Below are 57,671 nucleotides of genomic sequence, written 5' to 3' on the forward strand. Positions count from 1 at the left end.
CCTTATATCTGAATTTGACCCATTTTTTATAGTAAGAAAAGATTAAGACTACGGCACTGGCTCCAATTGTTATGGCTGAAAACAGCCAATGCTGTCCATTCAAAATGAATAATGGGGAAAACGTGATGATCAGTATTTCCACTGGCGCAATGGGTATATAAGCCAGACCGAATTCATCCAGTGTATTGCTTTCAAGCCTGGGATCCACAATTCTTAAAAGGGCAATGCCCATCGCCACAGCACCTGTGATCCATCCGAACGTAAAGATACCTTTTTCAAACCAATTTTCCTGGAAATAATACTGTGATACGAACCGATAAAAGAAATAGGAAAATAGTATTCCAAAAATAATGAGTATCGTAAATGGTATCAGATTTTCAGCAACAACTGTCAGATTGATAGATGCGATACCAAAAGCAACAAGAATATCAGTAGCACTTCCGCTTATTTTGGACATCACACTTTTATCAATATAATCGTCCACTTTCACCATTTGCATGAGCTGTCTCAAGATGAGTCCGACCAAAAAGGAAAGTGAGAAAGCAGGAATGGATAGATTCGCATAAAGCGACTCGCCAAATTGACTTAAATAATACCCAATGGTCGTTGCGAAAACGACTAATGCTATATGGAAAACCAGCGGATCGATTGAAATACTGGAGACCGTTTCAGATCCCATAGAACTCTGTTTATTTTTAGACAATAGCCCTGTTCTCAATTCTTCCGGAAGCTGCTCGAAACTGCTGATATAATTGGCATGACCTTTGTTTGCACTGGACCTGATTAATAGCAATCCTACGACAATCGCAAGCACTGCTCCGATTGTTGCAGACGTCATGGCCAGAGATGTCGCTTCATCCCAACCTTGCTGAGCGAAAGCATCTCCCAGAGCTGCTGCTGTTCCATGTCCCCCGACAAAGCCTGCTGCCAATATCAAACCGAATCCGTTATGCACATCAAATAGCGGAACAAGCAATATAAGCGCAAAAAGCAGTCCGCCGCCCCACATCAGAAGCATGATAATTTGGGAATAAGACCATAGCCCACCTACCCTGTCGATGACTTCCGACCACTTAAATTTCGGGGTGGACAAAGGGAGTGCGGCAAATACAACTGCAATCAGCACACCCGGGTAATCACCTATAAAATCTGAAAATGGAATAATATTGAATCCACTGGGACCTAAAATCAATCCCAAAATCCCTGCAATTATACTTGCCGGCATGAAGGAACGCTGCAATAAACCTATTTTTGCTCTTAACAACATGCCTATCAACAATAGCAATGATATAAGACCCACATCAGTCAAGAGATTCCATGCGCTGAATTCCATTTATGCAACCCCTTTCATTAGTTTTAATCATACTATATCATTGAAAGCGGAAAAATTAAACCGTATTTTTGAAAAAGGAATATTTTTTCCTATTTATTTTTAATGAAACCCTTATATAATAAAACAAGGGGGAGATTCATATGAAAGAGAAACTTATCGAAATACAAGACGAGCTGCCAAAACAGCAGCAGAAAATCTGTAAATTTATTATCAACCATTTAGATGATGTCTCAACCATGACGATTAAAGATCTGTCTGAAAATAGCGGTGTTGGGACGACAACGATATTGCGCTTTATCGATAAGATAGGCTATAAAAAATATCCAGACTTCAAAAATGATGTCATAAAATATAATTTCAACAATAAGGCAAATACATGGTGGCATTTGAAAAAGTCATTAGAAGAAATCGACGGAGCTGAAAATTCGATCGTCAATGTGGGAAAGAGCAGTATAGAAGATATCGAATCCATGTTGAGGGATATTGATATAGAGGAGTATGAGACATTTTTAAAACTGCTTCTTTACTCTGATAAAGTCCATTTTCTGGGCATGCGGACTTCCAAATCATTGGCACTCTATTTTGAAATGATGCTGAGAGGTATACTTGATAACTTAAATCAGTTAAGTTTAAATGCGGACTTGATCTATGATGAATTATTAAAATTCAAAGAAGGAGATACGCTGTTAGTTATCGCCATATCTCCCTATTCCAAACAGACGATTGATTTTGTCAAGTATTGCAGAGAAAATTTGGATATCAATATTGTTGTGATTACTGACCTTGAAACATGTCCCATCATACAAGACAGTGATGCTCATCTAATATCCGGCCAAAGTAAGAACAGATACAGCATTATACCTGCTCTCACGCTGATTGAGTCTCTGATTATCGATTTAGGAAAAAATCAGCCTGATTCAGTGGATAAAATATCACGGTTAAATGATATACATCGGGAGAATGACATTACGACATTGTGACAATCACTCGCGAGCTGTCAGGATTATTGAGATATAGATCGAGTGAATAATGATATAGAATTGAGCAACCATTTCCAATCAAGGGACGACATTCAGCACTGTATAAAAGGTGGTGTGATTTAATGGATTGGGAAAGGGAGGAAAATGAAATGCCTGATAGAAAGATGAATTTCCTGATACAAAAAAGAGTCTTTTCGAGAAATTCATCGTCGATCGACTTTTTAAAGTAAAAGATGGTTGGAAGTATGAAAAAATTGATTTCAACTTTCCTCTCTTCACACCCTCCATGAACGGGAGGAGATTCTTTTGGACACATGTTGCTTGCATACTTAAACATGCATGATTCATGACATAAAACAGTAAAAACAATATCAAAAACCATATAATAAATACGGATCAGAAAATTACTTTATTCGTTAATCCTTAGCGTGTGTATATCCCTAACTCACAAATTTAGCATCTGTCTTTCAATAAAGACAGATGCTAAATACAATTGCATGTTTACGCATCTTTCTTTTCCTCTGTTACAATCCTATTTTCCTTATTATCGTAAAACACTTTGAAATCCGGATCAACTTCTCCCTTCTGCAAATGCCGTGCCTTAAAGTCTTTCAGCAGGGCAAAGAACTTTGGACTCAATATCAGGATGGTGATGACATTGGCAAAAATAGGCAGGGCTGTAGTCATGTCAGCGAATAGCCAAACCATCGTTCCTGGCATGCCAATGGAAACAGCGATAAGCACCAAGATGAAACCTGGAATTGGATAAGTCCACTTGTAAACTGTCAAAATACGTTTTTTCCATTTAGATTCACCCAACACATACCGCAAAATGACTTCGATTTGAGCATAGATGCCGGATGATGTGGTCAGTCCGAACAGGAGAACACCGACGGCAATTATCATTCGTCCGACAGTGCCAACACCAGTTTCAAAAGCAGCTAAAGTCAATTCTGCCCCATCGAGCCCTGTTGTCCAGGCTCCTGTTACAATAATAACAAGTGATGTAATGCTGCAGATCACAAACGTATCGACAAAAACCTCAAACGCACCTAACATACCTTGGCGGATAGGGTGGTCTGTTTTTGCTGTCGCGTGAATCATAGCAGAAGAACCCCATCCCGCCTCATTTGTGAACACTGCCCGGGACATACCGGTCTTGATGGCTACGGCAACAGCTGCACCGGCAAAACCACCTGCAGCACTCGTACCATTAAACGCACTGTTCACAATCAGTGCAAACGCATCAGGCAGCACATTAATATTAATAGCAAGAATATATAAGCCGCCTAAAATATAAAAGACGATCATGAACGGGACAACCTTAACTGCAATTTTACCGAGTCCTGAAAGACCGCCACTGATCATGATATACAAGAGTACCGTATAAATAAGACTGACCAAAACGTGATTCATCGAAAACGTCGTGGCTACTGCTTCGGAAACGGTATAATTTTGTACTGTCAAAACAAATCCGGTTCCAAAACCAAAAATAAAAATGAAATTCAGTATCTTATAGAGTACTTTATGATTCCGTTCCTCATACAAACCTTTTCGAATATAATAAGTTGGACCGCCGTATGCTTCACCGTTTTTATCCCTGGAACGGTAGTGTACAGCCAGCGAAACTTCGGTCATTTTAATTATTTTTCCAACAAGTCCGGCTATCCACATCCAAAACACAGCACCAGGTCCGCCAAGTGCGATCGCCGCTGCCACCCCACCAATATTGCCGACACCAACAGTAGCTCCGATAGAAAGGCTGACTGCTTCAAACGGCGAAAGTACCCCTCCCCCTTTCTGCTTATCTTTTGACCGCTTGATATCCCGAGTACTTTCCCGAAAAATGAGCGGCAAACGACGAATTTGAAAAAAATCTGTTTTTAGCGACAGAAATACGCCTACAGTCAGAATCGTAATGATGAGTGGCGTTCCCCATAAAACATCCTGGACAATAAACTCAACCCAATTCACAAAGATCTCCCCTTTTAATATGTATGATTTTTCCGCATACCAGAAAAATATTCTGAATAATGAAAATGATAATTTTATTATAATGGATACAAGCGTTGTAATCAATATAATTTTCAGATTCTATTAAAAAATCAAAATGTAATTCCCTAATATTTCTCATAGGGGAATTTAACCAGTAACGTGAACATTTATAACCTGGATTCCCGCAAAAAACACTATTTTTTAACGAGGAATACGATTATAGAGGGATTCAAATATCTAAATCATCGTTACATTTTTTGTATAACGAGTAAGAATGGTGCTGTATCAGCAATTGTAGACTACATCGTTATAAATTTCGGGAGTCCAAGTTATAAGAACACCCGTCACTTCCCAAAATCCCTAAAAAACAAAACGCTCAGCATTCCGTGCCAAGCGTTTCTCCCTCTGCTATGTCTATCTTGTTCATTCCCTATTCAGTTCAGCTGGTGATGGCCGAATGTACCGGTGATTTTCCCGGCGGCAGCTGTCACTTCGCGGGCTAATAATTGCCGTCGTGCTGCGTTCAAATTAAAATTGATTACCCGGATGCCAACCGCACCGTAAACATCGCCGTTCAAACTGGTAATGGGCGCCGCAATGGATGTCGTACCTTCAATTCGCTCATTATCACTCTCAGCATATCCCTTTTCCCGGACTTCTCTCAAATAATTCAGGAAGGCAGCCTGATCATTTTCCGGGAGCAGCCGGCGAACACACGCATCCTTTTCGTCCGGTGCCATGAATGCCAGCATCGCATGATTAGCCGCACTGATATCCATCGGGATGCGCAGTCCAATTTTGTCATAAACACGGATAGCACTCGAGGTATCATCAATTCGCTCAATAATCATTGATTCATCGCCCATCGGTTTATATAAATACACACTTTCCTGCAGCTCTTTCATCAAATTTTCCAGCACTGGCCGCATCTGACTGACATAATCCATCGTGTCATAGATTAATAGGCCATATTCCAGCCAGATGCTGCCAATTCCATACTGCTTTGTCCGCTCATCCTGTTCAATCATCCGGTGCTTGATCATTGCTTTCAAAATGCGGTGCAGCGTGCTCACCGGAAGCTCTGTCTCACCGGCCAGTTCCGAAATCGTCAGTTTATTTTCCGGCGAATGCCGCAGCAGAATCCCGATAATCGTCATCGCCCTGTCAATTGACTGCATCCTCAACCAACTTTCTCATCTAATGTCAGCGTTTCATATTGACATTATAGCAAAGACATCGGTATAATGAAATTAATAATTTTTCAATAAGTGAAAAATTTTTTCAATATGCGGAAATGGAGGGATCCTATGTACTGCTCATCAATGCATCAGCCACTGAAGCGTGTCATTGTCAAGCATCCCGAACAGGCATTCATCAGCCAGGCAAATCTGAATAATCAGTGGCGGACTTTTAATTATACTGACGTGCCCGATTATGACAAGGCACTGACAGAGTACCGCGAATTTATCCGTATCCTGAATAAACATGTCGATCAAATCGATTACTTGCCTGCATCCAATCAAACCGGTCTAGATTCCATTTATACGCATGATCCGGTCAAATTCACCCGGGAAGGTGCCATCATTCTAAAATCGGGCAAAACCATCCGCCAAGCAGAAGCCGCGGAAATAAAAGCATATCTCGACAAACAAGCCATTCCGATTATCGGCGAACTGACTGGGGATGCGGTTAGTGATGGCGGAGATCTCGTTTGGCTGGACGATCGTACATTAGCTGTCGGACTTGGTTATCGCACCAATCAGGAAGCAATCCGGCAGCTGAAAAAGATAACCGGACCATTCGTTGATAATTTTATCGAAGTGCCGCTTCCGCATGACGGGGGTGAAGACGAATGCCTGCATCTCATGTCGATGATCAGCATCGTCGATCAGGATCTGGCTGTTATTTATTCACCCCTGATGCCGGTCTTTTTCCGTCAATATTTGATTGAACAGGGATTGACACTTATTGAAGTGCCCGCCAATGAATACGAAACACTTGGCTGCAACGTCCTCGCCCTCGCACCACGCGTCTGTGTGCTGCCGGCAGGAAATGAACAGACCAAACTAAAACTCGAACAAGCTGGTGCCACCGTTTACGAATATGACGGAAACGAAATCTCATATAAAGGTACCGGCGGCCCGACATGTCTGACTTGCCCGGTTATCAGGGACTGAAAAAACGCACGGCCAAGCGAACAGAACAAGCAAATAATGGACCGCTTCCGTGATTCACTTATTTTGAGTTAAACGTTTTCTACTATATTACGAGGGGGGAGATACAAATGAATTTTTCCAATGTCATTGTCAAAACACCTGGCAAAAGTTACACACAAGGGCTGACAACATCCAGCCTTGGCACACCGGATTATGAAAAAACGCTCAAACAGCATGCCGAATATGTGGATGCACTGCAGCAATGTGGCGTTAAGGTGACTATGCTGCCGTTGAGTGAGGATTTTCCTGACGCTACTTTTGTGGAAGATACAGCCGTTTTAACAGAAGAATTTGCAGTTATAACCCACCCGGGTGCCACTTCCCGCAATGGGGAAAAAGATTTGATGATCCCTGTCATCCGAGGCTTTTACCAAACCATTCATTATATCGGATCACCCGGCACGCTGGATGGCGGTGACGTGCTGCAGGCTGAAGACCAATTTTACATCGGTATTTCCGACCGCACGAATGAGGCGGGCGCCCGACAGTTCAAAGCTATCGTCGAACAATTCGACTACCAGGCAATCATCGTACCGTTAAAGGCTTTTTTTCACTTGAAAACAGGCATCGCCTACCTTGGGGACAATCGAATGGTTGTCGCCGGTGAATTCATCGATCGTCCGGACTTTGCTTCCTATGATAAACTGATCATAAGCGATCGAGAGGAATATGCTGCCAACTGCATCCGAATCAACGATACTGTCATTATCCCGGACGGTTATCCGGAAGCCAGGCATAAAATTGAAGCGGCCGGATACCCGACCATCGCACTCGACATGTCCGAATTCCAAAAACAGGATGGCGGACTGAGCTGCCTGTCCTTGAGATTTTAACTTATTATGAATAACTCTATCCATACACAAAATGGTCCCAATCAATATGAAAATGCCGGGAGGAGGATACGATGGACAATCGAAAATGGACCACACCGGAAGACCTGAAAAACTTGCTTTGTGAACTGGTGAGCTGGAACAGTGAGACATTTTCAGAAGGCGAAAAGAGCTTCCCGGAAAAAACGCGCGACAAACTGAACGCACTCACGTATTTTCGGGAACACCCCGACCGCATCAGTCTGCACCAGGCAGACCTTGGGCGCGCATATCTGACCGCACTGTACAAACACGAAGACATAAGGCAAACCGTCGTCCTGGTCAGCCATTTTGACACCGTACAAACCGAAGAATACGGCGAGCTGCAGCCACTGGCCTATTACCCGGAAAAATTGACGAAAGCACTAAAAGCGTACAAAGGTATTCTTGATCCGGATGCCATCCAAGACTTAGAGTCCGGCGACTATTTGTTCGGGCGTGGTACGATGGATATGAAAATGGGCCTCGCGATGCACATGGCACTTTTGGAAAAAGCAAGTATCGAACAATGGCCAATTAACTTGCTGTTAGTGACCGTGCCTGATGAGGAAGTCAACTCATCAGGTATGCGAAGCGCTGTTAGTACCATGGCCGACTTGCAGCATACCTACGACCTTGACTACCAGCTATTTTTGAACAGCGAACCATCGTTTACGCAAAAGCCCGGCGATACGAACCACTATATTTATTCCGGGACGATGGGCAAAGTTATGCCGGCTGCCTTGTTCTATGGTAAAGAATCCCATGTCGGTGAACCATTGAAAGGCATGACGGCCAACTATATCGCATCTTTTCTCACCCAGCGAATGGAGTGGAATCCGCGCTTTCAGGAAGAACACCTCGGTGAGCAGACACCACTCCCGGTTTCCCTGCAACAGCGTGATCTGAAACAATATTACTCAACACAGACACCGGCACGTGCGCAAGCGTTATATAATGTGTTCCTGATGCAGAGGTCTGCCAATGATATTATGGACTTGTTCGCGCAAACAGCCAATGATGCTGCCAAATCCTGTAACGCCGCCTATCAAAAAATCCTCAAACACGAACAGACAAGTGGAATCGGGAATGTGCGGGTTCTGCGGTACAATGAGCTTGAAACCCATGCTCGCCAGCACTACGGAGATGCCTATGTGGAAAACATCCGAGCCGAGGTCAGCGCGGATTCGACAATGGATGAACGCGACAAATCATTACAAATAGCTGACCAGCTCATGATCAGTTGCCAGGAGCTCGCCCCGGCAATTGTGCTCTTGTTCGCACCGCCATATTACCCAGCCGTGAACACATCGAAAGAAACCATTACAAAAGAAGCAATCCAGCTGCTTAAAGATATGGGCGAACAATATGGCATTGATTTGAAACCGATCCATTATTTCAACGGCATCTGTGACCTCAGCTACGTCAACTATCAGGGCACAGACGACGGGTTGGTAAGCTATGAAAAAAATACACCCGTTTGGGGCATGGACTACCATATCCCATTTGAAATTATGCAAAACCTGCAGGCTCCCGTGCTCAACGTCGGCCCATTCGGCAAAGACCCGCACCAAATGACCGAACGCCTGCACAAACAAAATGCATTCCGCTACACACCTGCAATGCTCGAAGGACTGATCAACCGGCTGTTTTGCTAACCGGGACGTGGATGGGGACTGTGAAACTATAGAAAACAGTCCTTTTTTAATAGCTTACCTTTATACACAAAGAGGTCTACAAAAAATTAGACCTCTTAATATGTAAAGCTTTGAACGCATCAGTTTTTATTAACCACAATTACTCAGCAATCTAAAGGGATTTAGTTTATACATCCCTAATCTTTGTCGTCCCTTGAATGGCAAGGGATGAGCCATTTTTTTGCATTTTATTTAGGAAAGTCACGCTAGGCTGGCCGAAACACGGGCCGTATGACCGCGTCATCGTGACCGCTTCGGTAAGCCGTGTTCCGGACGAATTGCTTGAACAGCTGGATGCAGGCGGCAGAATGACCATACCTGTTGGGGGGTGACTTTCAGCAGGAATTACAAATGATTGAAAAAGGTGCATTTCCCGTGTGAATTGGTAAATTGCATAATTACCTTATTATGAGTATCCTCCGCCCGGTTTCATTTCTGCACCAGTTTTTCCTCCAAGAATTCAATCCAGCCTGCCAAAAAACTCTGAAAATCCGGTAATGAAGCATCCAACGAATCGCTGACATCTGTAAGGGTAACCCTTGGCGAGCTCACATAACCAAATTCACGCATTGCTTCATATAACAATTTCACCCGCTCATCTGATTCAGCGTTCAAATAAACCGACCTGAGAAAAAGCGCAACATGTTCAAAGAGGTCACCTTCCAGCATATTTTCTATGAACAGATCCCCGGGAAGATAACCCGGTTCCTCACCCAATTCCAGTATGGCGAACAATTTTCTGTACGCTTCTTCTGCAGTCTTATAATCTCCTTCCCGCAGCAGGTTTCTGGCCTCAAGGAAAAACCTGTCCATTTCCCCGGCCCAGCTCTCATCACCAAAATCCCGTTCTTCCAGAAAATCGTCATCCCATCCGAATCCATCAACATAGGCACCATTTTCCACATCCTGAGCAAAAGTTTCAATCTCATCCATCAGCATATCTGCATCTGTTTCGGACATTTCTTCCTGGCTTTCCAATTTCAATTTGTTCAAAAAATCTGCCGGCTTAGCCGGAAGTTCTGCAGCAGCCCATTCCATTATCAGATCACGGAGTTCCTCGGTTGAAAAGTCAGCCAGCCGCTGCCGCACTTCATTCATAAATGACTTATAACGCCATCTTTCCATAGATTCCCGCCTCCCTTTCTATTTTTTAATCTATCAAAGATCCATCTGATTTGCGAGAGGTCTTTTTGTATACTTTCCTGCCCAATAAAAAAAGCCTACCTCTCAAGGTAAGCTCTTTCTAAAGGCGAATAGACGATCATTCGCCCAATTCAACATCCAATGCTTCAGCCATAATTTTCGGTAAATCGGTATTGTCCAGATAACCTGTAAATTTATCAGCTTGGGGGCCGTACGCGTATACTGGAATATCGACGGCGGTATGGTTCGTGCTCGTCCAGCCGATGAGTGCCCGGTCACTGATGATGGTATTGATCGCCAGCGCAGCATCATCAGCTTCTTGAATCGTCTGTGCTTCTGATTCGGATAGTTCAAAGTCTGTGTACGTTTCGATAACCTCATTTACATTGGAGCGATCATCATTTAATTCTGCGGCCATGTGATCGCCTGTTGCTGTAACATCTTTAAGAACAGAAGGATTAACGTTCATATCCGGATTTTCACCGGCTCCAGCCGTCATGCCGCCTGTTTCATGGTCACCGCCGACAACAACAAGCGTCTCGCCATCTTCTTCCGCAAATTCGATCGCTTCTTCAACTGCCGCTTCAAAGGCTGCGGTGTCTTGCATGGCCCATGCTGCATCATTGGCGTGACCTGCCCAGTCAATCTGGCTGCCTTCCACTGTTAGAAAAAATCCGTCGTCATCTTGTGCCAGGCTGCCAATTGCGCTTTCTGTCATCTCAGCCAGGCTTGGCTCTTCTGTATCTGCACGGTGCATTTCAGGTGCAAGCGCGTCACCTGCAAATAAGCCGAGTAATCTTTCCCCGTCTTCGATATCAATCTTTGAATCCAGCAATGCATCCTGTGTTTCAACCAATTCATAACCCTGATCTCTCGCTTGTGCAATCAGGTTATCGGTTTCCTGGTTGCCACCTTCCGACTCAGGAAGAAAGTTATTTTTCCCGCCGCCAAGCAGTACGTCTACCTCGCCTGCGAGCAGCTGCTGTGCAATCGCTGTTTCATTATTGCGATCTTCTACATGAGAGGCAAAAGAAGCCGGCGTTGCATGTGTAATGGTAGAAGTCGCAACCAATCCGGATGCCATTCCCTCGTTGGCAGATGCTTCCAGAATCGTCTCCAGCTCGTTTCCTTCTGGGTCAAGACCAATCACACCATTATCCGTTTTTTCCCCAGTTGCCATCGCTGTTCCTGCAGCTGCAGAATCCGTAATGCTCGAATCAGCAGAATAGGTGGTGAACATGCCTTTCATATGCTCATCCCATACCGCTTCTTCGCCTTTGTACATGCGGTAATTGGTGGCATAATCGGCATTAAAACCGTCCGGAATCATATAAATGACATTTTCCACCTTTTGATTGCCATTTCCATTACCTGGCTGCCCACCTGGTCCCCCGGCCCAATCCGGTGGGCCAGCCCAGTCCGGCGGTCCACCCGCCATAACACCAGTAGCCCCGGCAGTCAATAAAAGTCCCGCACTCAGTGCAGCTATTCCAGCTTTTCGAAACATCCAATCTCTCCTCCCTCTATTAGGTTAAGACAAGTGTAACGTATGGCTATTAAAACGAAATTAATATAGCGTTAAGTATTTGTTAATTTTTATAATTCTAAATTACTATGAACATACTTGCATATGCCGTAAGTAAGAAAATATGCCTATTTGTCATTTTCACGTGACCAATTTGATTAAACAACCTCTGCCCTTTATCAATAGATTAATTTTTTAAAAGAAACGTCAATAAAACAGCCGAATGTTACTCGTATAAATTGCAATAAATATAATAATATGATAATTTTTAAAAGAACAATCATTAGAAAATCTATAACTGCAAGGGGGAGTGAGCATGAAAAAAGCACTTAAGTTGAAAATCCTTGGAGCAATAACAGCAATCGCCCTAATTGTAAGCGGTTGCGGAGGGGATGATGAAGCTGGCGGTGATGCAGAAGGCGGCGGAACAGATGACATGTTCGTAACCATTGCATCCGGTGGTACATCCGGGGTCTATTATCCGATTGCGGGTGCCATGTCCACGATCTATGAAGAGGCAGGAATCGATACATCTGTCCAGTCGACAGGCGCCTCGGTTGAAAACATAAACCTGCTGCAAAGTGATCAGGCCGAGCTCGCGATTGTCATGGCCGATGCCGTCGCACAGGCGTATGAAGGATTTGGCTCATTTGAAGATGAGGAGCCGCAAGATAACCTTGTCGGGATCAGTGGTTTATATCCGAATGTTGTTCAAATCATTACAACAGCCGATTCAGGAATTGAAACCTTCTCTGACCTTGAGGGAACGAACGTTGCAGTAGGTGATGCGAATTCCGGCGTTGAATTGAATGCACGCATGATGTTTGAAGCCCATGGCATGAGTTATGATGACATCAATGAAGATTATCTTCCTTACGGGGAAGCCATTGATCAGATCCGTAACGGTGTCGTTGACGCTGCCTTTGTTACAAGCGGCATTCCTAATGGAGCTGCTATGGAGCTGGCAAGCACGCATGATGTCACGGTTGTTGAAATTGAAGACGAAGGACTGGCGTATTTAAATGAAAATTACCCATTCTTTCTTGAAGATGAAATTCCTGCTGACACATATGATAACGAAGAAGACGTCCAGACCGCATCGATTACGAACTTATTAATACCGAACCCCGATCTTTCCGATGAGGAAGTCTATGAATTAACTCGTCTATTCTATGAAAATCTTGACGCTATTCACGCTTCCCACAATGCTGCTGAAGATATCGATATTGAATCTGTGGAAGAAGGGTTGGATATTCCGATGCATCCAGGTGCTGAGCAATACTTTGAAGAAGAAGGGCGTACTCTCCGGTGAATAAAATAAACGTTATGGAGAGTGAGGGAGCGATTAACCGCTCCCTCACCTTGTCTTTATGAAAAATAAAGTTCTGCTTGCCATTGTCATCATCGGGGCCCTATTTGTTATTTGGTATTTTTTCCCTAAACAAACATATCTCATTTTCGCTTCGCCGCGGAGTGACGAGGTTTATTTACACGAACAGGTGGAAACCGGTGATGAAATTGAGATTGCCTGGACACACTCTGTTGAGCATACGCCTTGGATAGAACGATTCCGTGTGGATGAAAAAGGCCGCCTAACCTTAATCGAAACACGATTTCAGTCTTATGGTGCAGGAACACCGGAAAATACGAACGGAACCTTAACAGTGGAAAATGGCTTTATCGTCATCACTGATTTAAACGAAACATACGAGACCTATAATTGGATTCACTCACATGATGCCGATTATACGGTGACGATTGATCATCATAAAGAAATCGAAACAACAGCACTTCCCGATCAAACGCCAATCGAAATAAAAGTCAAGCGGCTTCGTTTTCCACCTATCTTTTCCACGAAGGGAGCGTAAACACGATGAAAAATGAACGCAGCGATGAACAGCAAAATCAAAACGAGCAAGAAGTCCTGGAAAAATATGATACGGAATCACGCTTTCGAAGTTTTGACAACCGTTTTCTTACGATTCTCATCACGCTGATCGCGGTGGGGATGTCCCTTTATCACCTGATTACGTCTTTTACGGGGCCACCAGTACCGGTGCTCGTCCATCGAGGGATACACGTCTCGCTTGTTCTCGTTCTTACGTTTTTGCTTTTTCCGCCCACGAAAAAAGCACGACGAGATCACTTGCCCTGGTATGATGTCGTATTAGGTGTTTTATCCGTTCCATCAACCATCTATCTGTTTGTGAACTATGAAGAGATTGTCACGCGCGGTGGTTTGCCGATTACAGCGGACATTATTATGGGGACATTATTGGTTGTACTCGTTCTCGAAGCCGGAAGACGAATGATGGGACTGGCATTGCCGATTCTCGCCCTTGTGTTTGTTGCCTATGCCATGTTCGGCCGTGATTTGCCGGGTATTTTCAGGCACAGAGGTTACGAATGGCCGCAATTAGCCGAACAGTTTTTCATGACGACTGAAGGTATATTCAGTACAGCCATTGGGGTCTCCTCCACCTATATTATTCTGTTTATCATATTTGGCGCATTTTTGGCAAAATCAGGCATGGGGCAACTTTTCAATGAATTAGCCATGGCACTGACCGGTCGCACGCGGGGCGGACCGGCCAAAGTATCAGTGGTCGCCTCCGGTTTTCTGGGGAGCATTAACGGGTCAGCAATTGCAAACACGGTAACCACTGGTAACTTTACCATCCCATTGATGAAAAAAATCGGCTATGACAAAGTATTTGCCGGCGCAGTGGAATCTTCAGCCTCTGTAGGCGGACAAATTTTGCCGCCGATTATGGGAGCTGCCGCCTTTATTATGGCTGAAACGCTTGGGGTCCCCTACACGGAAATTGCGTTATTCGCCATCTTACCGGCACTGCTCTTTTATCTTGGAATTCTTTCCCAAGTCCATATGCGTGCAACCAAGGACAATTTATCCGGTATACCAAAATCAGAACTGCCAAAGCTGACCGATGTGCTAAAAGAACGGGGGCACTTGCTGCTGCCGATCTTCTTTCTTATTTATATGTTATTTTTCAGCGGCACGACCATCCTTTTCTCTGCTGCTACGACGATTATCATCACGGTTTTCATTAGCGCGTTACGAAAATCGACACGCATGAGTTTTAGAGATCTGATTGATGCTTTGGAAACTGGTGCCCGCACGACGGTAAGCGTAGCGATTGCCTGTGCCACGGTCGGGATTATCGTCGGCGTTTCCAGTATCACCGGTTTCGGGCTTAATTTGGCCAATGCCATCGTTGCCATCGGGGGCGAAAGTCTTTTCCTCACCCTTCTATTCACGATGGTTGCCTGCATTGTGCTCGGAATTGGGATGCCAAGTATTCCGGCCTATATCATTACAGCAACAATGGCCGCACCTGCACTTGTCCAACTTGGTATTGAGCCGATTGTGGCGCATTTCTTCGTGTTCTATTTCGGCATTTTCGCCAATATCACACCACCTGTGGCACTCGCTGCCTTTGCAGCTGCCGGGCTATCAGGGGCGGGCCCGATGCGTACAGGATTCAGCGCGCTGAAGTTAGCACTTGCAGGATTCGTCGTACCGTTTATGTTTGTGTACAACGATGCGCTACTATTGGTTGACACGACCTTGATGAGTGGCATCCTCGTCATTATATCCGCAATTCTTGGCGTCCTGATGCTCGGAATCGCTGCAGAGAGATATTTTCTCTACAAGCTTAATCTCCTCTTCAGCGGATTGATGGCGGCCGGGGGAATCTTGTTTCTTTACCCAGGCGTGATGTCGGATGTTATAGCGCTGGGCATACTCCTATCCATCCTGACTATACAGCTCGTCATGAAGAAACGACATGACACACGCGAAATGACGACGGCTTCTTAGCAGACTATCGTTGTGTCACATAAAATAAGCAGAACAGGGCGTTCCCACCCTATTCTGCTTATTTTTGTCTTTTTGGCAGTGTCATATATTGGTTTCAACTTCGTGCCCAGCTCAATCGATTTTGTGCCGCTCTTCATCCCTTGAGTATAATATCATCAGTGGCAGTATCCTATCGGGACGACAGGATTCGAACCTGCGACCCCTAGCACCCCATGCTAGTGCTCTACCAAGCTGAGCTACGTCCCGTTCATCCAACTATGAATATTATAGAAGAAATTCGCGGTAAAAACAATAGCGAAACGGATAGACGTTTAATGACCTTCCTTCTTACGGCATACTTCGACAAATTTCGGGGCGCTTCGGGGCGTCACTGTGACCTACTACACTGTGACCTACTACAACTTCTGCTCTCTAAAAAGTTTCTGACATACTCTTGGAGCACTCCAGAATGTGGTCAGCATCAGTAAGGATACAGGAACAGCTGTCACCACAATAAAGGATTGCAGCGCGTCAATACTGGATTCGCCAATGACGATCAGAACTGTTGCGACAAGTCCCATCAGGAAGGCCCAGAAAACACGCAATAATTTAGACGGGTCGCCACTTCCGGTAATGGCCATTGAAATCGTCAGAGACATTGAATCGGTTGTTGTCAATACGAAAATAATGGTTGTCAACAGCAGCAGAAACCCGATAATCGTTCCAAATGGCAACTGTTCCGCAATAGCGATCATCGCTGCTGGCGGACCAGCGCTATTGAGTGCTTCGGATACGGAACCCGGATTTTGCATTTCTTCAAAGATTCCCGTTCCGCCAACGATTGTAAACCAGAATGTCGTTACTACAGGGGCAATGACCGCAACAGCCGTCACAATTTCCCGAATCGTACGCCCCCGGGAAATACGACTGACAAACATGGCCATCATTGGCGCGTAACCAAGGAACCAGGCAAAGAAGAAGACGGTCCATCCGCCAAGCCAAGCCCCGTCACCGCGGTACGTACTCATAGTTATGAAGTCCTGGACGTATAAGCCGAATGACGCCAGATATGAATCGAATATAAATAGCGCCGGCCCGAGTACAAGAATAGCCCCAACGATAACAATAGACAGAATAACATTATAACTGCTCATAATCTGGATCCCTTTGTGAATCCCTGTAGCGGCAGAAATCCCAGCCACCACAACAACAACAATAATGATTAACGATTGCACCAATAGGTTATCAGGAACACCGAACAAGGCACTCAGGCCATAACCAGCCTGCAAACCAAGAAAACCGATCGGCCCAATGGTACCAGCCGCTACCGAAATAATCGAGAATACGTCTACAAAGGTACCAAGCACACTTTTCTTCAAAATTTTATCGCCAAGTATTGGATAAAGCAATGCTCTCGGCTTTAGTGGCGCACCGCGGTGATAATGGGCATACATCAGGACAATGGTGCCAAGTGTACCGAGAATCGCCCATGCCAGAAAGCCCCAGTCAACGAAACTGGTAGCAAGTGCAGGTGTCACCGCCTCAGCCGTACCAGCCTCAATATCCGAAAAATGCGGCGGCACCGTTAAAAAGTGGCTCAATGGTTCAGCGGCAGCCCAAAATACACCGCCAGCCGCCAGCAGTGTACACATAATAATCGAAATCCATTTAAAATTGCTTATTTCCGGTTTTTCCAATTTACCTAAACGAATCTTCCCATATTTTGAAAACCCTAGAAATAAAGCAATAAAAAATGTCCCCAACAACAGAAATTGATAAATGGCTCCAAAATAAGTTCCGGACAAATTAAATAAATAATTCACACTAGCTGTTACCATATCCTGATTAATCAAAGCAAGCAGCACAAACACCAGCAATGCGCCACCACTCAGAAAAAACACAGGTTTATCAAAAATGGTTTGACCATTTTTGTTTTCACTTAAATTTGTCAAAAATGAGTTCCTCCTAATTTAAAAAGCTCACATACGCATGCGTGCTTTTCCTAAGCTTACATACGTTTGTGAGCATTAACTTTTAATAACACACAATGCATTACAATACAAGGTTTAGAAAAACGTGTCAAGTAGGTGCGGTAATCGGTCAGGTGATTAACCACCATTCTCTCATTATCAGGGGTCTGTCCCCCACCACATTAAAGCGTTAATGCGGTGGGGGACAGACCCCCCCTAGGATTATTCCTTATTCTAAATTTTCAAAGTATATGATAAACTATATAAAGGCAAAAATTTGAGGATATTGAAGGGAGCGATGAAAATGTCAAACAATGAGGCGTTAGAACGGGCAACCGGGGATAAGACGATTCAAAAACTGGATTTCCGGCTCGGGCCATTCGGTGCTGCGGTTCCTTTACTGTTTTTTGTTGTCTGGGCGATTACCATCAGTGTTATGCAGCTATCGTCCGAAGTTGCACTTGTTCTCGGTGCAATCATTGGTCTCACAATGGGATTATTGTTGTGTAAAAGCAGGTGGGAAGACTATGCACAAGGTTTGTTTGACGGGCTTGCACAACCAGTTGGTGTGATTGCCATGGTAGCATGGTTTTATGCCGGCATGTTTGCGCAGGTATTGCAGGTAGGCGGACTTGTTGAAGGACTGGTGTGGATTGGCTCCATCACCGGCGTTGAAGGCGGCATGTTCGTTGCATTAACTTTTCTGTTGGCAGCCACTTTTTCAACTGCAGTTGGTACGGGGTATGGAACGACCGTCGCGTTTTGTACGCTTATGTATCCGGCGGGTGTTGCAGTCGGTGGCGATCCGACATTTATGTTTGCGGCTATTCTGGCGGGAGCGGTGTTTGGCGACAACCTGGCACCGGTGTCAGATACGACGATTGTTTCCGCAACCACCCAGGATGCTGATGTTCCGGGAGTTGTAAGGAGCCGTTTCAAATATTCAGTTATCGCAGCTGTCCCTGCTGTCATTTTATTTGCAATCTTTGGCGGCGGCGATTCACAGGTTAGTCAGACTTCCGTAAGTTCGGTAATTGAATCGGTCAATGCCAGCGGGCTCATGATGCTGGTGCCATTTGCGATCGTTCTTATTCTTGCGTTATCCGGCCATCATCTGCTGACGTCATTGACATGGGGAATCATATCGGCTATTCCAATCATTCTCCTGATGGATCTTGGCACATTCGGTGATATTTTAGGCTTCAATCCTGATTCGGACGCTGTTGTGGAAGGTGCTTTAGTTGAAGGGTTAACCGGCTACTTCAATATGGCCATTCTTATTTTGCTTATTGTCGGTGCCGCTCACATCATGAGACTTGGCGGAACAATGGCGGTCATCACGAAGGCGCTTATCAAATGGATCAAAGGTTCAGTTCGGAAGGCGGAAGTTTCCATTTGGGCGATCGTTGCCTTACTGAACAGTTCCATTACCATCAACACAGCAGCCGAAATTGCTGCGGCGCCATTTGTGAAAGAAATCGGATCAAAATATAAAATTCACCGTTACCGGATGGCGAATATGCTGGACGCCGTTACGTCAGCCCTTGGTTATATTTTCCCATGGGGAGCCCCGGTTCTATTGGGATGGTCAACGATACAGACGATGCAAGGTCAATACGATTGGCTTCCAATTGTTGAACCGACTGCCGTATTTCCATTTGTATTCCACGGCTGGTTCCTGTTCGTCGTTATGCTGATTGCCGCCCTGAGCGGATGGGGCTTGCGCTATGAAGGGAAAAATGGTGAGGAATTGAGAGAGAAACCGCGTGATTAAAAACATTCGTTGAAGAGATTTCATGGATAGTTAAACTTCTGCGTTGCCCACGTGCTGTGGACAACGCAGAAGTTATGACATCCAACTTACATAATCGTTTAGTGTTCGTGATATAGTTCTAAAGAATTCCGCCGTGGCTTTTACTTCCCTCGTTCTATCTATCAAAAATGAAAATTCGGGACATGATTTTTGAACACATTCACCTTCTTCTTTCGACATACTCCGACAAATTTCGGGGCGTCACTGTGACCATACAGCTTTTTTCAACGCGACACGTTCATCTGCCAACACCTCTGGATCAATAGCTTTTTGGTGCTTGATCATTCGTCTTACGGGCAAGGCGTTTTTCGGCTGGTTGCAAAGGAATGCAGCTTGGACGATATTCTGATCATCCAGATAAAAATTCGTAAACGTATCGGATTCAAATGACCCCCGCAGAACGGTTTTGGACCATTGTTGTGTATGGCCGAAATATTGAAATCGGCTGCCGTGTTGGTCCGACCAGAAATACGGTGTATACGAATAGGGTGCCGATTGCGGATTGACCATATTTTGGGCGACTGTCTTGGCATGGTTGAGGGAATGATCCCAATGCTCAACATGAATAGGGACCTCGTTGTAAGGCCATACCGTACAATCCCCCGCAGCATAAATGCCAGGGATTGATGTTTCGCCGTATTGATCAACAACATAACCCCCATCTATCTCTAAATGCGGAAGCGACACCTCCGTATTCGGTGTCACCCCGACCCCTATCATCACAACTTGGCACGGAATCCGCCGTCCCTCAACGGTGACTCCTTCTCCAACCATGGTATCCCCATTAAACTGTGCGACCGAATCGTCGGTAATCACGTTGACACCATTCCTGTGATGTAAATCCAGAAAATACGCCGATATTTCCCTGCCAACGATCTTTTCCATGGGATACGAGGATCTTTCCACAATCGTCACGTTAATTCCTAACTGTTTTAACGAAGAAGCCAGCTCAGCACCAATAAAACCGGCACCAATAATAACCGCCTCTTTCACATGTTGCATATGTTGTTTTATAGCTGCGGCATCCGTCATCCCTCGTAAGTAAAAAATGCCTTGAAGGTCGTCACCTGCAATTGATAATGTGCGTAATCCTGAACCTGTGGCGAGTAAGAGTTTATCCCATTCATAGGAAGAACCATCTTTGGTATCGATCGTTTTGCGAACTGGATCAATGCTTGTTACGTCAACATCGAGCTTTAAGTCTATGTCCAATTTTTCATAGACGGCAGGATCTCGTAATAATAGACTTGCCGAATCCATTTCCCCGGTTAGCCATTCCTTTGATAACGGCGGGCGGTCATAAGGCATCTGCCCGTCTCGGTCCATTAGTACAATCCGCCCCCGAAAACCTTCTTTTCGCAAGCTCTCAGCAGCATGCACGCCTGCAATACCAGCTCCGATAATAATTATTCCAGGTTTACCAGACAACTTATCATCCCCTTTTTGTACTAACCCATACGGATCCGTCCATTTCGATAGCCCCATAGACTCGCAGCGGGGTTTCCGCCGGCCCTTCCAGCACGGATCCGTCTCGAATATCGAAACAGGCAAAGTGCAACGGACACGTTAGACACGTTCCATCCAGTTCTCCGTCAGCCAACTCAGCATACGCATGTGTGCATATTCCTTCTACAGCATACACATTTCCTTCGCCCCGGCCGACAACGAAGGTCTCCTCCCCTGTTTCAAATTCAATGAGGTCATCTTCTTCAAGCTCTGAACTTGCACACACATAAGTATAAGTGTCATCTAAAATGGGGTTCGCTCCCTTGGAATCTGCCATTACAATCACCCTCATGTTTTATTCTTTCGTTCACTTGTCTCTGTTTAGAAAAAGTTATGGCCTATACGCTAAAACCAATTGGCTGGTTCCGGTTTCAGATTTTGAAAAATATGCTTGGTTTCCTGATATTCTTCCAATCCCGTTTTGCCGAGTTCACGGCCGATTCCCGACTGTTTATAACCGCCCCATGGTGCATGTGGGAAGTATAGATTCACATCGTTAATCCAGACTGTGCCCATTCGCATTTTCCGGGCACAACGCTCAGCTTTGGCAATATCATTTGTGAAAACACCGCCGGAAAGCCCGTAAATAGAATCGTTAGCAAGACGGACGGCTTCTGCTTCAGTCGTAAATTTTTCCACGGTAATGACCGGACCGAAGCCTTCATCCTGCACAACGCCCATGTCGGTCGTGCAATCGGTCAATACAGTCGGCAAATAGAAAAATCCATTTTGCAGTTCCGGATCTTCCGGACGCCCGCCGCCGACAGCGACCCTTGCGCCTTCTTTTTTGCCATTTTCGACATAATTAATCACTTTATTTAAATGGTCTTTTGAAATGAGCGGTCCCATTTGGGTTGATTCATCAAAACCGCTGCCAAGCTTGATGTTCTTCACACGGTCAACGAGCGCACTGACAAAATCATCATGAATGCTGTCCTCTACAATTAGACGGGTGCCCGCAGAACAGATTTGCCCGGCATGGAAAAATACGGCGTTCATCGCCTGGTCGACAGCTGTTTCAAAATCAGCATCGGCAAAGATAATATTAGGATTTTTACCCCCAAGTTCCAATGCCAAATTTTTCACGTTAGAACTCGCAGCCTGCATAATCCGTTTGCCTGTTTCAATTCCGCCTGTAAAGGAAATTAAATCGACATCGTCATTAGCCGAAAGTTCTGCACCAACGGAATCGCCGGGTCCGAGCACCAGATTGACAACACCTGCCGGAACGCCGGCTTCTTCCATTAATTCAAATACTTTAATCGACGTAAGCGGCGTGATTTCACTCGACTTCATGACAAGTGTGTTGCCCGCTGCCAGTGCCGGTGCCAATTTCCATGATGCCTGGAGCAATGGATAGTTCCACGGTGTGATCTGACCGCAGACGCCGACAGGTTCATGAACCACCTTGCTGGTTGAATTCGGAATAGGGGATTCGATCATCTCACCGCCGTCTTTGTCAGCCATTTCCGCGAAATAACGGAAAACACCAGCGATATCATCCATGTCCCAGCGGCTTTCTTCAACTGTTTTACCTGTGTCGAGTGATTCGAGCTCAGCCAAATCTTCACGGTCACGCTCGATCAAATCGGCAATTTTATGGACAATTTTTCCCCGTTCAGAAGCGGGTGTGGTCGCCCAATCGCCTTGATCAAAAGTTTTTCGAGCGGCTGCAATTGCAAATTTCACATCCTGCTCATTGCCTTCCGCAGCCATTGCAATGACTTCCTGATTGTAAGGATTTATAATCTCTCGTGTTTCGCCGGAATTGGCTTCAACCCATTCGCCTTTAATAAACATTTTTTTCATACGTTCACCTCATGTATCATCTGGCTTTCATTTGTATACAACCACATGGTCATCCTCAATTGCGACGTTGAAACGTCGCAATTTTTTGTGCGGTTCTGCCAGCATACAGCCATCATTTTTAATGTCATATTCCATCCCATGCCACGGACAACGAAGAATTTCGCCATCTTTGATATATTCATAGTTGCCGTGAACATCTGTCCGTTTAGTATCACCACATAACGCACCTTCTGAGAGCGGGGCGCCCTGGTGCAGACATCTATTGGCATATGCATAAAATTCACCGTCTTTTGTGCGGCAAACAACGACCGGAATCTTCCCTAATGACGCACTTCTCATCTTGCCGGGCTGAATAGCTTCTTTTTTACACACAACTTCCCTCATGATTTCACACTCCAATCAATTGCGGCAATTTGGGGTAGGAAGCTCTCGCATTTTCGGCATAAATTTTTTCCTCCAACGTTTCATCAAGTTTGGGAAGCGCCTGAAGTGGTGAATCATAATCCCAATGCGGATAATCCGTTGCAAAACAGACCATATCCTCCGACCCCATTTGATCGATATACTGCATAAATTCCTTCTGGCTTAATTCTTCAACGGGCTGCGTTGTAAATCGGACATGTTCCTGCATGATGCGACTTGGCATCCGTTTTACCCAAGGAATCTCGTGACGAAGTTCCTTATATTGCTGATCCATCTTGTTCATCAGATGCGGGGCATGCGTGAATCCGCCCTCAATCATGACAAGGTGCAAGCCTGGGAATTTATCAAATACACCGTTGAACACCATGTTGGAGACTTCAATCATATGCGCCGTTGGCAACATGGTATGCCACTCAATGAAATAACGCGGCCAGCCTCCGAAATGGGTAGGTGGCTCATTATGGTGCATACCGATTGATAAATTGTGACGCTCCGCTGCTTCATAAATCGGATGATAATACGGATCTCCCCACGAACGGGTATCAATCGGCAATAATATCTGCACCATTTTAGGATGAGGACCGACCCGTTCAATCTCACGTACCGCTTGTTGCGGATCCTGCGCCGCAATATGAACGGAACCATATAAACGGTCATCCTTTTCCAGCCAATTCTCAATTTGCCAATCGTTATAAGCGCTCGCCAAAGCAGTCCCCATTTCATACCAGCCGTGCATGGACGATGGAGACGGGTCTAAGGCGCCGGTTAAAATGCCGTATTCATGACCTTCCGCATCGAGTAATTGTTGTTGCATAAACCTTAGATCCGTTCCTGCAGCACCCCCGTCCGGTGTTACAGCATCCGCCCGATCGACACCAGCAACAGTTGGCTGTGTGTAGGGCATATGTTTTTCCTGCATCCAATGGTTATCTGTTATATACCGCCTCCATGGATTATCTAAGTAAGGGACAAGCTCCGCGTAGGTTGCCCTTTCATGGATATCCGTGTCGATAATACGACGTTGCTTCTGCCTCTTTCTGGCAGCCTTTTGCGACATGTAAAATCACTCCTGTTTTGGTCTTAAATAATCATTAAATGCCAGCGCTGAACTAAATATAGTCTACAAAAGCCTCTAAATTACTGACAAATCCGATTTCATGAGCTGAGTGACCTCAGTGAAGCTCAGTGCACTTCAGTGAAGCTCAGTGAGCTAAATACGCCAAAATTGTATGAAAAGCGTATTTATATAACCTTTTCATTTGAATGTGACCATTTAAGATAAAACAAAGAAACTGACGCCGAACGCATTCCCTTGTCCGATTTTTGCTAATCTGAATACTATTCTATTCTGCAAATATAGCGGATGATAGATCTATTAGGATCTTATTAAGTTGTTTATTCAATATTAAATAGCGAAAAGCCAAAAACCACCACAATAAACGATTCTAATCAAACAGGATAGTATTTCTTTCACTGAACGTCACTGAGCTTCACTGAGCAAGCTTGATGCACGAAATCGTCTGAGAAGGCCTGTAATCGTCTTTGTTTTTTCAATTTTTCTGATTTACCCTGCTTGTTAGTCGACAAATTACTCACAGAAAGGATGACAGCAAACACTATGGTTTCATTATCAAAGAAATGGGTTAGCCTTGTAGGCATTAGTGTGGTATTACTACTGGCGGGGTGCCAGGAAGAATCCAGTGGTAATGCCGCAGAAGAAAGTAATGATGCAGCTGAAATTGAGGAAATTGTCGGAATTGAGCCGGGATCAGGAACGATGAATATCGCCGAAAACGCAATTGAAGGCTACAACTTAGATGTTGAACTAACTGCCAGTTCCGAAGCAGCCATGTTAACGGAATTAGAACGTGCGATTGAAAATGAAGAACCGATCGTCGTTACCCTTTGGCAACCACACTGGTCGTTTAAAGATTATGACTTGAAGTTTTTAGAGGATCCAGAAGAAACACTGGGTGAATCTGAAAATATACATACGATGGTCAGAGAAGGTCTAGAGGATGAACATTCGTCTGCTTATCAATTACTGGATAATTTTCAATGGGAAATAGAAGACATGAATGAGGTGATGTCAAACTTCAGGGCAGACGATGTGGAACCCCGCGAAGCAGCAGCGGAATGGATCGAAAACAATCGGGATGAAGTTGACGCTTGGCTTGAAGGTATCGAGCCAGTTGAAAATGAGACAATCGAGCTTGCCTATGTTAATTGGGATACAGAAACCGCATCAACGAATGTCGTTACGCTTGTTCTTGAAGAATTGGGCTATGATGTCGAATTGACGATGGTTGATATGGGTGTCGCATTCCAAGCCCTTTCCGATGGCGACGTTGATGGTATGCTAATCGCCTGGCTCCCTGTGGGTGCAGCTTCCTATTATGAAGAGTATAAAGACGAAATCGTCGACCTTGGTCCGAATTTGGAGGGCGCTCAACAAGGCTTTGTTGTACCGGAATACATGGATATTGACAGCATCGAAGAATTACCTACTGAATAAGTTCAGGGGGGACAGTCCCCCATCACGGTAAAGCGTTAAAGTGCGGTTTAGGGGACTGTCCCCCATCACGTTAATTCATAACTTCGGGGCGTCACTGTGACCCTGCCCTTCAATACATACAAAATGCTTGCAGTCGTTACACTGCAAGCATCTATTAATGATTGAACCAGAACTCGAACCATCAGCCTTTACATCCCCGCTAAAAACGATATTTTCTTTGAATTAAATCAAGCATACCTTTATCTTTTAAATACTGCTTCGGAGCGAGGAATGTAACCGTGACAACTCCTGGGTTCCTGCCAATTTCGATAGCGCCATTGAAGGTAGCACGATTCATCACTTCAGGGACTGTCGTATTAAATAATTTTGCTGCCCGCTCCATTCCATTGGTTGTTGCATCATTTAATGTTGCACCGCTTCCCACAAAAGAAATTGGGTACGATTTTTCCAGCTCTACTCCCCATTTGGCACTTAACTGACGAGCTTGCTGTTTTTCTTCTTCACTGAATGGTTTTGCCAAGTGCGGCAAATCTTCTTCAACCGGAAGCAAGATAGGTCCATCAATCGTTAAACCTTTTATTACATTAATTTGAAGGTTAACGATACCTGCTACATCAGTCGTATGTCCAGCGATCTCACCATCACCTTGCATCGCATGCATGTCTCCCAGGTAAACGCCCCCACCAGGTACTTTTACCGGACAGACCAGGATAGCGCCTTGACGTACACGATTAATATCCATATGGCCATCCGTACGATCCTCAAGCTGTTCCTCCGTTACACTATAATCATGTGGTGCATCAATCAATGCTTGCCCAAAGTCGCCAGCATTATGTGAGTCTGGCAATGGTCTTGCTGGCGTTGTACCAAGTTGCCCCAAAAACGGCCTAAACCTGGCAATAGCACCAGCGATGTCATGAGGTGCAAACGTTAATACCGGATTCTGAATGGACTGTTCAGGCGTACACATATACGCTTTTGCATTACGCGCAACGTCTTCTGCTCCCTGTTTATCCAAAGTCATTCCAATCGATTTATCCTCATTAAATGCCATTGTGTAGGCATTCGTAAAAACAAATGGCGTGATATCTTCGTGACAATTCTTGCAACGAACTGCTTGTTGACCAATCCCGTCAATAACGGTTTCCGGATTAACCGTTCCACAGTTTGGGCATTTTCCAGCGATAAATGGATCTCCATTGAATTTTCCGCTTACAGGCTCATCATTTCCGGAAGCTGTTGCAATCGAAGTGACTTCAATCGATTTGAGATGAATGGCTATCGCATCACCAACTTCTGCTCCTTCGACATAAACAGGCTTTGTCACTTCATGTCCACCCTTCAACTGTGGCGTGATCATCGGACCCCAACAACCGGGTGTTGTATTCGCCACAATATATCCGCCATCTTGAACGACATATTCCATTTCCTTTTCAGGATCAAGGACACCATCTGTAAATTCATTGACATAAACCGTTTTCTTCGCAGCCATTGAAAGCCACTCCTTTCTGTTACTAATTTAATTCTATCACATACTGAAAGCGTTTAATTAATAGATTGCTTGTTATCTCGCTTTTTCGACTTAAGACGCTTCAGAGCTGTATTGTTTTGGCTTAACATAATTGAAAATATTATGCGTTTAGCCCCTCACCCTTTGCAAAAAACAAAACTCTAAATTTGTGGATTACTATTTTATATCATCAGTTTTTATAGCCATTATCTGAAATTCTATTTTTGGAAGAGGAGAAAGAGAACAGTTTTTCAAGGAAGAACATCCTGAATTGAATATCACATGCTTTCCCGCCTATGTTGCTACATTGCCGCCCATATTGAACGACCGCGCGCCCATGTAATACCGCGCAAATCAGCCATTCTCTCCCCAGTAGTCCATAAACCAAAAAAGCCACCAACCCTATCAGAACCAGCAGCCCCTATACAATAACTTCATTCGAGACAAAACGATTCATACGGGAAGTGACAGAGCCATCCTTACTGGGTCATCACTTTTGTGTATATTTCACCGCATCTCTTCACCCATACTGATCCGGAGCTCCACCTTTTGCCCCGACAATAGCAGCAGGTTCTTCCTCTTCCTCTTCTATTTCTTCTACCGTTATATGAAACACCCACTCATCACCATAATCAAACAAGTACAAAAAGCGCATGCCGGTATACAAATTCAAACGTCCGATTTCTTTTTCATGCGCATATGGTCCCTCGATGTCCATCGGCGAATGATACGCGTCTTTACCGAACCGTTTGCCATCCATAAAGAAGCTGTAGAGATGATCATCATCAAATGCGAAAGCTTCCTGAATCAATGAATGCATTTCCTGCAATGTAGCGGAGCCCGGGAGCCTTATTTTCCGCAAACAGGAAGGGGTTAACGAAACATTTAATGTGAAGTTTCCGGTTACGGGCTCGCCTTCTCCGGGAACCAAAAGGATATTCTGAAGCTCCCCCTTCGCAAATAAAGGCTGCAGTACTGAAAACAATGATTCCAATTCTTCCTCTTCCTCGGGTGATTCTTTCGCTTCGTCAAACACTTGACCGAATATTTTCATCAGACTGCTGAGCGGATCTGACGCATGATTGCCAGGGCTCCATGTTTCCACTAATGCCGGTATGAATTTCTTGAAAGTCGGCATAAGCTTGATCGATTTTGGTTCGATTTCTCTGGGATAGTCCGTTGATTCAGTCAGAGCATCTTTTTCCTCGAATTCCCAGAATCCAAAGTAATCGAAATAATACAGGAAACTTTCATAGCTGTACAAATACATTGCCAGGTCGCTTTCTGTTACATGTAATGTTTTGGCAAACGGCTGTTCCTCCAAATATTCCAGTAATAAATCAACATTAGAAGGAACTTTGCCAATCCGTCCCTTTTGTAATTCGTCCCAATCCATGTTTGTCCAAAACGTATTCAGCAACGTGATATATTTTTCTGTCGTGTTCAACTCCTGAAAAATATCGATGCGACTCGGATCTGTCATCAGCGACGCACCGCTTTTTGACCAGGTTTTATACGTTAGCCCCAATGTCAATGTCAGGTGAAATAACAGGTGGATCATTGGGTAGTCATCCTGATTTCCGTACCCCGAAGCAGCTGGTTTACGGTTCTCCAACCGGGCATAAATTTCCCGCAAATCTTTTCGCTTCACATATTCCCTCGATTTGGTCAATTTGATTTTGTGCTGTTCAACATAATCCAAAAACGTTTGGACATCATTTACAATTTCCTTTGGTACTTCTTCGGCCGTAATGACGCTTTCACTATGTATCTTCATGTACATCCCCGCCTTTGCCTTTGGTATCATTTTGTTCTCTCAAACTGTTAAAGGTCACACCGTTCTTCAGCCTATATATAAGTGTGGTTCAACATCCGGGAAATGTCCGGGTTATTCGACATCTTCCATCGCAGTTGGCAGTCCATCCTTTCTGTTCAACTTAAAATAAGCAACAAAACGCTTGTCAGACGCATTCCCTTTATTCATTTTCTTGATCATTTTCCGGCTTCGTTTACGCAGGTATTCCAAATGGTCTGCTTTAAACAGAAATAACAAGCCTGAAGTCATACTGAATGATTCGAAATGAAGGAGTCTTGTACATATCAACATATTTTCAGTAACCGTTTGACTTAGTGACAAATCGATAACCTCGTGAGTCAATGAAGAATCCGCTACGTTGATAAGCCTGATCGTTTTATTTTCCCGATCAACGTGATCAATCTTATACAGTGAAACTTCTGAGTCTTTCATAATGTTCAATAGTTGGTCATCATCCTCATGAGATAAGTTTTTTTCCATATAATGTGACAAGGTACTTTTTCCGTCCATCATTTTCCCGTACACGATAAAGTCATAAAAAGCGTCTTGTTCGGGATGCGATTCTAACACAACGCTCCCGTTTTCAAGAACCCCCAAAGTTTCCGCCGCTTTAAGAATATAACTTTTTTCAACATCTTCTAAAATCAATGAATTGAGATCACGTATGTCTTGACGCATTTCTTTATATTCATCTAAAAGCTGCATGTAAAATCCCTTCCTCTCTCAACATTCCCTGCCATGATATCCGGCCTTAAAGCAACGCGTCATCGTGTTTTTAAAATGTGGTTTACTTTCTTTAAGTTAAATGATGTATACAACTGACTTCGAGCCCATTGCTTCATATCGTCATGCTCCGGGTGATTCGGGTCGTCTATGATCTCCAGGAATTCCAGATATCCTCCCTCGCCGCCGACGTCCTCCGGTGGTGCGTCGCCTTCTCCATCCAGGCAGACAGGATGGTTGGAAGCGTAATTTTCAATCACATCCGTCACTTCAATCCAATGGCGCCAATCATCGCCTAAATCGTATACATACGCTAACTGTTTGGCTTCAGGAAGGTAATCTGTCAGTTTGATGCCAGTTTCCAGTTTCCTCGGGATCTCATCAGGATAGTCAAACGCCTCTTCATTGTCGACGAGATTGACAATCGCCTTCGTGTCATCAGCCATCAAACCTGGATGATTGTTGGACAGGGCATCGTCTGTTCCGTGATCATCAAACACAAAAAATTCATGCAGATGATAATCCCGCCAGCCAATAGCCGTCTGTAATATATTATGCAATTGCGGAAAAGTCCGGTCCAAAGGCACAATTAACCGGCGCCAAACATTTTTCTCTTCCAGCATCAGCCGGACATTCAATTCCACTGCTCTCACACTGAAAATTTCCTCACCTGACAGCTGTTTCAAGTCGTCATATAACATCTCATTCGGCTCGGCATAATCACCTTTTTCCACACCGACCAACAGACGGCTTATACGTAAACTCAACTCCGGCTGGATCAATTGTTCCCCGTTCAGCTCATCCTCAAAAAACAGGATGCTGCGGCAAGCTTGATTCAACCTGGCAATCAGGCTGCGGTTTTTAGTTTTGGTGAATTGCACCTCTCCTGCCCGAGCAAGATAAGCATCAATCACACTTTCCTTAATGCCTTCCTCACGCCATACTATTCGGATAGCCTTCTCAATCAGTGAATTCATTCGGGAAAATTCTTTTGCCCGCACGCCATACAATATGATCACATATTGGCTTTTATCATGCATTAAAACAACCGATTGCCTCCGATTTATTCGAACCACATTGGCATGCCAGGAAAAAGATGAGCTTACTTCCGTTTGTTCCGTCACCGAATCGGGCTTCACCTTAAGATGGTCGAGCATTTTTTTCGTGCATCGTATGAACATGATCCACCCTCCTAAACTTTGGCTATAATTCAATTGCAAAACACTTCAACGGGAAATTCACGCTCGAATAAAATCTTTCTCACTTAATCCAAACATAAGCCCAAAATGATGTCGAGCAACTGACCTCAACACTCGACAACATTTCACATTTTTATTTCCCGGGCAATAATTTAGGGGGGAATGTCAACGGAACTTTCATAAAAGCAAAACAGCCATTTATCACAACTATACATAATATCGATAACCCCCACAATGCGTTCCCCAATTCGTCAACCCTTGCTTTGATTTGATCCAGATTAATAAACAAAGCAATCATCTCATACCTTATTATCAGTCATTGATTAAGTATAAGATACGCTATAATCTATTAAAAGTCAAGAACATTTGTTCGTTTAATTTACCAATTAGCAGATGGGAACCGGGGAGTGACAGGTATGTTAAACTAAGAAAATATGCCATCTTAAAATAGCTACTGGATCTGTAAACCTTGATCTGGACTTCATGTAAAAACCCCTTTTTTACATTTTTGATCATCCCGTCTACATGGACAGGTTTGTACCAACTTCTTTTGCTTGTGCCTTCTGATACATCAAATTGGCGACGACAACGTCAAATAACCCCATGCCTGTAGACTTTAAGACAATTGTCCCGCCCTCTTGAATATTTACTTGTTTATTGTTTGATACGAGTTCTGACACGGTCAAAATGGAGTCACGATCAATCCAGCCTTTTTCAATTGGTGTGGCGATATCACCCGATTCCTTAATAGCATGTTCTGTATCAACCATCACTTTATCTGCCACTTTGAACAGGGATTCAGGGAATTCTCGCATGGTAGGCTGGAACGATCCGACACCGATAACCAGTTTGTTCTTCAAAATGTCAGGATTGTCCGGAAGAACCGGTTCATTTGATGTTGTGGTCGTGATGATAATATCCACATCCTTAATCGCTTCTTCAACAGAATCATGCGATTTCATAGCAACCTCTGATCCGACCCATTTTTGCAGTGATTCCTTAAATGCAGGAATTTTTTCCGGTGAACGATTAAAAAGATTAACCGTTTCGATTGGTCTCTCCGTACATGCCGCGATCGCCTGATAAAGGCCTTGAACACCTGTACCAACAATAGCTGTAGATTTTGCGTCTTTTTTCGCCAGATGACGTACGCCGGACCCGCCAATAGCACCTGTTCGCATGCCTGTCAAAAATGCCCCATTTAAAATGCCTTTAATTTCCCCTGTTTCACTACTGTTCAAAACAACCAGCCCATGCAAGGTTGGAAGCTTCTGATTGTTCGGGAAGATGGTTACGAGTTTAGTTCCGATGGCATCTTCCGTAATACTTGGCATTAACAAAAGGGTGTTGGCTTCTTCTTTTAAATGCATGCGTTGTGGCATCTGAAATTGACCCGATTCATAAACACGGTACGTTTCGTCAATCGCATCAATCACATCCTTCATGGTCACAGCTTCTTTAATGTTCTGTTCGCTTAAATAAAGCATTCTATCAACCTCCGTCTTGAATAGACTATTAGCCGTATATTAACACTTTACCGGCTTACGTTACTATCCCGTTATCATTATTTTTTTAAAATTCATAGTTTATAAATGTTAACGCCTGAACATCAGGTGTTAAATTATCTTGTTCATTTAAAGGAGCCCGCTTACCATAATGGCAGCAATCACTAACGGAATAACATAGGTCACGATTGGTTTTAAGGCTTCGGGAAGTCTTATGGAGCCGGTTCCAAAATTGATGTCATCAATAAAATTCCTGACTTTCCATTGAAACACCACATATAAAGCGAGTAACAGGCCACCTAAAGTTAATAGAATATTACCCGAAAAGTAATCAACGAATCCAAAAATGTCCATGCCAAAGATTTGAACGTGAGACCATGGACCCTGTGACAATATTGAAGGAATGGCCAATATAAATGTTGCACCGATGATGAGCCAAACACTTGTTTTTCTGCTTATATCTAATAATTCAGCAGTATTGACTGCCAGGGTTTCGATTAAGCCAACACCTGTTGTAAGCGCACCAATTATAATCAGAAAGAAAAACAGTAAACCAAAAAGATACCCCAAAGGCATTTGCTCAATCAAAGACGGCAATGTCATGAAAATCAATCCGGGACCTGAATTCGGCTCCATTTGGAAAGCGAATAGAGCAGGAAAAATAACTAACCCTGATAAAAATGCTATGAACGTATCCAATGAAATGACCCAAACGCCATCTTCCGCCAAATTTGATTTTTTGGGTTTCAAGTAACTTCCATATGTGAAGGCAGCCGCAAATCCAATACCAATTGAAAAGAATGCCTGCCCAAGTGCAGCTAAAATGGTCCCACCGGTGATTTGTGAGAAATCAGGTTTTAAATACCATACGACGCCTTCAAATGATCCCGGCAATGAAAGCGAAAATACAGCCAAAATGATCAACATGACAATAAACAGCGGCATGACCATCTTCACAAATTTTTCAATGCCGCTTTTAACCCCCTTTGCCACAATGAACCCGAGTATCAATGTCGGGATAATCGTATAGCCGATGACGGCGACTGGATTTGAAATGAAATCTTCATAGATAACTGCAGCTTGATCGGATGATATACCTTGAAATGAACCAATACCCACTTTGAAAAAATAAGCAAATAGCCAGCCCATAATCATGAGATAATAGGACGTCACTAATAGGGCGGTAATTGTCCCAAGCCAGCCAATTGAGACCCACGGATTTCCTTTTCCGTTCAATTTCCTTAATCCTGTAATTGCGGCTGATTGAGCTTTTCTCCCTAATCCAGCCTCAGCTAAAAACAAAGGCAACCCTATAACAATGACAATCATGATATAGATCAGAAGGAATGCTCCCCCTCCATTTTCTCCGGCAACATAGGGAAATCGCCAAATATTGCCCAATCCAATAGCAAAACCGGAAGCAGCCATAATAAATCCTAACCTACTGCCCCAACTCTCTCTCCCTTGTTTCTCATCAGGACTTTTCATACAGCTCCCCTTTCTGTCGGCCTTATAATAAAGTTAAATAAGTCGATTGGATATCAACTATCACCTACATTAAGCTTTTATACAACGGCTCCTTCAACAATCAATTCATTATTAGCAAAACGTTCAAAATGCAGCGGACTTAAATCCAATGTCTCATAGCGGCCTTTTCGGATCATTTCTGACAACCCTTTTCCAACTGCAGGTGCCTGCTGCATACCATGCCCGCTGAAACCGCACGCCATGTAGTATCCTTCTAATTGCGGATGCTCGCCGATGATGGCATTTTGATCTTTTGTATTATGGCTGTATATGCCAGCCCAGCCGTTACTGATTTTGGCACGCTCAAAGTTCGGAATCCGTTCGGCTAATATCGGCCATAGCTGTTCTTCAAAAAGCGAACGTTTCCACCTGAAATCAATACCGGGCCTCACTTTTTCGGAAAAACCGGTTATGAGCGAATTTCCTTCATGTCTGAAATACACACCTGTTGGGTCAATGGTGAGCGGCAAGTATTTTTCCAGTGGCTCAGCAATATCAAACTGTATAATTTGACGTTTTAACGGGACGATTGGGAGTGTAAGACCAATTTTCTCACTTAATTCGGACGCCCATGGACCCGCGCAGTTGATAACAATCGGAGCCATGTATATATCCCCATTCTCAAGCTGAACACCTGTTGCTTTTCCTCTCTCTGTCAGGATCGTTTCAACTTCTCCATAAATGTATTGACCACCAAGCTGCTTTACTTTCCTGGCATAGCCCTGCATAACCGAGTACGGATCTAAATAGCCATCCTCACCGCAGTAAAGCCCGCCCTGTAAATCATCAACATTTAATTCCGGAATAATTGACAGCAATTCTTCTTTTGCCATCATTTCAGACGGTACGCCATGTTTTTGTTGCAATTGGAGCTGTTTTTGCAGCTGTTCGATATTCTCGCCTTTAGCAAGAAAGAGATAACCACGCTGTTTAAAGTCAATTTCGGCTTTTTCCGTTCCAATTGCCATATCTTCCGCAAAAGTTTTATATTTTTGCAATCCATACCGGCTTATTTGAATATTGATATCCGTCGTGAATAACTGCCTTAACCCCCCGGCACTTCTCGGAGTTGAAGCATATTCATATATTTTGTCTTTTTCAAATATCGTAATATCACCATCATACCCGTCATTCAGTAAATTAAAGGCAATACTGGAACCGATCACACCGCCACCGACAATAATAATATCCGTCTTTTTTGCATCATCACCCCAGATATCAGAATAAATTAATTCATAATATTATATCTACTTATAACGTATAGCGCACCACATTGCTAATGGTTAAAATGCATAAGATTTATAGCAGCTTATCATAATTATGGAAATTGTGATATAATTCATAAGACGATTTAAATAAGGGTGTGATAACAATCGAGGGGTTCGTGCAAATTGCACAAAAAGTAGTGAAAGCGGTTTCAATAATATTGCCGTTTGATATCAGTTTAAGTGATGAACAAGGCTATATCATTGGTTCATCCATCCCCCTGACGAAATGGGCACACTGCATGAACCATCAAAAGAGTGAATCCCGGAAAAATACATTTTTACTGTTTGACGATGAGAAAATAAAGACTCAGCCAAACGTACTCCCCGGTGTTGCAGCACCATTAAAATTCGATTCTTCGACGATTGGTGTACTCGGGATTATTGGCCCTCCGGAAAAGGTCGAACCATATGCACAACTCGTTGTAAAATACGTTGAAATGATGTGGCACGAAACGTTTGACCGACAAATAGAGGAGCTCGAAACGAAAACACTTGAAACATTTGCCCAGTATATTCTTTTAAACGAAACAACCAATCAGGTAAGAGTTGAGCAATATTGTAAAATGCTTGCCATCTCACATCATACAAAACGTTTTTGTATTGTCGTTGATATCGGTGATTCGTTATTCAGCAGCATCCAAAATAAAATTCCCCGTTAACCAGCTGAAAATCGCTTATTTGGCTTGCACGCAAAAGCCTATTGAGAGTTCCCAGGATGTCATTTGCCACATTTTGAATACGGAAAAAATTATTTTACTGAAACCGGTTGAATCGGAAAATCATTATATGGCAGCATTAGATCAATTTACCAGTCAAAGTCACGCTTTAACCGAATGTTTGAAAACCTATCAATTACGAATGTATCTGCTGCTGCAGGCCATTTATGCTACACCATTGAGGATATGAGCCAAATTCATATCACGAAGCCGAAAGCTTGATCAAACGTGGGAAACAGCTTGGGATATCACCGCACATCTATACATTCCATAACTGGAACTTATTGAAGGAATTGCTCCCCTTTCAAGTTGACGACGATTTTCGGGATAAAATCTTATTTCGATTGCGCTCACTTATTGAAGATAAAGATTTCCCCGAACTCAGGCAAAACTTTATGGTTTATTGCAAAAATATGATGAATATCAGTCAGGCAGCTAAAGAACTTTTTATTCACCGAAACACCCTGATTTACAGACTGAAAAAGATTGAGTCGAGCACATCAATTGATACAAAGAATTTTGAGCATTGTATGATGCTTTATTTGGTATTAAAAAGCTTTGATGGGGTAAAAGACCGCTATTGAGTGAACCTCTCCACCTAATTCAATGCAGGGGGGACAGTCCTCCATCACGTTAAAGCGTTAATGCGATGAGGGACAGACCCCCTTTATGCCAATCGTTCAACAAATTTCGGGGCGTCACTGTGACCTATATCCCCCCTACGCCCCACAGCATTTCTTATATTTTTTCCCGCTCCCGCATGGACATGGGTCATTCCTGCCGATCTTTTTGTTCACAACAGTTTTCCCGTCTTGATTTGTTGCAGTGGTGGTTTTCCGGGTCATTCCCGACTTGTCCATCATATGATATGGCTCATCGGGTAGCGGCTTCAGCATCGGCTGTTCTGTTCGACTGTGCAATTCATGCGGTGTAAAACCGTTATTCTCCCACAACCGGACGTTATTGGAAAGATCCATGACAAGTTGCATCACTTCCTGAACTTGCTTCTCACCTTCAAATACAATGCCCTGCCTTTCAAATGCCTGGAAAACATTATCCAAAGAAAAACCAAGTTCACATACATCATGAATTTCTGCACACAGCTCTTCCGCTTGGTACGCATCCCCATCGAAAAAATGCTGTTGCACATATTTTTTCAATGCATGATATTCCTTCGTCCGTTCAAAATACAAATCATCTTTGTATTTCAACAGTTCTTTTTGATTCGGAATGTAGAATGGCTTATTCCGACGTTTTGCCAATTCCTGCTCAAATTCATCAAATTCCATAATCGCCTCATGTACAAAATAGCCCCCATAGAATTCAACAAAGTTTTGGTCCAGTTCATCCACATGATTGTTTGCCTTGTCATCCACATCCGCTGCTTCAATGTTTTCATCATTTTGCATATTGTATATCTCAACAACTTTATCCCTGTGAACCAGTCCATATAAGTTTGTAAGGGCAATGATATAATCCATCACCATACTCATTAAAAATCCACCTCTTTCTGTCGCACCTTTTTCCTACTATATTAACATATTCTTTCAGGGGTCTGTCCCCCATCACGTTAATGCGTTAATGCATTGAAGAATAGTCCCCCCCCTGCTGACAATCGTTCGACAAACTTCGGGGTGTCACTGTGACCGAGAGATAGGGACCTCATGTTTCATTTCGTATTCGGCGTGAAACACTGCATACAAAGATTAAAGTGAAAGGGTGAGATAAATGCTGGAAATAAAAGGTGAAAACCAGGGTGAGATTTTAGAGGTGACGACTGAGGGGACAGCGACACAGGATGACTTACAAAAATTTGAGGAGGGTTTAAAGACTAAAAAGCTTCAAGAGGACCCTGTCAACATTTTGTTTATTTTCAAGAACATTGATGGAAACACGCCAAAAGCGATGTTGGAAGGCTGGAAAATTGTTACACATCTGAAAAGCATAAAGAAAAGCGCTATTGTCGCAGATGAAACGTTTGTAGGCCTTAACGAAAAAATAGAAAAACTTATACCGGGTGTGGAAATAAAACAGTATCCGCTGGAAGAACTGGAAGCAGCAAGGGGATGGCTTAAGTGACAGGTGCAAAATAAAAATGCTACACCAGCCTTAATATGATTTCTGATAAAAAACATGATTTTTTACACAAATTATATAGCTCACTCTGAATCCGAAAAAGAGTTACAGTCAACCGATTCGTCTATACAGTGAATTACCAACTTTAATAAAACCCTATTCTTATCTATTTCTTTAGAGATAGAACTGATTGAAGCAAGAAGTAGTAGCCAAACAATTGCCAGAATAATTAGATATATATATGAAGCTGTTGAATTAAATTCTAATAATCCATTTATTAAGGGCACAATAGATGATGTTATTACTGCTATCAAAATCGTATAGGTAACTATGTTGATCGTTTTTAGTTTTGGGCTTTCAACTCTACCCTCTAAGTAAATTCTCAACATTTCTAATTTTTCTTTAGTATTGAATTCTTTTTTTATCTCCTTCTTCACACTACCAAAGTTTTTTATGAGGGCTGTTTCATTAAAGTTTTTAATTTTTAACAATCGTTCATGCAAATTCAACCAATGTTCTTCTCCTAACCAATCTAACATATTAGATTGGTTAGTTTTTCTTATAAGATGCCAGTTATATATTTTTTCACTGATTTTTTCTGAAAGTAACAAGAGAAAATTCATTATAGCTATAACAATTAAAGCAGCAATAATCATTTCTGTTATTTGGTTCTTTATATTCTCAAAGTCAATGAATACTTCTCTTCCAATAATTAGTAGCAATAAAAAATTTAAAATAATATAAGTTAGCTGCTTCATAACAAATCCCTCAATTCGGGCCGGATGGCTAAAAGTTTCTTCATTTCATGGTTATTTACCTTCCCTATAAGAATTGTATAAAACAATCACATAATGATTTTTTATCAATTTTGCATTAATAACGCCTAATTCAATGATAGAGTCATACCCTTTAATTTCAAGGTCATCCAGAACATATGAAAAATAAAACTCAGGCAATAATCGACGCATAGAGTGATGCCATAACATATTTTTATCTTTCAATTTGGACAAAATGCCATGTTGAACAGCCCTTAACCAGCGAAAACTATTACCACGCAAATTTTCCGGTAAATCATTCAATATATCTGTGATAAAGCTGTATAACCATACTGCTGCCAACAATTCAGAATCATCTTTTGCCTTAATGAGGTAATCAGCCGTTTGCAAGGTTCCTTTATTTAGGGAATCACCAAAAAATAGAAAACTAAAGGAATTTTTAGTGACTTCATTGATACGCTCCTTATAATCATCTTTATATATCCAATCGTATCCATAAATACTGTGATTCGTATCCTCATATTGAAATTTGATATGTTCTAAGTGAACAGGCTCCAACAGTTCTGGAGCAAGACGACCAGCAATCAGTTTCCAATTAACATAAATGTCTTTCCATTTCACCACTTCCAGCATGACTTAATCCCCCTCACATTTATAAATAAAAATAAATCTATGCATGTTATATGAAGTTTGTAAAATAATTTCTTGCAAAGCTTTTGATCCATAATTGGTTATAACTATATTTCGATGAAATGCTACAAAATTCCTGCAACAAAGTGACACTTTTATACTAATAATTTTTTAATTCTATATAAAAAACTATAGTTCTACTAGTATTCAAGAACTAAAATTACTTCTATACAACATGCCATCGAGGAAAAAGACAGTGCCTACAGGTTAAACGGACCAGCATTGGAGTTTCTAAATTCACTAAATGATTTAAAAGCAAGAATTGATGAAGTTTCTCCTCATTTAGAAGAAAAATAAGAATTCAGCGTCAAATATCCTTTTAGTTTAAAAATATTTGACGCTTCTCCTCCTCCCTGCCTCAACAAAGCCACCTGCTCATGATAAGCTGCATCAATAATCGCCAGATGCTTGGCTAATTGCTCCTGCATTCCCGACACACCCCAATACCAATCTGTTGATTAATCTCTACTTTTGCTTCGGTTATAAGCACTTCCCCCCTAAAAAAACAATGTATTCTTTGCTGATTCCCGCATCTTGACCATGGTCAATCCATAACGCGGGGCCACTATTTCCTGGCATTCATGGCTTTGCATAATGGTTTCGGCAAGGTTTTGAACCAGACTCGAATCTTCCGGATAGATTTCGTGCGTCTTTCATTGAGATGCAACTCCTTTTCGTAATACCATCAGCCATCTTCGATATTTGGTTGGCCAATTATGTATAATCCTTCTTGTAAATCTTAAGTGAATCCAAATTAGAGCTTGCTTACTGAGTATCCACATTTTCCGGAGACCGATTGGTGGCTATGAACAATTAATTCATACAATAAAAATTCGGGAAATAACAGGCACCCTTCTAGCGAAACTATCTACTTAAGTTTAGCGGTGCAACATCATCCTAAAATAAGGTTAGCTGAATTCCGGACTTACCTTTAAACTCTTTATCAACTAATTCTCTTAGTTCATAAATCGTGTTACAACTTCTCGCCATGCCTATAATTTGCCATATATGTTCTGTAAGTGCCCTAACCCCATGATTTTCATTTAACCATTGATGATATTTAACATGAGAAGGCATCATAGGCTTATTATCTCGTAAATATTTTGCAAGATCTTCATCAATGCAATCGTAAATAAATTCATTTACTAATTTTCCCCAGTACCTTGGCCTAGAATGAATATTCCCCTCCCAATTAGTCAACCTGCCAAATTGTCTCCATAACTCGTCAGGAAACGTCTTTTCCCAGTCTCTTAATTGATCTGCCAAGAAGAATTTAAGTTTTAGCTGCAATGCATTTTCTTCCCTTAAATTCTGGTAACCTGTTGCTTCATCAATTAAGGCTGTTATTCCAACTTTTGCACAGGCTAAAATATATTGTTGTGCGTTAATTACAATGTCTTTCTGTGCATTACTTAAATCTTCCTTGTTGTTTGCTTCAATAAATGCTGTACAAACATCCATGAAATCCTCTGAATTGTAGCCTTTTTCAACTTTCCCATTCAGCATAAATTCAACAGCGCCTTGTGGAACCCTGTCATTGTTTTTATCATTTAATGGTGTTAGCCTTTCTGGTAGATACTTCTGTATATTTGATGCGGCGAGATAATTTCCAAACTTACCATGTTCTTTACCTCTTAATGCTTTTGTTAAATTTGAAAATCGGAAAATCCTTTGGCCATTGTCTAAAACATAACATGGAAGTTCATTAAAAACTTCCAAAACACCACTTGCTATTACTTCTGCTCTTTGTGCGTCCATATTAAACGCTCCCTTTTAAAATAATAATCATGAACACTTTTGACTTTCCCCATTTCACTATATTATTTTCTATAATTTGTTACTCTTTCCTTTCATATCCAGCATGACTTTTGCATCTCATCCATGATTAATTAACATATTGTCTGGTGCGGTGCACAACAGGAAGTTTGCCTGATATGAGGACATAATCCACTTCGACAATGGCTTCCTCTTAATCTGTGGTGGCAGTTCAGCCGGTCGATGTAATAATTAATCCGCCACTCGTTTTGTTTGAAATTCTCCTCGAATGTTTCAACTCCCCATAAACATTAGATATATAGATGATCTTTCACCCCTACAATCGAAACAAATTGCCATTTGGGGCATGGAAATGTTTTTTTCAGCTGACAACGCCGCCTTTTCCAGGTTCATTTCGATTGTAGGGATGAAGAGGCATATAAACATTTATAAAAAAAAGGGGCTTCACTCAAGTGTTCATTTTTATTTGGCAGAAACTGGCTACTTTAGTTTAGCAGTCACAATAGCAACCATGATGGTATTCATGCTATCTTCTACAAAAAAATCAGGTCTTTTTCCCTTGACATTTAGAATAAATAAAATTATTATGTATATAACAATAACTAATGAGCTTGTTTTTCTCGAAGGCCTACGTGCCACGTGGGCTACTGAGTAGAGGAAAGGGGGCTCATTTATTTTTTGGTCTGTACGCCTTATTATATACAGCCTCCCTGGGAATAAATTTCCAGTGCCTGTATGAGTGTTTCCATCTTTTTGATTTGTCACCGTTTGTACCAGTTGACTCTCCAATGTTAAAGTTAGGATAAATGTCTCTGATATGACTGTAAATATGTTTGTACAACTTTTCTTTTGCTATTGTTCTTTTTCCTCTTCTTTTTGATCCATCTGCTTTCGCCAAATGTTTATTATTTAACCTGAATTCCATGGCCCCTAGTACGATATCAATACATTGCAAAATAACATGATTATGCGATTCTGCTTCAGCAATGTCGTCTTTACTATGAATGACAATATTATTTAATTGAAAGTCGGGATCAAACTGTAACTTATAAATAAAGTTAATAAACGCTTGGTTTTTTTTCTTTGTATCCGGTAATTGATCAAAAAATGGATAGATAGAGACTCTCTTCTTCGGATTTGAATTAGAATATATAAGACCAAATGCATGCTTAAAAAATTGGTAATAAAGTATAAAATATTCATTTTGCTGCTGATAATAGGACAGTTGATTTATCTCATATCGATTATGTGTAAACATTATCCTCACTTTAATTTTATCCCTTTTCACATAATAAAAGAATTGATCCATCAACTGTTTATATTTATCCAGATATTTTTCGGTTACCTTCTGCCATTTAACTTCATTAAAAAGATTCAATTCCTCTTTTTTCAATTCTAATGAACCTCTTACAATATGAAAATCATTTGATCTAACTAGAGCACCACCATAAAAATTGCTGAAATACTTCCCGCGTTTTTCAGATTCATCACAGTAAATGATATATTGCATAATTTGCTCCTTTTATATAACCCAATTCAATTGTTGATCTATTTATTTTTTTCGCCTTTTAATTGTTCAAGCCATTCCAGAATATGGGTTCTATCAGAGTTCAAAATATATTTTTGTGATTTTTCGGCATATTGCTTTAATAGATTTTCATGAACTAATATTTTAAAGACCACCATAACTGGAACACGTGGTGTTTTTTTATAATTACTTTCTGTTTTTATTTCATTCTCCAATACTTTCAGGACATCTGAAATCTTTACATACTTATGGGAATCAATTATTCCCAGTGCACGATTAACAATCTGTTTAAATAAAGGAACTGGCACCACATTTGACGTGATCATTTCATTCTCATTTCTTACTTCGAACCGAACATTTCCCTCTTTCTCTTGCCATGTAATGTTTTTCGTATCCTGATGGTCACTAACTGAGTAAAACTCATCTGAATCTTTCACATACGATTCCTGATCGTTTTCTATTTCTTTTAAAAGTGTCTTTGTTTTTTCTTTCAATTCATCTGTCTCTGTAATAAGGGAATTTATTTGTTCGGTTATGTTTAACAATCTTTGTACCTCTTCGTACTCTTTATCTGTTACAGCAGTAGTCATTTTATTATTTAACTTATCATCCAGTGATTTGTAGTTATCCTTCAAATGTTCAAATAGTTCCTTTTTAAAAAGTTCCATTTCACTTCTCCCTCGATTTCAATTTCTTTTATTATAAACAAAAAGAGTAAGTAAAACAACAATTTTTTTACTTTTAGATTGGAATTGGAAATAATGAATGTCACAACCGGTTTTTCATCCTCCCATAAACACGTTAATGAATACCGGTGCGTTTGTTCCATTTGGACCATAGAATAAGGCAGTGCAATAAAGCGTCCCCTGACTACTCTCACTGTCCTTTTCAATCACACCTATAACAACATAAGCACCTGCCTGTTTTACTGCTTTTCCAATTTGCTCTGTTTCTGGTCCAGGTATAGTTGAAGTAGGTTGCCATGGGGCCTTTGTCCGGCTGGTACGATTCGTAGGCCCGCTACAATTGCGACTAAGCCTTCCTGAGAAAATTCCTGATGCGATCGCGGATGTCAGCTTGTGATCTGAATAGTGAATTCCGCCGCTTGTTTTGCCTAAAAATTTCTCGAACGCTATTCGGTTGTCCATGTGATTTGCTCCTTTGTATGGATTTAGGTAGATAGGTTGGAAAGGTGTTTGTGGCCTTATTTGTGGGTCATGCACGCTTGGGGGAGCGAGCTTCAAGAAAGGTAAGTACGCCGTTGATACGAGAACTATTGATCCTCACTCTGAACAACCTTTTTCATCTCATTAACGAAATAATTGGGAATATCCAGGACGGCTGCCATTCGGTATAAATTCGTGATGCCTGATTCGCTTTCACCGCGTTCAATTCGGCTGAGGCGATTGGTGCTGATCCCCAATTCTTCCGCTAATTCCTGTATCGTGAAATCATGCTGTTGTCTATAATACCGGACTTGCTGGCCAAAATGCTTTAGAAGTTTTTTGTCGTCCATGCCAATCCCCCTTCTCAAAGAATATTATCCTTGCAAAGGGGGAAAAGGTACACAACATATATGTGGTATTTTAAAATTTTTTTAGATATTTTATGAAACCGAATCTGTTTTGAACGAAGCGTTATTCGCTTGCTTCCTTTGCTGATTGTTCTTCCGCTTCCAGTCTTGCCTGTTGCAATAATTCAAAATCGAATGCGCCGACTTCAATATTATCCTGCATTGACATAAAGTAACCCTTTATCTCAGAGTCCGGCATACTTTTGACATAACTCCAAGTGTCATCTTTGGGTTCAGGCAAACATAATCGAAAGAAAAGTGTTATGCAAGGCTCACATAGCTCTCTTTCGGAAATCGATTGTAATGATGAAATTTTCTACTCAACGACAGATTTCAACAAAACTTGGAAAGTGACGGGCGCGTAATCAACAACATCCTCCTCTAAACCACACGCTCGTTCAATCATGACATCCATCAGAAAACATCCTTTCTACGGCAATTATGATTGGCGGCTGGTGCAACAACCAGAATAGGGTTAATCTACCATGCGTGCTTCCCAAAAGAGGGAGCGACAATCGGTGGTGCACCGTGGTCGTTGGAGTCAGACTACAATAACGGGCTCTAACGCACCATAGTAATACGACCTTCCTCGTCAGCCGTAGAACCAGTATCGGCAATCCGAACCATTTTCATTCTCTGTGGTGCAGCGCTGGTTTTTGCGCTGCATGTGTGACTACAATCGAAACATTTATCTTTTGGGGGTTATAAAATAAAAATTATTTTTTATTTCCTCCCAAAATGCTACTATTTCCAGATTCCTTTCGATTATAGGAATGAGGGGGTAACGTCTAACTGGAATAGGACAATCGTCACAGGACATAGGTTGTTTATGAAAGGAATGACAGCCTATGAATAACATCCAAATGTCCCGTCCAAATGAGTTGGTATACATTTGTCTTAAATGGATCATACCAACCTATGTTGGTTTAGATATTCCGACAGCACAGTTGAATCGTGAACGTAGGAAAGTCTCTGAGGAAAATACCTCATCCATATTGCCGGAAGTGATATTTGATCCATCCAGTGGACACTATCTTTTGGCAGGTGGCTATACGACTTTTTATGCATACCAGCTCGTTCATAACCCTAACACACTAGTACCCTGTAAAGTTTTTTATCAATTAACAGAAGATGAACGTTATTTGCTTACTTTGGACTGGATGTTGAAGAATAATATTACGAACTGGTATAACAGGCATGATATCATCACGAAACTGATGCGTGATTTCCGGTACACTCTATACGATTTGAATACATTCCTGAAGAGACCCAAAAAAACTATACAACGTTACTTGGATCCACCGCCACATATCGATAGAGAAACCATCCGGCAACAAAAAGAAAGCATTATTAATAAAATTGACCTGGAAGCTTTAAAACATGAGCATAACAAAGATTATCTCTATATTCTTATTCTTTATTTCGGATTACATATCTCAGATGATCAGCTTAAATATTTGCGCTGGATAAGAGGGAATGATATCAAGTTTGAAGAATGTCGCTTAACTTTAGAACAAGAACAGCAGCTAATTGATAAAGCACTGAATTTAAAACAAGACTTTCTGGAACAGATCCGGTCAATGATTAACGACATGCGAATCGAAAATGGCGACGGATCCATTTTCTAATCGTGTCGTGATGCCAAAAAATGAATGCATCCAATTATTAGATCATTTTCAAATTTCCTGTCAGACTCAGTATACACGTTCTTTCTATTTCAAGAAATCATTAATAGTACTACCAACAGATTCCTCAACCTTATCAGGAGTAAAATAACTTGTATGAAACCATTTACCATAGGTTTCCTTCCGCATCAGATCGATCATACGATTACGGATGATATAGTTGAAATACGTTGCCATTGGTCCCTTCTCCGGCCGGTATTTCTCATAGGCGTTCCACATCGCAACCAGACCTTCCTGATAAAATTCCTGATGCGGATCCTGGATGTTCAGCCGATGGATGTAATAGTAAATCCGCCGCTCGTTTTGATTGAAAATCTCCTCGAATGTGATGTTACCTTTCTCCATTTTCATCCTAGATTAATAGACGATCTCTCACCCCTACAATCGAAACAATTTGCCATTTGGGGGCATGAGAATGAAAAATATTTTTTATTTTTTCGACTGGCACGCCACCTTTTCCAGGTACACTTCGATTGTAGGGGTGAGCAGGCATCTGACATTTATGAAAAAAAGGCCTCACTCAAGTGTTCATTTTTATTGAGCGAAAACTGTCTACTTTAGTTTAGCAGTTACAGGAAGCTAATGATTCGCTAAAGCTTGAATTGGAAGAACTCAACACAAACAAGAAAAAAGTTGACGATGAACTGGAAAACCATGAAAGTGAATTCAGTGAATCGAAAAATAAGATTGACCGTTTGAATTCTGAATCAGAAGAAAAAACAGGCAAAATTGAAGAACTCCAAGACAAAAATGCTTCATTACAAGCTGACGTCAGGATTGGAGTCTACTATCGCTTCTGCAGAGACTAAAGCCACCAGTTTTATTCAAACCAGCAGCTACCATGACTTTAATTTCATTTGACATAATGTGAGGATTGACAGGCACCCAAAATTAGAGTGCCACATTTTTTTCTGCAGACAAACTTCCTTTAATCACGATCTCTCCTGAAATAACTTTATCCAAATGCCACCACCATTGTTCAGTAGGCTCATCAGAATCAGAAAAATCATAAACTTGTTCTAAATGTTTTTTGAATTCCTCGATATTGTCCAATAAATACAGATCATATAGGTACAATTTTAATTTTTCCTGATTTGTCATATTGTTCAATTCCTTTTCTAAATGACTCCTAAGAGATAAAGCATTCAATGTTTCAAACGGACTTAAATTTAGACTGTCTAAAAGCGTTCCGTAATCATTTACTTTCTTCGTCATTGACATAACGTTCGACCTCCTTTATAACCCCCAGGTAAACATATCCTTCTTTCTTAAAATGGTGTTCGTATGCCGCATCTGTTATTTCATAAGCAGTTTCCATCACACCATCTTCTCCAGCAATAACTTCCCAATTTCGCTCATCATCACCAATTGCGAAATAATGTTGATCAAAGAATTTCTTATAATACAAGTATAACTCATTCAAGTTATTGTTAACGATACGTTTAATCAGATTATTGTAATCGTCCAAAGTAAAATCATTAGGAATATGTCCTAATTCTTTCCTTTTAATCAGGTGCCCTTCTCCCTTTCCTGGCTTCCAAATAATCTTATCTTTTCGCATTCTCCTTATTACTTTCAATGATTTCTTCAGTATATTTATATCCAATTTTACACCTCCGTTAACAACACTTCAATGGATTAGAAATTTATTGTTCTAATTTTGCGAATTTTATCAGGGGATTTATTGTACTGAGGAAGCAGGACGGCATTGGATAAGCCGACATAGCCTATCCCTGCGACTGTGATTTTAACTCGAGAAGTGACAGTCACACGTGTTTATACGTTTTCATTCGTTATACCAGCCAACTGATAGATGCTCATGCCATCAAATTGACTCGTTTCACTCGGGGAGAGGCAGAATCGAAGGAAAGGTTTCTGCCAGTAAGCCCTTTCCACACCCAGGTGGGCCCGTCATTAAGACGTTATGACCGCCCGCAGCAGCAAATTTCCAGTGCTCTTTTCGCTTGTTTGTGACCAATAATATGCTGGAAATACTTCTCATAAGCTACTGGCTTGAGATCCGCTGTTTCAGTAGAGGGCATAGCAGTTATCGCAAACGAAGAAAGTTAACCGGAAAATGAGGCAATAACGTCATGCAGTGTTTCAACAAAGCAAAATTCCATATCATCTATTTGCGGAAATGACGTATCCTTCATTGGTGGCAAATACAAAAGTTTGACTCCTACTTTTGGGCAGCGACTATCGCTGGAAGCATCCCGTCAACAGGTTTTATCCCGCCACCCAGTAATAAAACACCCAGAAAAGCAGCATCATCCGGGATGGCATCCTTAATCTCTCCCGCTTCCTTCATAATCCCAATCGCCATCGCAAAATCAAATATCGGACTATTTTCTTTTGCTCAGCTGGAGACAAGTTAATCACAATTTTCTTTTCCGGATCTTCACACTCATTCGCATACAAGGCCGCCATCACACGATTTTTTTACTCCTTAAGCAAAGCATACGGCATACCAACAATATTGCCCCCTTCCACCCCCGGAAAAAGCTGTAATTATACTTCCACACGATACCCTTCAATCCCTTCCAGGACAATACTCGACACAATTTTAGCCATTATCTCTCACACCTTTTTACCAGTCATTGATTAGGTATAAGATACGCTATATTCTGTTAAAAGTCAAGAACTTTTGTTCGCATTTATGACCCTTAAAATTGCCTTTTGAACACCAAAAAGGATTAGAATTTCTATTTCAGAAAGCTATCAGAAGTAAAACCCTGAATAAAGAAAAAGAACAAGAGAAAATGCCATTTTGACCAAACGTAATTTTTCTCATCCATAAAAAAACCACCAGCTCCTATACAATAATTTTATTAGACCTATAATGACAAAATTCGGGGCGTCACTGTTACCTTAAAAACAAGTCTTAAAATGATAAGACGTGCATATACATACAGATAATCCAATCTTCATTATAAAATTCAAAAATAAATCAAGGAGGGTTCCAAGTGCAAATTATAAATCATCCTGTACTCGAAGACACGGTAAACGACGAGATTACATTTCATCTCGATGGGAAGTCATTTAAAGCCTATAAAGGGCAAACAGTTGCCGCCGCATTAATGGCAAATGACATTAAAAAATTCGGGCATAGTCGAAAACTCCAGAAATCAAGGGGCTTATATTGCGCCAATGGACGGTGTTGCAATTGCTTCATGACCATTGACGGACTGGATCATGTATTAGCTTGTATGACATTAGTTGAAGATAACATGCGTATCAGCCTAAATAACTCTGATCCTGATATAAGGAGTGACCGGGATGGAAACTGATGTGTTAATTATCGGAGGTGGCCCAGCAGGTCTGAATGCTGCATTTGAACCGGCTTCGAATGGCATGAACGTCACCATTATTGATGAGTCATTTTCATTTGGCGGACAGCTTAGATCACAAACACAATATTTCGATCATTTGCCCCGCCCCTTCAACAGAGAAAGAGGTACTAATCTTAGCCGGAAACTCATTGATCGTTTGCTTCCTTTTGATGTTGACTTTTTACCACAACATACGTTTGTCGGTAAATATAAGGATGGCACGATTGGTGTTAGCCATAAAAATGAAGTCATTCCTATCAATGCTAAAAAAGTCATAATCGCTACAGGCGCAGCTGAAGAGGCGATTATGTTTCCCGGATGGACATTACCAGGGGTGATGACAATAGGCGCAGCCCAAATATTAATGAATCGTGATCGGGTAATGCCAGGGAAAGATGCCATTATTGTGGGTTCTAATGAATTTGCGTTTGATGTGGTTCAACAATTAAAAGATGTGGGTGCGAATGTACATGGTATTGTGGAAAGCGATTCTCAAATGCGCCTCCAAAACAGTCAAAAAATAGAAGCGTTTAAAAACTTGGGTATTCCACTATATGTCAATGCATCAATTACGGAAGCTCAAGGAAAAGGAAAAGTGGAAAAAGTATTTCTCGGTAGGAACGGAGAAAAAATTAACCTTGACGTTGATTTAATTTGCATTGCAGGCGGGCTCATGTCCATTCTTGAGCCGTTTGAAATTATGGATTGTAAATTGGTTTATAACCAAGCCCTTGGCGGCTGGATTCCCGAATATGATAAGCATTTCGAAACAAGTAACCAATCGACTTATGTGGCAGGGAATGCAGCTGGCATCACAAGCATAGGTGGTATTCTAACTACAGGCGAACTGACAGGCGTAAGTGTGATGGCATCCCTTGGCGTTTTGAAAAGTGAGGAAGCCGCCGAAAGAAAACGGGATTTATGGCATCAATTATATCAAATAGAAGGAATCCAACGGCCGGATACTTATCATGCACGATTAGCAGCAATTAAAGATTTTAACACATCAAAGGATAGAACTTTAACCAAATAATTTGTTAAGGAGGAGCATTAATTGGATCAATCAACTATTGTTTGTCGTTGTGAAGAAATTAACATTGATGAAATCGAAACAGCCATAAAGATGGGAGCTGAAACATTTGATGACATCAAAAGACTCACCCGTTGTGGAATGGGGCCGTGTCAGGCAAAGGTATGTATGAATTTGGTAAGGCAATTGATCTATGACTATGCCGGGAAGCCCTTATCGGATATTCCCCCTGCAAGATTACGTATGCCCTTAAAAGTCACCCGGATGGAAACCTTAGCCAGTAATGATAGCCCAAGCAGCTCTTCAAGTGTTATTTCAGTGTTTAATGAAAGCGCCTCCAATCAGGGTGGTGACATACGTGAAAAATAGTTATGATATTGCGATTATTGGAAGCGGTGCAGTCGGCAGCAGTATCGCTTATCATCTATCGGAAACAAAACAGAAAGATATATTAGTGATTGATAAAGGCTTCCCGCTGGCTGGCACTTCAGGCTCTACACAGGCATGGGTATGGGTGCATCCTAAAACACCTTCCTGGTATGGCGAGTTAAATATGTATAGTGCTGAGTTATATCCCATTCTTGAGAAAAAAATTGGTGATGTTGAATATCGGCGAACAGGCGGTATCGCCCCATTTTTCTCGGAATCTGACCGTAAAGACGCTTTGAAATTAGCTGAAGCACAGGCCGAAGCAGGCATCAATATCGATGTTTTGAGCCGGAAGGAAGTATTAGAGAAAGAACCGGCATTGTCACCAAACATTGCTGGGGCAACGTTTAGTCAATTGGACGGAAATGTTAATCCTTTTCGTTTAGTTGAACTGTATATAAAAGCAGCCAAAAAAAATGATGTAACATTTTCATTTTATAACCGAGTCCATGATATTCAAAAGCGAAAAGATACGTTTACCATTCATACCGAAAAAGGTGAATTTGCCGCCAAGCAGCTGATACTGGCAGGAGGTCCATGGACAAAAGAGCTGGGGAACATGATTAATATCACTATTCCCGTGAAACAGGTGCGTGGTCAAATTCTTGTGACTGAACCATTGGCCCCTCTGCTAAAACATACGATTGGCGGGATACGACAAGCCAACAACGGCGAAATTCTAATAGGCTATTCGAAAGAGGAAGTTGGGTATGATCGGCGCACGGACTTAGATGTTATCCATGATACAGCTAACATGGCTGTTCAGTATGTCCCCGATCTGGCAAAAGCAAATGTGGTACGGTGTTTTTCCGGAATTCGTGTAATGCCTGAGGACGGACTTCCGATTATTGGAAATTTACCAGGATTAGAAAATGCATTTATTGCATCTATGCACAGTGGCATTACATTATCACCAATCGTTGGAACCTTGATGTCGGAATTAATCTTTGATGGGGAAACGAGCATCGATATTCAAAATTACGATATTCAACGGTTTGAAAAAATGAAGGCCTAATATGGTAAAAACCATATAAAAACTTAACATTTCATAGAATTGGTAATTGTTGAACCACCGTGGCCTTTTAATAGAGAAGGAACGAACTAAGCTTGAGTGAGCTGTTAGGGAGGAGATATCTATGGATGAAATTACAGCAATTATCATTTTTTCCAGCTTGGTATTGATAATTATAGGCGCAATATCGCTGTATGTTGGTCGCAGGAAAAAGGGTGAAGAGAATTGGACGGTTGCTGGCAGATCGTTACCTTTGTATGTCGTTATAGGTACGCAATTTGCAAGTGCACAGGGCGGCGGGATGTTAGTAGCTCAAGTTGGAATTGGCTACGGCGCCGGGTGGTCTGCCATCATGTACGGAGCTTTTATAGGCATCGGTCTTTTTATATTAGTGATTATTGCGAAATGGCTTAGAGTAGAAAAATTCTCTACAATTCCTGAAATCTTCATTAGGTTGTATGGAAATCACAAGATCTTAGTGACATCTGCTACATTAATGACAATCGTTGTTCCATTCGGATGGGTTTGTACACAACTTGTCGCATTTGGAAGCCTGTTTTCTGAGATAACAGGTGTATCTTCTTCACTGCTTGTAGTCATTTTTGCAGGTATTAGTTTAATTTTTATCCTGCCGGCCGGATTAGCTTCAGTAGCATGGACCGATTTTATATTCGGATGTCTGATGGTGATTATGGCTGTAGCAAGTGCTGTATTTGCCGTTAATCTAGCTGGTGGATGGGACACCATGTCCAGCAATGTTCCCCAAGAAATGATTCGTTTTCCAGAAGGATTAGGGGCAGTGGGGTTGGTAACGATTGCATTGTGGTCACTATCTACCTTACCTGGGACTTTAACCAACCAAATGTACTATCAAAGAATATTTGCAGCTAAAGACGCTGGTACAGCAAGGTGGTCATTAGGCATCACGGCTATTATCATTATACTATCCGTTGTTTGGGCATCTATTATGGGAATGTCTATCCGTTCGATGAATCCTAATTTGGAAAATCAGGAAATGGCTGCTGGATGGTTTTTAACACAACTGCCAATCTGGTTTTTGGGGCTATATTCAGCATTTATTATAGCGTCTATCATGTCAACGATAAGTAGTGCAGTCCAATCTGTTGTAGCAAATATCACGCGCGATATATATAAATCCTATATCAATCCTGCAGCAAGCGAGAAAAAATTATTGAAGTTATCCAGAATGTTCTCATTTCTTGTACTTATTATAGGTATTAATTTATCTATATTGTTCCCAGGGGCTTTAGATTGGCTTGTAGCAACCTATGCATATTCTGCTTCCGGTTTATTAGTTCCGATTTTTCTTGGCTTTGCCTTAAAAAACACACGCTTTTTAACGCAACAGGGCGTTATTGGCAGTATATTCCTTGGGGTATTAGGCACAGCAATTGCCCACATGATTGGTACTGAAATTCCTTATGCTATATTTGGGTTAGTCACTTCTTTAATTGGAATACTCGTTATCAGCTTTTTTACAAACAATAAAAGCGAGCCGGACTCTGCTGTCATCTAATGCAGATTTATAGAGTTTATGGATAACAATATGATAGAACGTTTTTGGCAAAGCCATGTCAAAGGAGGCACACCCTTGGCGCGAACTAACATAGGAAAGGCTGAATTTATAAGATGGGAAAGGAAAGGGACAAAACGAAGGATCTTTCAACATTTGAGCTTCTTTGTGTTTTCTAGTGTTGTTCAACTGTTCAGTCATCCAAAAAACAAACTTTGTAGTCAATCCTTCTTGCATATGACACTGTCCATAATACACCCCTATTAGTTAGAACCACTCAACGATTAAGTTTTTAATTCCAATTGACTTAATATTAAATCTAACGCAGTTCCACTTATGGTATAGTACCTAATTTTAGTTAAGACTATGTCACCGTCTTGATAGAATAGTTTATCAATAATCCCTGCACCTTATCGAAAGTACTTAAACCCCGGCCCATTCAAGGCCGGGGTAACTACATCCATTATAATCCCAATTCCGGTTCCAATTCTGTTTCAAAAGTTCTCGGCCATGGCAGTTCAACATGGACGTTTTCAAGATTTTCAATCATTGTATAAAAATCTTTATTTCCTCGGCTGCCAATGTATACGTCCTTTCCTTTGAAATGCTGCTCATACCACATTTCTGTTTCATCCTTCAGATTGTCACGGACAAAATGGTTTACTTTATCATAATCATCGCCGAGCTGCCAAGGATTTGCTCCTATTTCAGTAATAAACGCATCGGTATCAGGTTTCACAACATTTTTATATCCTTGATCCAGGGCAAAGCGATGCAGTAAAAATTCATAGTGTGCTTCCGCCGTTTCTTTATAATATGGCACCCCAAAACCGGATTCCTGTGAAAGAAACGCATCCCTTGCTGCAGCGTGACCAACCGTAATTCCTAAGGCATTACCAGCCGTGTTCCATCCGCTATAAGCCCAAATTTTGCTTAAGTCTATTTGATCGGCAAGACCTTCCACAAAAGGCTCATCAGCACGATTAACAGACAGTACATCGCCGATAGCCACCTGTTTATCCTCGGAAACCCATCCGCTGATTCGATCAATCATGCCATTGATATCAGCTTCTCGTTCACTTGATTCTTCAGAGGGCGTATTTAACATCAAATGAATATCCGCTTCTCCTTCATCTTCAGTGATAACGCCACCGGCCGATTCAATATGTTTTTGAACGTTTTCATCAAATGGCGTATCTTCCAACGGTGCCACCCAATCTGCACCATCAATACCACCGTATTCTACATAAAAACTGGGCGACTCCTGATAGAATTGGGAAGCAAACCTTGATACCAGTACAACATCAACTTCATCTGCCCCGGGAAATATGGCGACTTTATCTTCTACACCAAGCGATTCCGCCTTATCAGCAAGAATTTCACGTTCCGCACGATGGAGGCCATATGGGTTGGCGTCATCCTGGGCAAGGATCAGATGGTCGATGTAGCCCTCTTCGGCCCAATCAATCATTTGTTGGTTAACTTCGTGATTGCGTTCCCGGGCTGCTAAGTAATCCTCCAACACGCTTTCCGGAATAACCTGCTCTAACTCTTCCAATCTTTCACGATCCTCTTCCATGTCCAAGTTATGGACTTTATCATAAAGAATCGCCCATTCCCTGATCAAATCATAGTACTTCCTTGATTCTTCACTTATAGCAGTAACAGCAAGCCGCTGAATCGTATCATAGACATATACCGGTTTATCCGGATGTTTTTCTTTAAGTTCTTTGATTACTTCTATGTTGTCCACAGCCTCATCTAATGATTTCTCACCAGTCCTTGAGGCAATCAGCCCGCCATACGCCAACATGCTGGTTGAAATCACAAAACCATCAGCACGTTCACTGTTCTCCAATAGCCACTGACCAACTCTTTCACTGTTACCGGGCGTATTATAATAGCCAATCATCTCTTCTGGCGGATTTATAATGTTAACCCCGGCCGACTCACCCACTTTTTCGGGAAAATAGAGGTTTGCTGGACGATCATCCAACGGGACCATTAATAGATTTGCCAAATCATCGTCGGAACCCTTAGCTGATACGCTGCTAACAGTCGAAAAAAACAAAACTACTGTGAGGATTGAAAAAAAACCTATTTTAAGAGATTTCATCTAAACGACTCCTTTAATTTTGATTCTCTCCAAATGTCGCCTCCATTCTTGCTACAGGATCATCTTCTATTGAATCATCCCAATCAAGAACCTGGCTTGCATTTTCCAATTCGTTCTTCAAAGCCTGATAGTCGACTTCCTGCACAGTTGTATCGTTTTTATGGGCTAAAGCAGCCGCTGCTCCTGCTGACTGACCAAGGATCATAAATACCGGTTCCATCCGGATTGATCCATAAGCAATATGAGAGCTTGATAAACAAACTGGAACCAGCAAATTGGTGCATTCTTCGGACTTTGGACGAATAGAACGATACGATATCGGATACGGGGAAATCGGAATTTCCACATCGCCTTCGTTATAAGTTCGGCCATTAATAACTACACGTCTGCAATGATGTGAATCCATCTGATAAGAAGCCAATCCGATAGAATCTTCAATTGCCGTATTTCCCAGGCAATTGTTGTCGGTCATGACATAGTCGGAAATCATCCGCTTCCCTTCCCGAATATACAGCTGATGCGGCCAATGACCCGTCTCCTTGAATTCGTCTTTTGCCAACCCCCATTGAGATACTTCATCCCGTATATACTTTGGAACACGTGTATCGTTTGCCAAGAAGTAAAGCATCCCTAAATCATAGATGAAATGGTCCTGAAAAATGCGTTCTCGTGTTTCGTAATCCCCTTCTAGCCAATCATAGTTCATGCCTATGTTGTCAGTTGAAAAAGCACCATGATTATTCAAATCTGTTTTGCCATTTGGCAGCATCGTATGAAGCTTCATGGCATCCCAGACACCGGATTTAATATAACGCAACAGTAATAAATACCGACTCGAACTATAATTGGGCGGTTTAGGGTAGGGGACTCGATTCTCAGGGTCTTTTGTCAGACAAATCCTGAAGTTATAAGCCTGAATACGTTTATCTCCCTGCCCCTGGAAACCCAACGTTTCATGACTGGTTTCCGTTATTCCCGGCAAAACACCACTCTCCGGATAGCCTTCCACTGCATAAGGGTCGATCCATTGTTCAAATTGATGGTGCGGATGACCAAATTGAACACCATTGTACTTTTCTTTATAGGTGGCATTGGATTCCCGTCCTACAAAATACGAAATACCCGCTTTCGCCAGCAAATCACCTTCATAACTGGCATCTATGAAAAAATCACCTTTATAGACATTCCCATCATCCATAGCGATCTCTTTGATTTCACCATCCTCACATGTTACTTTATCTAAATGCTGTTCGAAAAAAACATCAATATCATGGTCTGACAGCCATTTGTCAAACACATACCGAGCGGCTTTTGGTTCGAATGTCCATTGCTCATCAGTTTGATAGTATTTTCCCAGCTCCCGGTAGAACTCTCTGGACAAACCCCCGATTGCTTCCTTGGCTCCCAGATCAGTTGCTCCCAGTCCACTTGCTGTGATACCGCCTACATTTCTGCCAAATTCCGCTATGGCCACGCTCAATCCCATTCTTACAGCTTGCACAGCTGATGTTATACCCGCGGGCGTGCTCCCATAAATGACTAAATCTCTTTCTATCATGTGGGGGTTATCAGACTTTTTAACAGGTACGTAGTAGTGCAGATTGCTAAAATCCATTATGGAATACCTCCTTTGTTGATATGTTCAAATAAGCGTCCAGATCACCAATACATGCCTTTGTAAAGGTGTGCGCTCCTATTTCACTTAACGCTTTAATGCCTGATGAAATACTAAAAATACTGAAATTAATCACTCTAGCTTTATATTGTTTCGAAGCCTTTCCAAATCTCGCTTCCTCCAAGTGATGGAACAGTTCATGAAACAAAATGACATTCACCACATTTTGAAATAGTTCTTTTTGTGGAATATCACTGGAAAACTGTAATAAATCCTCCACCAATGCTTCGATAATGTTCACATTCAAGGTTATCGTTTGTGTCTTAACATGGTAAATGCTGTATGGGATCAGCCGGGCATCCGGGACTTGCTCACATTTAACTTGGACGCCAAGAGTGTGCAAGACGTCTATTATATTAGTCTCCTTAAAATGCCGATGAACCCAGACTGCATATTTCTCTCCTGTCAGAACTGCTGCTGCAATAGCTTCTTCACGCTGACTTTCACTTAATCTGTCATATAATGGATCAGCTTTTAACAGTTTCTCATTTCGGACATCGTCTGGTAAAAGCACATCTGTAAAACCCATTTATTATGCACTTCGTTTCCCTATTATCACGACGAGATTTGTTTGTGGGTCAA

57 protein-coding genes and 1 tRNA gene (2 of these 58 cut by a window edge) are annotated in these 57,671 nt (G+C 42.0%); 21 read left to right on the forward strand and 37 right to left on the reverse strand.

Annotation, left to right across the window (positions count from 1 at the left end; all coding sequences use genetic code 11):
• Positions 1 to 1,333: the 5' portion of a sodium/glutamate symporter gene (locus Len3610_RS11725; RefSeq protein ID WP_176448110.1), read on the reverse strand. Its footprint begins 11 nt before the window's first position; 1,333 of the gene's 1,344 nt are visible here — the first part of the coding sequence; the start codon lies at positions 1,331 to 1,333; its stop codon lies beyond the left edge, outside the window.
• A 140-nt stretch (positions 1,334 to 1,473) separates the two neighbouring features.
• Between Len3610_RS11725 and Len3610_RS11730 the strand changes: the two genes are divergently transcribed.
• A complete protein-coding gene (locus Len3610_RS11730; protein WP_176448111.1) occupies positions 1,474 to 2,313 on the forward strand; it encodes a MurR/RpiR family transcriptional regulator in 840 nt (279 codons plus the stop codon).
• A 501-nt stretch (positions 2,314 to 2,814) separates the two neighbouring features.
• On the opposite strand, the gene Len3610_RS11735 is transcribed toward Len3610_RS11730, so the two are convergent.
• Positions 2,815 to 4,287, reverse strand: coding sequence for an alanine/glycine:cation symporter family protein (locus Len3610_RS11735; RefSeq protein ID WP_217994020.1), 1,473 nt, complete (start codon positions 4,285 to 4,287; stop codon positions 2,815 to 2,817).
• 455 nt (positions 4,288 to 4,742) lie between these two features.
• Positions 4,743 to 5,486: an IclR family transcriptional regulator gene (locus Len3610_RS11740; RefSeq protein ID WP_176448112.1), complete on the reverse strand. Its 744-nt coding sequence runs from the start codon at positions 5,484 to 5,486 to the stop codon at positions 4,743 to 4,745.
• Positions 5,487 to 5,615: 129 nt separating this feature from the next.
• On the opposite strand from Len3610_RS11740, the gene Len3610_RS11745 reads away from it, so the two are divergent.
• The 4 genes from Len3610_RS11745 (at position 5,616) to Len3610_RS21825 (ending at position 9,401) form a co-directional block, all read left to right on the forward strand.
• Positions 5,616 to 6,485, forward strand: coding sequence for a dimethylarginine dimethylaminohydrolase family protein (locus Len3610_RS11745; RefSeq protein ID WP_176448113.1), 870 nt, complete (start codon positions 5,616 to 5,618; stop codon positions 6,483 to 6,485).
• A gap of 107 nt (positions 6,486 to 6,592) precedes the next feature.
• Positions 6,593 to 7,357, forward strand: a complete 765-nt coding sequence (locus Len3610_RS11750) for a dimethylarginine dimethylaminohydrolase family protein (RefSeq protein WP_176448114.1) — start codon at positions 6,593 to 6,595, stop codon at positions 7,355 to 7,357.
• 71 nt (positions 7,358 to 7,428) lie between these two features.
• On the forward strand, positions 7,429 to 9,030 hold the full coding sequence (locus tag Len3610_RS11755) for a M20/M25/M40 family metallo-hydrolase (protein WP_176448115.1): 1,602 nt from the start codon (positions 7,429 to 7,431) through the stop codon (positions 9,028 to 9,030).
• A 197-nt stretch (positions 9,031 to 9,227) separates the two neighbouring features.
• Positions 9,228 to 9,401, forward strand: a complete 174-nt coding sequence (locus tag Len3610_RS21825) for a hypothetical protein (RefSeq protein WP_176448116.1) — start codon at positions 9,228 to 9,230, stop codon at positions 9,399 to 9,401.
• 97 nt (positions 9,402 to 9,498) lie between these two features.
• Here the strand turns inward: Len3610_RS21825 and Len3610_RS11765 are convergent, their stop codons facing one another.
• Both Len3610_RS11765 and Len3610_RS11770 read right to left on the reverse strand, forming a co-directional pair.
• Complete coding sequence (locus Len3610_RS11765) at positions 9,499 to 10,194, reverse strand: hypothetical protein (protein WP_176448117.1); 696 nt, start codon at positions 10,192 to 10,194, stop codon at positions 9,499 to 9,501.
• 136 nt (positions 10,195 to 10,330) lie between these two features.
• Entirely contained in the window at positions 10,331 to 11,719 is a 1,389-nt protein-coding gene (locus Len3610_RS11770; RefSeq protein WP_176448118.1) for an alkaline phosphatase, read from the reverse strand.
• 334 nt (positions 11,720 to 12,053) lie between these two features.
• Between Len3610_RS11770 and Len3610_RS11775 the strand changes: the two genes are divergently transcribed.
• Genes Len3610_RS11775 through Len3610_RS11785 form a run of 3 tightly spaced genes read left to right on the forward strand, consistent with a single transcriptional unit; the run spans position 12,054 to position 15,578 of the window.
• Positions 12,054 to 13,049, forward strand: coding sequence for a TAXI family TRAP transporter solute-binding subunit (locus tag Len3610_RS11775; protein ID WP_176448119.1), 996 nt, complete (start codon positions 12,054 to 12,056; stop codon positions 13,047 to 13,049).
• A gap of 58 nt (positions 13,050 to 13,107) precedes the next feature.
• Positions 13,108 to 13,605, forward strand: a complete 498-nt coding sequence (locus Len3610_RS11780; RefSeq protein WP_176448120.1) for a DUF1850 domain-containing protein — start codon at positions 13,108 to 13,110, stop codon at positions 13,603 to 13,605.
• 5 nt (positions 13,606 to 13,610) lie between these two features.
• On the forward strand, positions 13,611 to 15,578 hold the full coding sequence (locus tag Len3610_RS11785) for a TRAP transporter permease (protein WP_176448121.1): 1,968 nt from the start codon (positions 13,611 to 13,613) through the stop codon (positions 15,576 to 15,578).
• 172 nt (positions 15,579 to 15,750) lie between these two features.
• Here Len3610_RS11785 and Len3610_RS11790 read toward each other — a convergent pair.
• Both Len3610_RS11790 and Len3610_RS11795 read right to left on the reverse strand, forming a co-directional pair.
• Positions 15,751 to 15,824: transfer RNA gene (locus Len3610_RS11790), tRNA-Pro, on the reverse strand.
• A gap of 149 nt (positions 15,825 to 15,973) precedes the next feature.
• Positions 15,974 to 17,509 (reverse strand): BCCT family transporter, encoded by a 1,536-nt coding sequence (locus Len3610_RS11795; protein ID WP_176448122.1) that lies wholly within the window; start codon positions 17,507 to 17,509, stop codon positions 15,974 to 15,976.
• 322 nt (positions 17,510 to 17,831) lie between these two features.
• Here Len3610_RS11795 and Len3610_RS11800 point away from each other — a divergent pair, with 322 nt between their 5' ends.
• Positions 17,832 to 19,301, forward strand: coding sequence for a Na+/H+ antiporter NhaC family protein (locus tag Len3610_RS11800; protein WP_176448123.1), 1,470 nt, complete (start codon positions 17,832 to 17,834; stop codon positions 19,299 to 19,301).
• Positions 19,302 to 19,541: 240 nt separating this feature from the next.
• Here Len3610_RS11800 and Len3610_RS11805 read toward each other — a convergent pair whose 3' ends face one another.
• From Len3610_RS11805 to Len3610_RS11825, 5 genes are all read right to left on the reverse strand, one after another.
• Positions 19,542 to 20,768, reverse strand: a complete 1,227-nt coding sequence (locus Len3610_RS11805; protein WP_255259587.1) for an NAD(P)/FAD-dependent oxidoreductase — start codon at positions 20,766 to 20,768, stop codon at positions 19,542 to 19,544.
• A 4-nt stretch (positions 20,769 to 20,772) separates the two neighbouring features.
• Positions 20,773 to 21,123, reverse strand: a complete 351-nt coding sequence (locus tag Len3610_RS11810; protein WP_176448125.1) for a Rieske (2Fe-2S) protein — start codon at positions 21,121 to 21,123, stop codon at positions 20,773 to 20,775.
• A gap of 68 nt (positions 21,124 to 21,191) precedes the next feature.
• A complete protein-coding gene (betB, locus tag Len3610_RS11815) occupies positions 21,192 to 22,655 on the reverse strand; it encodes a betaine-aldehyde dehydrogenase (protein ID WP_176448126.1) in 1,464 nt (487 codons plus the stop codon).
• Positions 22,656 to 22,682: 27 nt separating this feature from the next.
• Complete coding sequence (locus Len3610_RS11820) at positions 22,683 to 23,039, reverse strand: Rieske (2Fe-2S) protein (RefSeq protein WP_176448127.1); 357 nt, start codon at positions 23,037 to 23,039, stop codon at positions 22,683 to 22,685.
• A 4-nt stretch (positions 23,040 to 23,043) separates the two neighbouring features.
• The gene (locus Len3610_RS11825) at positions 23,044 to 24,135 is read right to left on the reverse strand and encodes an amidohydrolase family protein (protein WP_176448128.1); all 1,092 of its coding nucleotides are present in this window, start codon (positions 24,133 to 24,135) and stop codon (positions 23,044 to 23,046) included.
• Between the two features lie 561 nt (positions 24,136 to 24,696).
• Here Len3610_RS11825 and Len3610_RS11830 point away from each other — a divergent pair.
• The gene (locus tag Len3610_RS11830) at positions 24,697 to 25,593 is read left to right on the forward strand and encodes a glycine betaine ABC transporter substrate-binding protein (protein ID WP_176448129.1); all 897 of its coding nucleotides are present in this window, start codon (positions 24,697 to 24,699) and stop codon (positions 25,591 to 25,593) included.
• A gap of 199 nt (positions 25,594 to 25,792) precedes the next feature.
• On the opposite strand, the gene Len3610_RS11835 is transcribed toward Len3610_RS11830, so the two are convergent.
• The 7 genes from Len3610_RS11835 to Len3610_RS11865 form a co-directional block, all read right to left on the reverse strand.
• Positions 25,793 to 27,085 carry an acetamidase/formamidase family protein gene (locus tag Len3610_RS11835; protein WP_176448130.1) on the reverse strand — a complete coding sequence of 431 codons (1,293 nt, stop codon included), beginning with the start codon at positions 27,083 to 27,085 and terminating at the stop codon, positions 25,793 to 25,795.
• Positions 27,086 to 27,623: 538 nt separating this feature from the next.
• On the reverse strand, positions 27,624 to 28,880 hold the full coding sequence (locus Len3610_RS11840) for an IS1096 element passenger TnpR family protein (protein ID WP_176448131.1): 1,257 nt from the start codon (positions 28,878 to 28,880) through the stop codon (positions 27,624 to 27,626).
• 111 nt (positions 28,881 to 28,991) lie between these two features.
• Positions 28,992 to 29,624, reverse strand: a complete 633-nt coding sequence (locus Len3610_RS11845) for a DUF7986 domain-containing protein (RefSeq protein ID WP_176448132.1) — start codon at positions 29,622 to 29,624, stop codon at positions 28,992 to 28,994.
• A 59-nt stretch (positions 29,625 to 29,683) separates the two neighbouring features.
• A complete protein-coding gene (locus tag Len3610_RS11850) occupies positions 29,684 to 30,823 on the reverse strand; it encodes a plasmid pRiA4b ORF-3 family protein (protein WP_176448133.1) in 1,140 nt (379 codons plus the stop codon).
• 539 nt (positions 30,824 to 31,362) lie between these two features.
• Entirely contained in the window at positions 31,363 to 32,328 is a 966-nt protein-coding gene (locus Len3610_RS11855; protein WP_176448134.1) for an ornithine cyclodeaminase family protein, read from the reverse strand.
• A 147-nt stretch (positions 32,329 to 32,475) separates the two neighbouring features.
• The gene (locus tag Len3610_RS11860) at positions 32,476 to 33,834 is read right to left on the reverse strand and encodes a sodium-dependent transporter (RefSeq protein ID WP_176448135.1); all 1,359 of its coding nucleotides are present in this window, start codon (positions 33,832 to 33,834) and stop codon (positions 32,476 to 32,478) included.
• A 77-nt stretch (positions 33,835 to 33,911) separates the two neighbouring features.
• Positions 33,912 to 35,090, reverse strand: coding sequence for an NAD(P)/FAD-dependent oxidoreductase (locus Len3610_RS11865; RefSeq protein ID WP_176449647.1), 1,179 nt, complete (start codon positions 35,088 to 35,090; stop codon positions 33,912 to 33,914).
• Positions 35,091 to 35,257: 167 nt separating this feature from the next.
• On the opposite strand from Len3610_RS11865, the gene Len3610_RS11870 reads away from it, so the two are divergent.
• The 3 genes from Len3610_RS11870 to Len3610_RS11880 all read left to right on the forward strand — a co-directional run bounded on the left by Len3610_RS11870 (position 35,258) and on the right by Len3610_RS11880 (position 36,441).
• Positions 35,258 to 35,800 (forward strand): sugar diacid recognition domain-containing protein, encoded by a 543-nt coding sequence (locus Len3610_RS11870; protein ID WP_176448136.1) that lies wholly within the window; start codon positions 35,258 to 35,260, stop codon positions 35,798 to 35,800.
• Positions 35,801 to 35,873: 73 nt separating this feature from the next.
• On the forward strand, positions 35,874 to 36,047 hold the full coding sequence (locus tag Len3610_RS11875; RefSeq protein ID WP_176448137.1) for a hypothetical protein: 174 nt from the start codon (positions 35,874 to 35,876) through the stop codon (positions 36,045 to 36,047).
• A 28-nt stretch (positions 36,048 to 36,075) separates the two neighbouring features.
• Entirely contained in the window at positions 36,076 to 36,441 is a 366-nt protein-coding gene (locus Len3610_RS11880) for a PucR family transcriptional regulator (RefSeq protein WP_176448138.1), read from the forward strand.
• Positions 36,442 to 36,576: 135 nt separating this feature from the next.
• Here Len3610_RS11880 and Len3610_RS11885 read toward each other — a convergent pair whose 3' ends face one another.
• On the reverse strand, positions 36,577 to 37,350 hold the full coding sequence (locus Len3610_RS11885) for a YecA family protein (protein WP_255259588.1): 774 nt from the start codon (positions 37,348 to 37,350) through the stop codon (positions 36,577 to 36,579).
• A 235-nt stretch (positions 37,351 to 37,585) separates the two neighbouring features.
• On the opposite strand from Len3610_RS11885, the gene Len3610_RS11890 reads away from it, so the two are divergent.
• The gene (locus Len3610_RS11890) at positions 37,586 to 37,936 is read left to right on the forward strand and encodes a SpoIIAA family protein (protein ID WP_176448139.1); all 351 of its coding nucleotides are present in this window, start codon (positions 37,586 to 37,588) and stop codon (positions 37,934 to 37,936) included.
• Positions 37,937 to 38,016: 80 nt separating this feature from the next.
• On the opposite strand, the gene Len3610_RS11895 is transcribed toward Len3610_RS11890, so the two are convergent.
• From Len3610_RS11895 to Len3610_RS11930, 8 genes are all read right to left on the reverse strand, one after another.
• Complete coding sequence (locus Len3610_RS11895; protein ID WP_176448140.1) at positions 38,017 to 38,691, reverse strand: hypothetical protein; 675 nt, start codon at positions 38,689 to 38,691, stop codon at positions 38,017 to 38,019.
• Positions 38,692 to 38,742: 51 nt separating this feature from the next.
• On the reverse strand, positions 38,743 to 39,342 hold the full coding sequence (locus Len3610_RS11900; RefSeq protein WP_176448141.1) for a hypothetical protein: 600 nt from the start codon (positions 39,340 to 39,342) through the stop codon (positions 38,743 to 38,745).
• Positions 39,343 to 39,677: 335 nt separating this feature from the next.
• On the reverse strand, positions 39,678 to 39,827 hold the full coding sequence (locus Len3610_RS11905) for a hypothetical protein (protein WP_176448142.1): 150 nt from the start codon (positions 39,825 to 39,827) through the stop codon (positions 39,678 to 39,680).
• A gap of 469 nt (positions 39,828 to 40,296) precedes the next feature.
• Positions 40,297 to 41,157, reverse strand: coding sequence for a P63C domain-containing protein (locus tag Len3610_RS11910; protein ID WP_176448143.1), 861 nt, complete (start codon positions 41,155 to 41,157; stop codon positions 40,297 to 40,299).
• 685 nt (positions 41,158 to 41,842) lie between these two features.
• The gene (locus Len3610_RS11915; protein ID WP_176448144.1) at positions 41,843 to 42,685 is read right to left on the reverse strand and encodes a DUF3800 domain-containing protein; all 843 of its coding nucleotides are present in this window, start codon (positions 42,683 to 42,685) and stop codon (positions 41,843 to 41,845) included.
• 38 nt (positions 42,686 to 42,723) lie between these two features.
• On the reverse strand, positions 42,724 to 43,371 hold the full coding sequence (locus Len3610_RS11920) for a hypothetical protein (RefSeq protein WP_176448145.1): 648 nt from the start codon (positions 43,369 to 43,371) through the stop codon (positions 42,724 to 42,726).
• Between the two features lie 114 nt (positions 43,372 to 43,485).
• The gene (locus tag Len3610_RS21000; RefSeq protein WP_255259589.1) at positions 43,486 to 43,851 is read right to left on the reverse strand and encodes a nitrilase-related carbon-nitrogen hydrolase; all 366 of its coding nucleotides are present in this window, start codon (positions 43,849 to 43,851) and stop codon (positions 43,486 to 43,488) included.
• 125 nt (positions 43,852 to 43,976) lie between these two features.
• Positions 43,977 to 44,219: a helix-turn-helix domain-containing protein gene (locus tag Len3610_RS11930; protein WP_176448146.1), complete on the reverse strand. Its 243-nt coding sequence runs from the start codon at positions 44,217 to 44,219 to the stop codon at positions 43,977 to 43,979.
• A 905-nt stretch (positions 44,220 to 45,124) separates the two neighbouring features.
• Between Len3610_RS11930 and Len3610_RS11935 the strand changes: the two genes are divergently transcribed.
• A complete protein-coding gene (locus Len3610_RS11935; RefSeq protein ID WP_176448147.1) occupies positions 45,125 to 45,904 on the forward strand; it encodes a hypothetical protein in 780 nt (259 codons plus the stop codon).
• Between the two features lie 84 nt (positions 45,905 to 45,988).
• Here Len3610_RS11935 and Len3610_RS11940 read toward each other — a convergent pair whose 3' ends face one another.
• Positions 45,989 to 46,306 (reverse strand): sigma-70 family RNA polymerase sigma factor, encoded by a 318-nt coding sequence (locus Len3610_RS11940; protein WP_176448148.1) that lies wholly within the window; start codon positions 46,304 to 46,306, stop codon positions 45,989 to 45,991.
• 257 nt (positions 46,307 to 46,563) lie between these two features.
• On the opposite strand from Len3610_RS11940, the gene Len3610_RS11945 reads away from it, so the two are divergent.
• A complete protein-coding gene (locus tag Len3610_RS11945; protein WP_176448149.1) occupies positions 46,564 to 46,770 on the forward strand; it encodes a hypothetical protein in 207 nt (68 codons plus the stop codon).
• Between the two features lie 82 nt (positions 46,771 to 46,852).
• Here the strand turns inward: Len3610_RS11945 and Len3610_RS11950 are convergent, their stop codons facing one another.
• The 4 genes from Len3610_RS11950 to Len3610_RS11965 form a co-directional block, all read right to left on the reverse strand.
• Complete coding sequence (locus Len3610_RS11950; protein WP_176448150.1) at positions 46,853 to 47,182, reverse strand: hypothetical protein; 330 nt, start codon at positions 47,180 to 47,182, stop codon at positions 46,853 to 46,855.
• Positions 47,157 to 47,567 carry a hypothetical protein gene (locus Len3610_RS11955; RefSeq protein WP_176448151.1) on the reverse strand — a complete coding sequence of 137 codons (411 nt, stop codon included), beginning with the start codon at positions 47,565 to 47,567 and terminating at the stop codon, positions 47,157 to 47,159. The genes Len3610_RS11950 and Len3610_RS11955 overlap by 26 nt, the downstream gene beginning before the upstream one ends.
• 234 nt (positions 47,568 to 47,801) lie before the next feature.
• Positions 47,802 to 47,963: an ATP-binding protein gene (locus Len3610_RS21830; protein WP_176448152.1), complete on the reverse strand. Its 162-nt coding sequence runs from the start codon at positions 47,961 to 47,963 to the stop codon at positions 47,802 to 47,804.
• A 180-nt stretch (positions 47,964 to 48,143) separates the two neighbouring features.
• Positions 48,144 to 48,272, reverse strand: coding sequence for a hypothetical protein (locus tag Len3610_RS11965; RefSeq protein ID WP_176448153.1), 129 nt, complete (start codon positions 48,270 to 48,272; stop codon positions 48,144 to 48,146).
• A gap of 655 nt (positions 48,273 to 48,927) precedes the next feature.
• On the opposite strand from Len3610_RS11965, the gene Len3610_RS11970 reads away from it, so the two are divergent.
• From Len3610_RS11970 to Len3610_RS11990, 5 genes are all read left to right on the forward strand, one after another.
• Positions 48,928 to 49,251 (forward strand): (2Fe-2S)-binding protein, encoded by a 324-nt coding sequence (locus tag Len3610_RS11970; protein WP_176448154.1) that lies wholly within the window; start codon positions 48,928 to 48,930, stop codon positions 49,249 to 49,251.
• Positions 49,241 to 50,326, forward strand: coding sequence for an NAD(P)/FAD-dependent oxidoreductase (locus Len3610_RS11975; protein ID WP_176448155.1), 1,086 nt, complete (start codon positions 49,241 to 49,243; stop codon positions 50,324 to 50,326). The genes Len3610_RS11970 and Len3610_RS11975 overlap by 11 nt, the downstream gene beginning before the upstream one ends.
• A 21-nt stretch (positions 50,327 to 50,347) precedes the next feature.
• Positions 50,348 to 50,692, forward strand: coding sequence for a (2Fe-2S)-binding protein (locus tag Len3610_RS11980; protein WP_176448156.1), 345 nt, complete (start codon positions 50,348 to 50,350; stop codon positions 50,690 to 50,692).
• Complete coding sequence (locus tag Len3610_RS11985; RefSeq protein WP_176448157.1) at positions 50,682 to 51,767, forward strand: NAD(P)/FAD-dependent oxidoreductase; 1,086 nt, start codon at positions 50,682 to 50,684, stop codon at positions 51,765 to 51,767. The genes Len3610_RS11980 and Len3610_RS11985 overlap by 11 nt, the downstream gene beginning before the upstream one ends.
• Before the next feature lie 121 nt (positions 51,768 to 51,888).
• Positions 51,889 to 53,301 carry a sodium:solute symporter family protein gene (locus Len3610_RS11990; protein ID WP_176448158.1) on the forward strand — a complete coding sequence of 471 codons (1,413 nt, stop codon included), beginning with the start codon at positions 51,889 to 51,891 and terminating at the stop codon, positions 53,299 to 53,301.
• Positions 53,302 to 53,761: 460 nt separating this feature from the next.
• Here Len3610_RS11990 and Len3610_RS11995 read toward each other — a convergent pair whose 3' ends face one another.
• The 4 genes in view from Len3610_RS11995 to Len3610_RS12010 are tightly spaced (at most 13 nt apart) and all read right to left on the reverse strand, a layout consistent with a single transcriptional unit that may run on beyond the window.
• A complete protein-coding gene (locus tag Len3610_RS11995) occupies positions 53,762 to 55,414 on the reverse strand; it encodes a DUF4127 family protein (protein WP_176448159.1) in 1,653 nt (550 codons plus the stop codon).
• A gap of 13 nt (positions 55,415 to 55,427) precedes the next feature.
• Complete coding sequence (locus Len3610_RS12000; protein ID WP_176448160.1) at positions 55,428 to 57,029, reverse strand: FAD-dependent oxidoreductase; 1,602 nt, start codon at positions 57,027 to 57,029, stop codon at positions 55,428 to 55,430.
• On the reverse strand, positions 57,019 to 57,618 hold the full coding sequence (locus Len3610_RS12005) for a hypothetical protein (protein ID WP_176448161.1): 600 nt from the start codon (positions 57,616 to 57,618) through the stop codon (positions 57,019 to 57,021). The genes Len3610_RS12000 and Len3610_RS12005 overlap by 11 nt, the downstream gene beginning before the upstream one ends.
• A 3-nt stretch (positions 57,619 to 57,621) precedes the next feature.
• Positions 57,622 to 57,671: the 3' portion of a hydantoinase/oxoprolinase family protein gene (locus Len3610_RS12010; RefSeq protein WP_176448162.1), read on the reverse strand. It continues 2,095 nt past the right edge of the window; 50 of the gene's 2,145 nt are visible here — the last part of the coding sequence; the start codon falls outside the window, past its right edge; its stop codon occupies positions 57,622 to 57,624.

The sequence above is a fragment of the Lentibacillus sp. CBA3610 genome (assembly GCF_013373365.1).
Lineage (GTDB): Bacteria > Bacillota > Bacilli > Bacillales > Amphibacillaceae > Lentibacillus.

Bases quoted from the DNA above. Each gene is read 5' to 3' on its own strand.
- Len3610_RS11895 (WP_176448140.1), bottom strand. From the start codon at position 38,691: ATGAAGCAGCTAACTTATATTATTTTAAATTTTTTATTGCTACTAATT.
- Len3610_RS11830 (WP_176448129.1), top strand. From the start codon at position 24,697: ATGGTTTCATTATCAAAGAAATGGGTTAGCCTTGTAGGCATTAGTGTG.
- betB (WP_176448126.1), bottom strand. From the start codon at position 22,655: ATGAAAAAAATGTTTATTAAAGGCGAATGGGTTGAAGCCAATTCCGGC.
- Len3610_RS11910 (WP_176448143.1), bottom strand. From the start codon at position 41,157: ATGGACGCACAAAGAGCAGAAGTAATAGCAAGTGGTGTTTTGGAAGTT.
- Len3610_RS11765 (WP_176448117.1), bottom strand. From the start codon at position 10,194: ATGGAAAGATGGCGTTATAAGTCATTTATGAATGAAGTGCGGCAGCGG.
- Len3610_RS11840 (WP_176448131.1), bottom strand. From the start codon at position 28,880: ATGAAGATACATAGTGAAAGCGTCATTACGGCCGAAGAAGTACCAAAG.
- Len3610_RS11855 (WP_176448134.1), bottom strand. From the start codon at position 32,328: ATGCTTTATTTAAGCGAACAGAACATTAAAGAAGCTGTGACCATGAAG.
- Len3610_RS11935 (WP_176448147.1), top strand. From the start codon at position 45,125: ATGAATAACATCCAAATGTCCCGTCCAAATGAGTTGGTATACATTTGT.
- Len3610_RS21000 (WP_255259589.1), bottom strand. From the start codon at position 43,851: ATGGACAACCGAATAGCGTTCGAGAAATTTTTAGGCAAAACAAGCGGC.
- Len3610_RS11885 (WP_255259588.1), bottom strand. From the start codon at position 37,350: ATGAGTATGGTGATGGATTATATCATTGCCCTTACAAACTTATATGGA.
- Len3610_RS12000 (WP_176448160.1), bottom strand. From the start codon at position 57,029: ATGGATTTTAGCAATCTGCACTACTACGTACCTGTTAAAAAGTCTGAT.
- Len3610_RS11890 (WP_176448139.1), top strand. From the start codon at position 37,586: ATGCTGGAAATAAAAGGTGAAAACCAGGGTGAGATTTTAGAGGTGACG.
- Len3610_RS11940 (WP_176448148.1), bottom strand. From the start codon at position 46,306: ATGGAGAAAGGTAACATCACATTCGAGGAGATTTTCAATCAAAACGAG.
- Len3610_RS11775 (WP_176448119.1), top strand. From the start codon at position 12,054: ATGAAAAAAGCACTTAAGTTGAAAATCCTTGGAGCAATAACAGCAATC.
- Len3610_RS11825 (WP_176448128.1), bottom strand. From the start codon at position 24,135: ATGTCGCAAAAGGCTGCCAGAAAGAGGCAGAAGCAACGTCGTATTATC.
- Len3610_RS11850 (WP_176448133.1), bottom strand. From the start codon at position 30,823: ATGTTCATACGATGCACGAAAAAAATGCTCGACCATCTTAAGGTGAAG.
- Len3610_RS11800 (WP_176448123.1), top strand. From the start codon at position 17,832: ATGTCAAACAATGAGGCGTTAGAACGGGCAACCGGGGATAAGACGATT.
- Len3610_RS11965 (WP_176448153.1), bottom strand. From the start codon at position 48,272: ATGAAGGAAGCGGGAGAGATTAAGGATGCCATCCCGGATGATGCTGCT.
- Len3610_RS11730 (WP_176448111.1), top strand. From the start codon at position 1,474: ATGAAAGAGAAACTTATCGAAATACAAGACGAGCTGCCAAAACAGCAG.
- Len3610_RS11740 (WP_176448112.1), bottom strand. From the start codon at position 5,486: ATGCAGTCAATTGACAGGGCGATGACGATTATCGGGATTCTGCTGCGG.
- Len3610_RS11750 (WP_176448114.1), top strand. From the start codon at position 6,593: ATGAATTTTTCCAATGTCATTGTCAAAACACCTGGCAAAAGTTACACA.
- Len3610_RS11845 (WP_176448132.1), bottom strand. From the start codon at position 29,624: ATGCAGCTTTTAGATGAATATAAAGAAATGCGTCAAGACATACGTGAT.
- Len3610_RS11995 (WP_176448159.1), bottom strand. From the start codon at position 55,414: ATGAAATCTCTTAAAATAGGTTTTTTTTCAATCCTCACAGTAGTTTTG.
- Len3610_RS21825 (WP_176448116.1), top strand. From the start codon at position 9,228: ATGGCAAGGGATGAGCCATTTTTTTGCATTTTATTTAGGAAAGTCACG.
- Len3610_RS11975 (WP_176448155.1), top strand. From the start codon at position 49,241: ATGGAAACTGATGTGTTAATTATCGGAGGTGGCCCAGCAGGTCTGAAT.
- Len3610_RS11990 (WP_176448158.1), top strand. From the start codon at position 51,889: ATGGATGAAATTACAGCAATTATCATTTTTTCCAGCTTGGTATTGATA.
- Len3610_RS12005 (WP_176448161.1), bottom strand. From the start codon at position 57,618: ATGGGTTTTACAGATGTGCTTTTACCAGACGATGTCCGAAATGAGAAA.
- Len3610_RS11755 (WP_176448115.1), top strand. From the start codon at position 7,429: ATGGACAATCGAAAATGGACCACACCGGAAGACCTGAAAAACTTGCTT.
- Len3610_RS21830 (WP_176448152.1), bottom strand. From the start codon at position 47,963: ATGAGAAGTATTTCCAGCATATTATTGGTCACAAACAAGCGAAAAGAG.
- Len3610_RS11745 (WP_176448113.1), top strand. From the start codon at position 5,616: ATGTACTGCTCATCAATGCATCAGCCACTGAAGCGTGTCATTGTCAAG.
- Len3610_RS11920 (WP_176448145.1), bottom strand. From the start codon at position 43,371: ATGGAACTTTTTAAAAAGGAACTATTTGAACATTTGAAGGATAACTAC.
- Len3610_RS11820 (WP_176448127.1), bottom strand. From the start codon at position 23,039: ATGAGGGAAGTTGTGTGTAAAAAAGAAGCTATTCAGCCCGGCAAGATG.
- Len3610_RS11780 (WP_176448120.1), top strand. From the start codon at position 13,108: ATGAAAAATAAAGTTCTGCTTGCCATTGTCATCATCGGGGCCCTATTT.
- Len3610_RS11950 (WP_176448150.1), bottom strand. From the start codon at position 47,182: ATGTCAATGACGAAGAAAGTAAATGATTACGGAACGCTTTTAGACAGT.
- Len3610_RS11930 (WP_176448146.1), bottom strand. From the start codon at position 44,219: ATGGACGACAAAAAACTTCTAAAGCATTTTGGCCAGCAAGTCCGGTAT.
- Len3610_RS11835 (WP_176448130.1), bottom strand. From the start codon at position 27,085: ATGGCTGCGAAGAAAACGGTTTATGTCAATGAATTTACAGATGGTGTC.
- Len3610_RS11810 (WP_176448125.1), bottom strand. From the start codon at position 21,123: ATGGCAGATTCCAAGGGAGCGAACCCCATTTTAGATGACACTTATACT.
- Len3610_RS11860 (WP_176448135.1), bottom strand. From the start codon at position 33,834: ATGAAAAGTCCTGATGAGAAACAAGGGAGAGAGAGTTGGGGCAGTAGG.
- Len3610_RS11905 (WP_176448142.1), bottom strand. From the start codon at position 39,827: ATGCAGGAGCAATTAGCCAAGCATCTGGCGATTATTGATGCAGCTTAT.
- Len3610_RS11900 (WP_176448141.1), bottom strand. From the start codon at position 39,342: ATGCTGGAAGTGGTGAAATGGAAAGACATTTATGTTAATTGGAAACTG.
- Len3610_RS11785 (WP_176448121.1), top strand. From the start codon at position 13,611: ATGAAAAATGAACGCAGCGATGAACAGCAAAATCAAAACGAGCAAGAA.
- Len3610_RS11915 (WP_176448144.1), bottom strand. From the start codon at position 42,685: ATGCAATATATCATTTACTGTGATGAATCTGAAAAACGCGGGAAGTAT.
- Len3610_RS11770 (WP_176448118.1), bottom strand. From the start codon at position 11,719: ATGTTTCGAAAAGCTGGAATAGCTGCACTGAGTGCGGGACTTTTATTG.